The 57671-nt window shown below is 51.8% G+C and carries 51 protein-coding genes and 1 pseudogene (2 of these 52 running past the window's edge); 32 read left to right on the top strand and 20 right to left on the bottom strand.

Features of this window, described 5'->3' with window-relative positions:
• Window positions 1-222: the beginning of a glutamine-hydrolyzing GMP synthase gene (gene guaA / locus ACOQPM_RS03875; RefSeq protein WP_420627911.1), read on the bottom strand. 1368 nt of this gene lie to the left of the window's left edge; the window shows 222 of its 1590 coding nt (coding positions 1-222); the start codon lies at window positions 220-222; its stop codon lies off the left edge, out of view.
• A gap of 65 nt (window positions 223-287) precedes the next feature.
• A complete protein-coding gene (xpt, locus tag ACOQPM_RS03870; protein WP_420627910.1) occupies window positions 288-860 on the bottom strand; it encodes a xanthine phosphoribosyltransferase in 573 nt (190 codons plus the stop codon).
• Between the two features lie 369 nt (window positions 861-1229).
• On the opposite strand from xpt, the gene ACOQPM_RS03865 reads away from it, so the two are divergent.
• Window positions 1230-2162: a polyprenyl synthetase family protein gene (locus tag ACOQPM_RS03865; RefSeq protein WP_420627909.1), complete on the top strand. Its 933-nt coding sequence runs from the start codon at window positions 1230-1232 to the stop codon at window positions 2160-2162.
• Between the two features lie 125 nt (window positions 2163-2287).
• On the opposite strand, the gene ACOQPM_RS03860 is transcribed toward ACOQPM_RS03865, so the two are convergent.
• Window positions 2288-3733 carry an SUMF1/EgtB/PvdO family nonheme iron enzyme gene (locus ACOQPM_RS03860; RefSeq protein WP_420627908.1) on the bottom strand — a complete coding sequence of 482 codons (1446 nt, stop codon included), beginning with the start codon at window positions 3731-3733 and terminating at the stop codon, window positions 2288-2290.
• A 76-nt stretch (window positions 3734-3809) separates the two neighbouring features.
• Between ACOQPM_RS03860 and ACOQPM_RS03855 the strand changes: the two genes are divergently transcribed.
• Window positions 3810-4631 carry a CoA transferase subunit A gene (locus ACOQPM_RS03855; protein WP_420627907.1) on the top strand — a complete coding sequence of 274 codons (822 nt, stop codon included), beginning with the start codon at window positions 3810-3812 and terminating at the stop codon, window positions 4629-4631.
• A gap of 68 nt (window positions 4632-4699) precedes the next feature.
• Window positions 4700-5521, top strand: a complete 822-nt coding sequence (locus ACOQPM_RS03850; RefSeq protein ID WP_420627906.1) for a CoA-transferase subunit beta — start codon at window positions 4700-4702, stop codon at window positions 5519-5521.
• A gap of 78 nt (window positions 5522-5599) precedes the next feature.
• Here the strand turns inward: ACOQPM_RS03850 and ACOQPM_RS03845 are convergent, their stop codons facing one another.
• The gene (locus ACOQPM_RS03845; protein WP_420627905.1) at window positions 5600-6397 is read right to left on the bottom strand and encodes an alpha/beta hydrolase family protein; all 798 of its coding nucleotides are present in this window, start codon (window positions 6395-6397) and stop codon (window positions 5600-5602) included.
• A 143-nt stretch (window positions 6398-6540) separates the two neighbouring features.
• Here ACOQPM_RS03845 and ACOQPM_RS03840 point away from each other — a divergent pair, with 143 nt between their 5' ends.
• The 5 genes from ACOQPM_RS03840 to ACOQPM_RS03820 all read left to right on the top strand — a co-directional run bounded on the left by ACOQPM_RS03840 (window position 6541) and on the right by ACOQPM_RS03820 (window position 12201).
• Window positions 6541-8748 carry an AAA family ATPase gene (locus ACOQPM_RS03840; RefSeq protein ID WP_420627904.1) on the top strand — a complete coding sequence of 736 codons (2208 nt, stop codon included), beginning with the start codon at window positions 6541-6543 and terminating at the stop codon, window positions 8746-8748.
• Window positions 8749-8829: 81 nt separating this feature from the next.
• Window positions 8830-9825 (top strand): hypothetical protein, encoded by a 996-nt coding sequence (locus ACOQPM_RS03835; protein ID WP_420627903.1) that lies wholly within the window; start codon window positions 8830-8832, stop codon window positions 9823-9825.
• Between the two features lie 4 nt (window positions 9826-9829).
• Complete coding sequence (locus ACOQPM_RS03830; RefSeq protein ID WP_420627902.1) at window positions 9830-10183, top strand: hypothetical protein; 354 nt, start codon at window positions 9830-9832, stop codon at window positions 10181-10183.
• Window positions 10184-10204: 21 nt separating this feature from the next.
• A complete protein-coding gene (locus ACOQPM_RS03825) occupies window positions 10205-11128 on the top strand; it encodes a hypothetical protein (protein ID WP_420627901.1) in 924 nt (307 codons plus the stop codon).
• Between the two features lie 38 nt (window positions 11129-11166).
• The gene (locus tag ACOQPM_RS03820; protein ID WP_420627900.1) at window positions 11167-12201 is read left to right on the top strand and encodes an RNA polymerase subunit sigma-70; all 1035 of its coding nucleotides are present in this window, start codon (window positions 11167-11169) and stop codon (window positions 12199-12201) included.
• Here the strand turns inward: ACOQPM_RS03820 and ACOQPM_RS03815 are convergent.
• The 3 genes from ACOQPM_RS03815 to ACOQPM_RS03805 form a co-directional block, all read right to left on the bottom strand.
• Window positions 12198-12443: a hypothetical protein gene (locus ACOQPM_RS03815; RefSeq protein ID WP_420627899.1), complete on the bottom strand. Its 246-nt coding sequence runs from the start codon at window positions 12441-12443 to the stop codon at window positions 12198-12200. The genes ACOQPM_RS03820 and ACOQPM_RS03815 overlap by 4 nt on opposite strands.
• A 78-nt stretch (window positions 12444-12521) precedes the next feature.
• Window positions 12522-15308, bottom strand: coding sequence for an AAA-like domain-containing protein (locus ACOQPM_RS03810; RefSeq protein ID WP_420627898.1), 2787 nt, complete (start codon window positions 15306-15308; stop codon window positions 12522-12524).
• Window positions 15305-16759, bottom strand: coding sequence for an AAA-like domain-containing protein (locus ACOQPM_RS03805; RefSeq protein WP_420627897.1), 1455 nt, complete (start codon window positions 16757-16759; stop codon window positions 15305-15307). The genes ACOQPM_RS03810 and ACOQPM_RS03805 overlap by 4 nt, the downstream gene beginning before the upstream one ends.
• A 175-nt stretch (window positions 16760-16934) precedes the next feature.
• On the opposite strand from ACOQPM_RS03805, the gene ACOQPM_RS03800 reads away from it, so the two are divergent.
• Window positions 16935-17906 carry a polysaccharide deacetylase family protein gene (locus ACOQPM_RS03800; RefSeq protein WP_420627896.1) on the top strand — a complete coding sequence of 324 codons (972 nt, stop codon included), beginning with the start codon at window positions 16935-16937 and terminating at the stop codon, window positions 17904-17906.
• Window positions 17907-17924: 18 nt separating this feature from the next.
• Here ACOQPM_RS03800 and ACOQPM_RS03795 read toward each other — a convergent pair whose 3' ends face one another.
• Together ACOQPM_RS03795 and ACOQPM_RS03790 are read right to left on the bottom strand one after the other, a co-directional pair.
• Window positions 17925-18359 (bottom strand): FHA domain-containing protein, encoded by a 435-nt coding sequence (locus ACOQPM_RS03795; protein WP_420627895.1) that lies wholly within the window; start codon window positions 18357-18359, stop codon window positions 17925-17927.
• On the bottom strand, window positions 18356-19153 hold the full coding sequence (locus ACOQPM_RS03790) for an FhaA domain-containing protein (protein WP_420627894.1): 798 nt from the start codon (window positions 19151-19153) through the stop codon (window positions 18356-18358). Before ACOQPM_RS03790 ends, ACOQPM_RS03795 begins: the two co-directional genes overlap by 4 nt.
• 193 nt (window positions 19154-19346) lie before the next feature.
• Here ACOQPM_RS03790 and selD point away from each other — a divergent pair, with 193 nt between their 5' ends.
• The 4 genes and pseudogenes from selD to ACOQPM_RS03770 all read left to right on the top strand — a co-directional run bounded on the left by selD (window position 19347) and on the right by ACOQPM_RS03770 (window position 24375).
• On the top strand, window positions 19347-20390 hold the full coding sequence (gene selD, locus ACOQPM_RS03785; RefSeq protein WP_420627893.1) for a selenide, water dikinase SelD: 1044 nt from the start codon (window positions 19347-19349) through the stop codon (window positions 20388-20390).
• Window positions 20391-20436: 46 nt separating this feature from the next.
• Window positions 20437-22161, top strand: coding sequence for a DUF6909 family protein (locus ACOQPM_RS03780; protein WP_420627892.1), 1725 nt, complete (start codon window positions 20437-20439; stop codon window positions 22159-22161).
• Between the two features lie 54 nt (window positions 22162-22215).
• On the top strand, window positions 22216-23304 hold the full coding sequence (locus ACOQPM_RS03775) for a M24 family metallopeptidase (RefSeq protein WP_420627891.1): 1089 nt from the start codon (window positions 22216-22218) through the stop codon (window positions 23302-23304).
• Window position 23305: 1 nt separating this feature from the next.
• Window positions 23306-24375: pseudogene (locus ACOQPM_RS03770) on the top strand (hypothetical protein).
• A 13-nt stretch (window positions 24376-24388) separates the two neighbouring features.
• On the opposite strand, the gene ACOQPM_RS03765 reads toward ACOQPM_RS03770, so the two are convergent.
• Together ACOQPM_RS03765 and ACOQPM_RS03760 are read right to left on the bottom strand one after the other, a co-directional pair.
• On the bottom strand, window positions 24389-24691 hold the full coding sequence (locus ACOQPM_RS03765; protein ID WP_420627890.1) for a GNAT family N-acetyltransferase: 303 nt from the start codon (window positions 24689-24691) through the stop codon (window positions 24389-24391).
• Window positions 24688-25341 carry a CDGSH iron-sulfur domain-containing protein gene (locus tag ACOQPM_RS03760; protein WP_420627889.1) on the bottom strand — a complete coding sequence of 218 codons (654 nt, stop codon included), beginning with the start codon at window positions 25339-25341 and terminating at the stop codon, window positions 24688-24690. The genes ACOQPM_RS03765 and ACOQPM_RS03760 overlap by 4 nt, the downstream gene beginning before the upstream one ends.
• Before the next feature lie 128 nt (window positions 25342-25469).
• Here ACOQPM_RS03760 and ACOQPM_RS03755 point away from each other — a divergent pair, with 128 nt between their 5' ends.
• Window positions 25470-26675, top strand: coding sequence for a hypothetical protein (locus ACOQPM_RS03755; protein ID WP_420627888.1), 1206 nt, complete (start codon window positions 25470-25472; stop codon window positions 26673-26675).
• Window positions 26672-27598, top strand: coding sequence for a helix-turn-helix transcriptional regulator (locus ACOQPM_RS03750; protein WP_420627887.1), 927 nt, complete (start codon window positions 26672-26674; stop codon window positions 27596-27598). Before ACOQPM_RS03755 ends, ACOQPM_RS03750 begins: the two co-directional genes overlap by 4 nt.
• Before the next feature lie 21 nt (window positions 27599-27619).
• On the opposite strand, the gene ACOQPM_RS03745 is transcribed toward ACOQPM_RS03750, so the two are convergent.
• From ACOQPM_RS03745 to ACOQPM_RS03735, 3 genes are read right to left on the bottom strand one after another with little or no spacing between them, the layout of a single operon-like run.
• Window positions 27620-28426: an SAM-dependent methyltransferase gene (locus ACOQPM_RS03745; RefSeq protein WP_420627886.1), complete on the bottom strand. Its 807-nt coding sequence runs from the start codon at window positions 28424-28426 to the stop codon at window positions 27620-27622.
• The gene (locus ACOQPM_RS03740) at window positions 28426-29049 is read right to left on the bottom strand and encodes a hypothetical protein (protein ID WP_420627885.1); all 624 of its coding nucleotides are present in this window, start codon (window positions 29047-29049) and stop codon (window positions 28426-28428) included. The genes ACOQPM_RS03745 and ACOQPM_RS03740 overlap by 1 nt, the downstream gene beginning before the upstream one ends.
• A gap of 33 nt (window positions 29050-29082) precedes the next feature.
• Complete coding sequence (locus ACOQPM_RS03735) at window positions 29083-32238, bottom strand: AfsR/SARP family transcriptional regulator (protein WP_420627884.1); 3156 nt, start codon at window positions 32236-32238, stop codon at window positions 29083-29085.
• Between the two features lie 221 nt (window positions 32239-32459).
• On the opposite strand from ACOQPM_RS03735, the gene ACOQPM_RS03730 reads away from it, so the two are divergent.
• Window positions 32460-33290, top strand: coding sequence for a hypothetical protein (locus tag ACOQPM_RS03730; RefSeq protein WP_420627883.1), 831 nt, complete (start codon window positions 32460-32462; stop codon window positions 33288-33290).
• Between the two features lie 218 nt (window positions 33291-33508).
• Complete coding sequence (locus ACOQPM_RS03725; RefSeq protein WP_420627882.1) at window positions 33509-34300, top strand: trypsin-like serine peptidase; 792 nt, start codon at window positions 33509-33511, stop codon at window positions 34298-34300.
• Window positions 34301-34310: 10 nt separating this feature from the next.
• On the opposite strand, the gene ACOQPM_RS03720 is transcribed toward ACOQPM_RS03725, so the two are convergent.
• Both ACOQPM_RS03720 and ACOQPM_RS03715 read right to left on the bottom strand, forming a co-directional pair.
• Window positions 34311-35525: a glycosyltransferase family 4 protein gene (locus tag ACOQPM_RS03720; RefSeq protein WP_420627881.1), complete on the bottom strand. Its 1215-nt coding sequence runs from the start codon at window positions 35523-35525 to the stop codon at window positions 34311-34313.
• A 72-nt stretch (window positions 35526-35597) separates the two neighbouring features.
• A complete protein-coding gene (locus ACOQPM_RS03715; protein WP_420627880.1) occupies window positions 35598-36707 on the bottom strand; it encodes a glycosyltransferase family 4 protein in 1110 nt (369 codons plus the stop codon).
• Window positions 36708-36933: 226 nt separating this feature from the next.
• On the opposite strand from ACOQPM_RS03715, the gene ACOQPM_RS03710 reads away from it, so the two are divergent.
• From ACOQPM_RS03710 to ACOQPM_RS03655, 12 genes are all read left to right on the top strand, one after another.
• Window positions 36934-38193 (top strand): hypothetical protein, encoded by a 1260-nt coding sequence (locus tag ACOQPM_RS03710; protein ID WP_420627879.1) that lies wholly within the window; start codon window positions 36934-36936, stop codon window positions 38191-38193.
• A gap of 87 nt (window positions 38194-38280) precedes the next feature.
• Window positions 38281-40158 carry a selenocysteine-specific translation elongation factor gene (selB, locus tag ACOQPM_RS03705; RefSeq protein WP_420627878.1) on the top strand — a complete coding sequence of 626 codons (1878 nt, stop codon included), beginning with the start codon at window positions 38281-38283 and terminating at the stop codon, window positions 40156-40158.
• 298 nt (window positions 40159-40456) lie between these two features.
• Entirely contained in the window at window positions 40457-41401 is a 945-nt protein-coding gene (locus ACOQPM_RS03700) for an IS110 family transposase (protein WP_420627234.1), read from the top strand.
• A 237-nt stretch (window positions 41402-41638) separates the two neighbouring features.
• Window positions 41639-42115, top strand: a complete 477-nt coding sequence (locus ACOQPM_RS03695) for an SRPBCC family protein (protein ID WP_420627877.1) — start codon at window positions 41639-41641, stop codon at window positions 42113-42115.
• Between the two features lie 2 nt (window positions 42116-42117).
• The gene (locus ACOQPM_RS03690) at window positions 42118-43662 is read left to right on the top strand and encodes a phytoene desaturase family protein (RefSeq protein ID WP_420627876.1); all 1545 of its coding nucleotides are present in this window, start codon (window positions 42118-42120) and stop codon (window positions 43660-43662) included.
• Window positions 43646-44095 carry an ABA4-like family protein gene (locus tag ACOQPM_RS03685; RefSeq protein WP_420627875.1) on the top strand — a complete coding sequence of 150 codons (450 nt, stop codon included), beginning with the start codon at window positions 43646-43648 and terminating at the stop codon, window positions 44093-44095. The genes ACOQPM_RS03690 and ACOQPM_RS03685 overlap by 17 nt, the downstream gene beginning before the upstream one ends.
• Window positions 44096-44415: 320 nt before the next feature.
• Complete coding sequence (locus tag ACOQPM_RS03680; RefSeq protein ID WP_420627874.1) at window positions 44416-46137, top strand: M3 family oligoendopeptidase; 1722 nt, start codon at window positions 44416-44418, stop codon at window positions 46135-46137.
• A 90-nt stretch (window positions 46138-46227) separates the two neighbouring features.
• On the top strand, window positions 46228-47490 hold the full coding sequence (locus tag ACOQPM_RS03675; protein WP_420627873.1) for a DUF2330 domain-containing protein: 1263 nt from the start codon (window positions 46228-46230) through the stop codon (window positions 47488-47490).
• A 40-nt stretch (window positions 47491-47530) separates the two neighbouring features.
• Window positions 47531-47974: a DUF1801 domain-containing protein gene (locus ACOQPM_RS03670; protein WP_420627872.1), complete on the top strand. Its 444-nt coding sequence runs from the start codon at window positions 47531-47533 to the stop codon at window positions 47972-47974.
• A gap of 25 nt (window positions 47975-47999) precedes the next feature.
• Window positions 48000-48536: a hypothetical protein gene (locus ACOQPM_RS03665; RefSeq protein ID WP_420627871.1), complete on the top strand. Its 537-nt coding sequence runs from the start codon at window positions 48000-48002 to the stop codon at window positions 48534-48536.
• A complete protein-coding gene (locus ACOQPM_RS03660) occupies window positions 48533-50068 on the top strand; it encodes a trimethylamine methyltransferase family protein (protein ID WP_420627870.1) in 1536 nt (511 codons plus the stop codon). Before ACOQPM_RS03665 ends, ACOQPM_RS03660 begins: the two co-directional genes overlap by 4 nt.
• Window positions 50069-50098: 30 nt before the next feature.
• On the top strand, window positions 50099-50578 hold the full coding sequence (locus ACOQPM_RS03655; RefSeq protein WP_420627869.1) for a nitroreductase/quinone reductase family protein: 480 nt from the start codon (window positions 50099-50101) through the stop codon (window positions 50576-50578).
• Between the two features lie 13 nt (window positions 50579-50591).
• On the opposite strand, the gene ACOQPM_RS03650 is transcribed toward ACOQPM_RS03655, so the two are convergent.
• Complete coding sequence (locus ACOQPM_RS03650; RefSeq protein WP_420627868.1) at window positions 50592-51704, bottom strand: glycosyltransferase; 1113 nt, start codon at window positions 51702-51704, stop codon at window positions 50592-50594.
• A 50-nt stretch (window positions 51705-51754) separates the two neighbouring features.
• Here ACOQPM_RS03650 and murJ point away from each other — a divergent pair, with 50 nt between their 5' ends.
• The 3 genes from murJ (at window position 51755) to ACOQPM_RS03635 (ending at window position 55572) form a co-directional block, all read left to right on the top strand.
• Entirely contained in the window at window positions 51755-53290 is a 1536-nt protein-coding gene (gene murJ, locus ACOQPM_RS03645; protein WP_420627867.1) for a murein biosynthesis integral membrane protein MurJ, read from the top strand.
• Between the two features lie 201 nt (window positions 53291-53491).
• Window positions 53492-54559, top strand: coding sequence for a recombinase RecA (gene recA / locus ACOQPM_RS03640; protein ID WP_420627866.1), 1068 nt, complete (start codon window positions 53492-53494; stop codon window positions 54557-54559).
• Between the two features lie 233 nt (window positions 54560-54792).
• Window positions 54793-55572, top strand: a complete 780-nt coding sequence (locus ACOQPM_RS03635) for a S1 RNA-binding domain-containing protein (RefSeq protein WP_420627865.1) — start codon at window positions 54793-54795, stop codon at window positions 55570-55572.
• 52 nt (window positions 55573-55624) lie between these two features.
• Here ACOQPM_RS03635 and glp read toward each other — a convergent pair whose 3' ends face one another.
• The 3 genes in view from glp to ACOQPM_RS03620 are tightly spaced (at most 26 nt apart) and all read right to left on the bottom strand, a layout consistent with a single transcriptional unit that may run on beyond the window.
• Complete coding sequence (gene glp / locus ACOQPM_RS03630; RefSeq protein ID WP_420627864.1) at window positions 55625-56890, bottom strand: gephyrin-like molybdotransferase Glp; 1266 nt, start codon at window positions 56888-56890, stop codon at window positions 55625-55627.
• A gap of 26 nt (window positions 56891-56916) precedes the next feature.
• A complete protein-coding gene (locus ACOQPM_RS03625; protein ID WP_420627863.1) occupies window positions 56917-57522 on the bottom strand; it encodes an HDIG domain-containing metalloprotein in 606 nt (201 codons plus the stop codon).
• A protein-coding gene (locus ACOQPM_RS03620; protein WP_420627862.1) for a PSP1 domain-containing protein crosses the window boundary here: on the bottom strand, window positions 57515-57671 show its 3' end. It continues 791 nt past the right edge of the window; 157 of the gene's 948 nt are visible here — the last part of the coding sequence; its start codon lies beyond the right edge, outside the window; its stop codon occupies window positions 57515-57517. Before ACOQPM_RS03620 ends, ACOQPM_RS03625 begins: the two co-directional genes overlap by 8 nt.

Here is a 57671-nt window from a genome sequence, read left to right as displayed (position 1 = left end):
TTCAATGACGTAATCGGGCAGCGTTGGCGCACCGTCATCATACACGCTGTTGGGGCCGCCGCTCAAGATGAAGCCCTTTGGTTTGTGAGCCAGCACCTCATCTGCCGGGGTCGTCCAGGAAACAAGGCGACTGTACACATTTGCTTCACGCACCCGCCGGGCAATCAGCTGGGTGTATTGCGAACCGTAATCGAGAATTATGATCGTATCGTGGGCTGTCATTAAATCTATTATCTCCTGGGATTAGAGGTTTTCTCTTTCACCTCTGTGTCCTCTGTGGCTAAAAATCAGGCGAGTTGGATACGGCCGTCTGACATATCCACAATCGTCGCGGCAGAAAAAATCGGCACGCCCCATTCCGCCAGCAGGTCACGCCCGCCCTCAAACGTTTTCTCCACCACTGTAGCGATGCCCACCAGCGTCGCCCCGCTGCTCTGCACAATCCGCGCCAATGCGGCAATGGTACGCCCCGTTGCCAAAAAATCATCCACAATCAAAATCCGATCCGCTGCCTGCAAAAATTCCGGCGACACCATGAGCGAGACAACGCTGCCCTTGGTATGACTGGGCGCATTTTCCACATACACCGGCTCCATCATCGTGATGGGCTTCTTTTTGCGGGCATACACTACTGGGATATTGCCCAACGCTTTGCCCGTCATCGCCGCCGGAATCAGGCCGCTAACTTCGGCGGTTAGCACTCGCGTCGGTTTTGTAGCAGTAAATTCGGCAGCTATCGTCTCGCCAATTTGTTCCATTAAGTTTGCGTCAATCTGGTGGTTCAAAAAACTGTCAATTTTGAGAATACCCCGCCCCAAATTTTGCCCTTCCTGCACAATCCTGCGCTTTAATGCGTCCATTCCGTTACATTCCTTTTATAAAACACAAATAACACGAATGAAAAAAATGCCACTAATCCCATTTGTCATATTCGTCCATTCGAGCTATTCGTGGTCCGCTTTTTATCAGGCCAATCGGCCGACATTCACATTGTCAAACGAATAATATCTTATATCATCATAAACAGGCGAAAAAAGTAGCCACAGGCTTGTGCTGAGTGCAATAAAGAGAACATAGAGATTCTAGAGTTTTTCTCTTTTTCCTCTGTGGCAAAAAAGAAAGTAAGAGGTTGCGATAATTTTCACAATTTCCTTGACGCCGTTCTGAACCTATTTTATAATTCACATATCGTTCAAAAAAAATTGAAAGTTGTGAACAAGGTAAATCTTATGGTAAATAACATTGTGCAAGAAGGACTGGAAGCGGTAGAAAAACAGTTGCGAGACATCGTTAGCAGCGACGTGGATGTGCTGCAAGATGCCGGATTGCACATCATTCAATCTGGCGGCAAGCGGCTACGGCCGCAGCTAGGCATTTTGGCCTATTTGGCCGCTGGTGGGCAGGATGTGCAGCGCGTCATCCCCATGTCTGCCGCCATCGAGATGGTTCACACCGCCACCCTGGTTCACGACGACATCAACGACCACAGCACCACGCGGCGCGGGCAAATTACCGTCCACGCCCGCTGGGGCCGCACCTTTGCCCTACTGGCTGGCGACTACCTCTTTACCAAAGTGTACGAGATGATGGCCCCGTACCCATCAGAGTACAACGTCATCATGGCCACTGCCACCACCAAGCTGGTAGAGGGTGAAACGCTGCAAGCCGCTGCCGCCAAAGCGGGCGATATGGATCGTGAAACGTACAAAACGATCATCAGCCGCAAGACGGCCAGCCTATTTGAAGCCGCTGCCCGCATGGGCGCGATGCTGGCCGACGCCGACGAAGATACGATTGAAGCCCTCGCCACCTACGCTTACAACCTCGGCCTCACCTTCCAAATTGTGGATGACATTCTAGACATCATTGGCGACCCGGAGACGTTGGGCAAGCCAGTTGGCACCGACATCGCCCAAAATCGCGGCGTGATGGCTGCACAAAATGGTGGCCTTGCTGTAAAAGAGGCAGTGGCCGAAGTAGAAGATGATCCTATCGCCCGGATGATGGCCAACCTGCGCGAATCTGGTGCGGTGGAAATTGCCCGGATGCAGGCTGAGGAAACGGCAACCCGCGCCCGCACCGCCTTAACCAACCTACCGCCCTCCCCCGCCCGCACCGAAATGGAAAACCTCATCGAACTGGTACTGGATCGCCAGAAATAAGCAAAAGGGTGGTTCGCGAACCACCCTTTCAACTAAAAAACGCGGGCATGATTGCCGCGTTTTTTAGTTGGACTCATTTGCTGAAGGCAGGGCAAGTATCAATATACAATCCTTATAATCAAAATTTAAAAGTGCACAGCAACCCGAAATCCAATATCATAGTACCAATCATCGGGAAATCCACTTATTCGAAAATCATTGTTACATTTCATTTTATTTGAACCAAAGGCACCACCTTTTAAAACATACCAATTATGGTCTTCTCTATAATGTGAATTAGTCCACTCCCAGACATTTCCTGCCATATCCACACATCCAAAAGGACTATCCCCATCAGGTGAGAAATGGGCTACAGTGGATGTCGAATCGATTCCAACTTCAATTGTATTACAATAACCGTCTATCCATATATTGCCCCAAGGATATTTCCGCCCATCAACTCCCCTAGAAACTTTTTCCCACTCCTCCTCAGTCGGCAAAAGACAATTTGCCCACTTTGAGTATGCGTAGGCATCTCTCCAGGAAACATATACAACAGGATGATCAGCTATCGAATTTGGTGGTACATTTGCTCCCTGCCAATGTGCAGGGAGGGCATAATTCTTTTCAATTACAAAGCGAGAATATTCAGCATTTGTTACCGGGGTTTTAGCAATCCAATATTCTGGCAAGTATCTCTTTTCTTTGTTTTCGCCATACAAAAACTCACCTGCCGGTATGCGTATCATCTCTTTGCCCGTGATGGAATGCACCCGTATATCTGGCGGGTTGGGAATGAGAATCTGGAGTTTTTCACGAGACTGCACTTCAATTGTTGCAGGTGCGGGTTTTGGCTTTTCAATTTTTCGTGAGGCAGGTTTGGTTTCCATTTTGGGCGGCGATTGGAGTGTAACGGCTTCGCTAGCCAACAGCTTTAGCAAGCGTGCCACATCTGTCTGGTATTCTTTTTTGAAGGCGATGAACTGATAGCCGCGCCATAGGGCTGGTGGGCGGCACGGCTTCACATCCAGCGGGTAAAACGTAATCTCCCCTTCATGCTCCAAACTCAGCGCTACGTTGGTTTCTCGCTTCACCCATTTGGAGCGCACGGCCTCTGGCGTGAGTAAAACAATAAAAACGCCGCTCTCTTCCAAGCCACGATTGATGGCTTCAACCCACTGCTCACCGGGCTGGATGCTGTCGGGGGCAATCCAGGTTTGCCAGCCGTTGGTACGTAAATCAACGGCCAGCCGCTGCGCCAGTTCAGCATCCTGGTGGGCATGGCTAATAAAAATTTGGCGCGGGTTGCGCTTGCCTTTGGGAACTGAAACTGTTTCTACCCGCACATTTGTTTGCCCAAAAGTGATACGGAACGGTCTGGGGCGTTCCCTCTGTAAAACGGCAAGTAATTTCTCTTCCTCGGCGTTGCGTTCACACCAGCCAATCAGTTCTATCACCTTACGTTTTTTGCCCCAGCCATCAGAAAAATCATCATACACATCCCGAAATTCCACAGCACACAAGATGCGTAGTTCCTCATCGTTCAAATGTTTGATGATAAATTCGTTGAGTTGGCGTTTGTTGAATTTCATGGGCATTTAGGCAATTGGTTGGTTGCTGGTTTGGACAATTATACAAAATCATGCCGGGTTGTGCAGAGACGTTGCAATGGAACGCTTCACCATCTACAATTTTGTTCTTATGCAAGATAAATTGGTGGATTTAACGGCCGTTCTCCCCCTCATCCAAAATAACCAAACCATCGCCCTGGGTGGGATGACCATTTATCGGCGTCCCGTTGCTTTTGTGCGGGCTTTGTTGCAACAGCAGCCCCGTCCACAAAACCTGACGCTGCTGGCATTTACCGCTGGATTTGCCAGCGACATGCTGGTGGGTGGCGGCTGCGTGAGCCACACGCGCACCTGCTACTTTGGGCTAGAATCGTTTGGCCTGGCACCCATGTTTACCAAGGCGGTGGAAGACGGCCGTCTCACCATCATCGAAGAAAGCGAGGCGAGCATTGCGTGTGGTTTACGTGCCGCCGTGGGCAAGCTGGGCTTCATCCCCAGCCGCGCGTGGCAAGGCACCGATTTATTCAAAGTACGCCCCGACGTGAAAACAATCATCGACCCATATAGCGGCGAAACGCTCACCGCTTTTCCTGCCATCGAGGTAGACGTGGCTATCATCCACGTGCTGAAGGCAGACAGATTCGGCAACGCCATTCTGGGCGGCAATCCAACGATTGACGAAATGCTCAGCAATGTGGCCAAAACCGTCATCATCACGGCGGAAGAGGTGGTGGATGAGTTGGAAGGGCCTGTGGAGTTGACGGGTTTGCCAGTAACGGCCGTTTGCCACGTCCCTAACGGCGCCTGGCCCACCTCCTGCTACCCCGCCTACCCCCTCGACGGCAAAGAAATCCTGCGCTACGTTGATGCCTGCCACAGTGGGCAGTTTGAGGATTACGTTAAACAATCAAGAAGTTAAAAATCAAAGATTACGCAGATTCCACAGATTAAAATCCAAGAAATCCGCGTAATCCGTGGCTAAAAATTATGTACACGATTGACGAACTGATTTGCGTTTGCATTAGCCGCCAAATTGAGGATGGTGAACTGGTAGCACAGGGGATGGCCACGCCGCTGGTGGCGGCGGGCTATCTGCTGGCTAAGCTGACGCACGCCCCCAACCTCACCTTCATTTCGGCCATTGGGCAGACATTTTGCCAAGAATTTGCCCCGCTAGGGCTAGCCACGGTAGAAAATTTGTGGCTCAACAATGGCTTGTTCAGCATCAATTTCATTACAGGTGTTTGCGATTTCTTGCCCCGCTACCGACCCAAAGAGTTTTTCCGACCCGGCCAGGTAGACCCATTTGGCAACTTCAACAATGTGTTTATGGGCGGCAGCTATGAGAAGCCCCGGCTGCGGCTGCCTGGCTCAGCAGGCATCCCGGACGTGACCGTTTTCGAGGAGCATGTGTGCCTCTACGTACCGCGCCACGGGCGGCACACCTTTGTGCCGCAGCTTGATTTTCGCAGCGGATTGGGACACGCACCGGAACGCTCGCAGGGCAGCGGGCCTGTTTATTTGGTGAGTGATTTGGGGCAGTTTGATTTTGGTGGTGAGAACGGCCGTCTCCACCTTACCACCCATCACCCAGGTATTACACCCAAGCGCATCCAGGCCAAAACCGGCTTCCCCCTGGAAGTTGCCCCCGATTTGCACGAAACAGAGCCGCCTACGGCCGAAGAGATTCAACTTCTACGCGAAAAAATTGACCCACTGGGCATTCGCACCCTGGAAACGTTGCGTGGCGCCCACCGCAAAGCCAAACTCCGCCAAATCCTCGCTGCCGAAAAAGCGCAACCTTCGTAAGCAGACTACAAAAGTCTCAGGACAATTTGCCAAAAGCCTCACTTCAGCAAGACTTTTGTAGTCTTTGCACAACCCTCGTCATGCCAGCGTTTCGAGCATCCAACGGCCTGTCTCTTCAATCACCCTGGTTGCTATGGTGCGATCCCCCGATAAAACGTTGAAGGTGTGATTAGCATCATCTATGAGTATCAGCCGTTTCTGGGCCGTTGCTGCCCCCTCAACATAATTTCTGGCATTCTCCGAAGCTGGGGAATCCAAACGCCCCGCAATTGCCAATAATGGATTCTGGAACTGTTTGATCGCTTGCCCAGGACTGAACGCTGCCAAGCTGTCAAAAAAGCTATTTTTCAACGTCACGGAGCGCCAGCCTAAATCAATGGTCACCTGCCCGTGCTTTTGGGCATAGGCAAAATTATCTTCTCCCAACGACTCAAGAAACTGCGCTCGCAAACGTCTTGCTGGCGACCACAAAGCCATCGTCTTGAACCTTGTAGGCTGTTCTGCAGCGGCAAGCAGGGCAACGGCCGCACCCAAGCTGAAGCCCAGAATGCCGACGCGGCTAGGGTCTACTTCTTGGCGTGACAGCAAATAGTGTGAGGCAGCTTGAGCGTCCTCCAAAAGTCGGTGCACAGTCGTATCTGCCATATCGCCCCCGCTCTCACCCCAACCACGGAAATCTATTCGCAGCGAGCCGATCCCTTGTTTTGCCAATTCAATGGCCAAATCGGCAAACATATTGCCAACTTCATCTTTGTGGCTAGCAAAGCCATGCAAAAGTAAAATTGCGGGATTAGTTGCCTCATTCACTGGCATCGTCACGATCCCCACAATTTCTTTATCTTTGCCAACGAAAACTTGCTTCTCTAAGTATTCCAAAAAGAGTCTCCCGTTACGCAGACCTGACAGGTTTCCTCAAGTGTAACCAACTTTTCTATGAAAAACCTGTCAGGTCGTCACTGGATAGCAGCGTATCGAAATATCGTTGGCAGAACGGGGAGCGGCGTTGTAAGATTGCCACCATGAGCAACCTGAATCCAAACATCCCCACATCTGAACTTGCCGGATTGATGACCACCGCTGGCAGCAAGCTAAAAGAGTACCAGCTCAAGCTGCTAACGCCCCAATTGCTGCTGCGAACCTTTTTAGACGAGCCAAAATCGGTAGCCTACCAAATTTTGCAGCAGCTAAAGGAGCAGCGCGGCTTTGACCTAAACGATTTGACCCGGCGGGTGGAGATGATGGCCCACACCAACAAGGGTCGCAACGCCAAATTTTACTTTACTGATGATTTTGGCAAGGATGTGCCGCTGGATGAGGAGATGTTGGTGGTCATTGACGAGGGATTGACAATGGCGCAAGCGCGGGAAGAACTGAAAGCGGGTTCTGGCCACGTTTTGGCGGCGATGGCGCAGCATCCGGTGACAACGTCGGCCGTTTTGCAGAGGGTGGGGGTGAACCCAACGGCCGTACTCACCCTGCTCAACGACGTGGGGCAAGACGGCACGCCCATCATTCATGATTTTGTCTCCGAGGCAAAAGAAGGTCGCGCTACGGTGGTTTATGAGCGGCAGGAACTGCTGCGCGATTTATTGAGTTTGATTGCGCTGGCGCAAAATCGGCACGTGATTTTGGTGGGGCCAGAAGGTGCCGGCAAGCAAACGCTAGGGCAAAGTCTGGCCCAAGCCATCGCCGAAGGAAATGGTGTCACAGAGCTGCGCTCGCTAGTGCAAATTAGCGAAACGGCCTTGCTAGAAAATCCGCTGGCGGCGATGCGCGCTGGACTGCGCCGAGCCAGCGGCGGTATTTTGCTTGTACCAAACATCCAGCGCTTTTTCGCCGATAAACTGCGTGCGCCATTTCCTGCTCAAGTGAATCGGGAATTGCAAAAGGCGCTGCTGGGCAACGAGCAAATCATCATCGGCACCACCGCGCCGGGGGATTTTGAGCTTCTGAGCCAGAACAATCTTATTCGCCAAAACACGCAGCGGCTGAACGTGCCGCCGACCACGGTAAAAGAAACCATCTCTGTGCTGCACGCCCACCAGGAGCGGCTGAAAAGTGAGTACGAAGTTGAGATAAATTTGGACTCGATGGAAACGGCCGCACAAATTGCCAACCAGTACATGAAAAGTGTCGCCCTGCCTGCCGCCGCCGTGCAGTTGGCTGAACGCAGCTGCGCCCTGGTGCGAATTGCTTCCTCCAGCCCCGAAGTGGTCTATCCGGGCATTGCCCCCGACAATCGGCTAGACCCGGAAGACGTGATGGAAGGCGCAGCGCAAATGACGAACATTCCGGTGAGCAAGCTGGGCGAGGACGAGCGGGGCAAGTACGCCAACATGGTGGAACATTTGCATAAACGGATCATTGGGCAGGAAACGGCCGTTCTGGCCGTGAGCCGCGCCGTAAAAACCGCCAGGGTGGGCTTGCGCGATCCCAAACGGCCGATTGGCTCCTTTTTGTTCCTCGGCCCCAGCGGCGTGGGTAAATCTGAGTTGGCCAAAGCGTTGGCAGAGTTCATGTTTGGCTCGGAAGAGGCGATGCTGGTGCTGGACATGAGCGAGTTTCAGGAGGAAGCCAGCGTCAACAAGCTGATTGGCGCACCGCCCGGATACGTCGGCTTTCAGGGGGGCGGCCAGTTGACCAATTTTGTGCGGGAACGGCCGTATACCGTTGTCCTGTTCGATGAGGTAGAAAAAGCTCACCAGCGCGTCTTTGACGTGCTGCTGCAAGTGATGGAAGAGGGTCGCCTGACGGACAGCCAGGGGCGGCAAGCCACTTTTAGCGAAACCGTCGTCATCATGACCAGCAACCTGGGCGCGCGCCACATGCTCGTGCCATACATCGGCGAAACTGAGAAAAACCTGGTGATGAACGACGTACACAACTTCTTCCGCCCCGAATTTCTCAACCGGCTCGATGAAATCATCCTGTTCCACCAGCTTACATCCGAACAGCTTGGCCTCATTCTCGATTTGCTGCTCAAAAAAGAGTTCCGGCTGGCGGCCAACCAAAACATCGCCCTAACCCTAACCGACGCGGCAAAACAGTGGCTGCTGGCGCAAAATGATCAGCCTGAGTTTGGCGCACGGCCGTTGCGCCGCATCATCGCTCGCCATTTGCGTGAGCCGCTGGCTAATTTCTTACTGAGTCAAGCGGGGGCGGCTGGTGAGGAAACGGCCGTTACCGTTGATGCGGCCAACGATGAACTCATCTTCAAAATGAACTAAGATTCACCACAGAGAGCACGGAGAACACAGAGGTTTTTCTCTTCATCCTCTGTGTCCTCTGTGGCTAAAAAGGAGGGTTTCATGTCTCAAACATTCACCGGAGTTGTGCAGTTTGCCAATGGCGTACCCGCCGCCAACGTGTCCGTTCGCCTGTTCGATGCCGATGTTTTTAGCGAAGATGACGATCTCACCGTGGAACCGGGACTTTCTGACGAGAAAGGGTTGTTTTCTGTCATTTACGACGAGGCACGCGACCTCGATTTTGCCGATATTTTTCGGCCGTATTTGCAATTCAGCTACACCCATCACGGCGAACCGCGCAGCCACAAAGCCGACGTGCAGCCCAACCAGCGGGATTACCGCCTGCCAGAAACACCATCTGTCGAATTTATTCCCGCCACGCATGGTTTTCAATACATCAATCGCTACCCCGGCTACTGGATTCCCTTCTCCGTCCCCTCCATTCCCGACATCCCCAGCGTGAGCAACATTTACGGACTGTGCGGTGGCATGGTGGCTACATCAATGGATTTTCTGCTCGCTGGAAGAAAGATCCCCCAACGCCGCCGTCGTCCAGGGCGGATCACCCCGCTGCACCGCTACATTCACAAGCGGCAAGTAGACAGCCTGACGGCTGGCACCCAGGTGGTGCGCTTTGCCCGCTGGATGGCTATGTCTGACAAGGCCGTCCACCTTCGCACCGCAGGAGAGCTGAAAAAAGTGCGTACCAACCTGGACAAAGGCATCCCCACCCCCATCGGCATGGTCTACGTGAGCACCCGCGACACGATGCAAATTTGGCAAAACCACCAGATTTTGGCTTGCAAATACGAGGAGCTTGATGACGGCCGTATTCGCATCCTTGTTTACGACCCCAACTTCCCCCGCCGCAACGACGTTTTCGTGGACTCCTGGCCTGACAAAGAGACGGGCGGCGTTGCCAGCGTGCAGCGCATTGGCAAAAAAGAGAAAGTCACACGCGGCTACTTCACCATGCCCTACCGTCCCGTCATCCCCCCCACCATCCTCGACGACGACACTGCCAGCAACGAAAAAGACAAACGCGACTTTGGGTAGAAAAATGATATTTTCAATTAAAACAAGGGAACAAGCCTTGAAGACAATACGCAATAGTAGTATTGCCTTCATTATAATTGCCATTTTTCAGTTTGTAGCAAGCATTTTTTTCTTTTCCTCCTTTTTAGAAGGAGGAATTTTGGCAATTTTGGGATTAGCTTTGCATTTTACCAAGAACAAATTTGTGGCAGGTTTATTGCTGCTCTACTCACTTATTCTTATTGCCCCTACATTCATTAATGTTTATAGCCTAGGTAGCTCCATTTTAATTGGTATCCTGATGATTTTTGCCTCAATCAAAGCCTTAGAAGCAACAATTAAGCTTAAGCATTTCAAGCAACAGGAACATCCTGATTAGAACTACTCAAGAGAGGTCTTTATGAATCAATTTCCAAAGCGATTTAAGCAAGGGATTGTGCAAATGTTAAGCACCTCGGAAAGGGCAATTCGTTCAACATTCACCGTCATCGTTGGTGCGACGACCTTGCTCACCGAAACATTGATCCCGGAATCGCTCCGAGGAACCACAACATACAAAGTAACGCTCGGCATGATCCAGCAATACATAATTGAGCAAGTGGCGGAGATGAAGGACGAGGAAGACCTTGAAATTAGCGAGGATTATGCCCAAAGAAAGATGGTGGGAACTGCGTTAGAAGCGGCGGGATTGCTTACTATCGGATTTTCTCCGCTGTGGGCATTTGCCATCATTGGCGATACGGTGGGTGGCAGCAAAGTGTATCTGCATCGGCTGGTAGACCGCCTAAAAGAGGATGGCGTTATTGCTGAGGACGCCGAGGTTGCGGAGCTAACCGATTTATTTGAAGCAATTCAACAAGCAAGCAGCCGCAGCGCAACGGCCGTTGACATGCCACCCCTCTCACGCGAAGAACTCGCTACGCTCTCTGACGAGTTAACAAGTGGATACAGCCAGGCATTTACAAAGTCTGCTAACCTGCTCCCCCAGCTTGATTCCCTGTGGCAGCGCATGGTGCAAACCGCCAACCGCGAGAATATTTCAGTGGAGCAGTTAAGCGGTATCATGACAATGGAAGCGATGAATTGGCGCAAAAAAGGCACGGGCATTGCCAAAGCTGCCGGACGCACCGGATCAGATTTGCTGGATGAAAAGATTTTGGAAAGTTATCGCCAGACGTTGGCAGAAACAGCCGAACAAGGTATTGAAAATTATATGCGCGACCATATGCGGCCGTTCATGCAAGCCGCCCGTTCCCACTTTGATGCCAGCCGCTCCACCTGGATTGAGCGAAAGTTTGGAGGTTCGGCAGACTCAAATGCCTAACTTTAGGCTAATTCCCCAACAGCATCGATGTTTTCAACATGATAACGGCCGTTCTCTACCGAGGGCAATCTATGCAAATCTACACCCCTAACGAGACGAAATATCTTGCTTCTGCTCAAAAGGGCAATTCAGAAGCCTTCACCGCGCTGGTGGAGCCGTACCGCAAGCCGCTGCTTGTCCATTGCTACCGTTTAAGCGGTTCGCTGGATGATGCCGAAGATATTGTGCAGGAAACCTTTGTTCGGGCTTGGCACAAAATCAATGCCTTTTTAGGGGAAGGCTCATTTCGCAACTGGCTGTACACCATTGCCACCCGTCTGTGGCTGGATGAGGTTCGCAAACATAAAAAGCGAGTCTTGTTACCGCTCGATGGTGTCCCAAGCGATCCCACTTCCCCGCCAGCACCGCCATCTGCACCTGCCAGTTGGCTAGACCCGCTGCCAAACAGTTGGCTTGCCAAAACGGATCGCTCGGCCGAATCCTCCTACGAGCTGCAGGAGGATGTTTCTCTTGCCTTTATGGTCGCATTGCAAAAACTAAAGGCACGGCAACGGGTGGTTTTAATCTTGCGGCTGGTTTTTCAGTGGCGGGCCGAGGAGGTTGCCGAGACGCTTGGGGTAACAGTCGCTTCCGTTAACAATCTTCTGTATCGCGCCCGCAAAAATCTGAAAGTTGCCCAGTATGACGAAGCCCCTATCCCAAAACAGCAGCTAGAGCAGTTTGTTCATGCCTGGGAAGCCGGCGATGTGGCGACTCTAATTGAATTACTGCATGACAAAGCCACCTTTGCCATGCCACCAATGGGTGTTTGGTATGCGGGCCGGCAAGCTATCGGACAAGCCTTGCAAAATTTTGTCTTGACGCCAGAAAACAATTGGAAATTGGGGCACACGATGGCAAACGGCCGTTCCGCTTTGGCTATCTACCAATGCACCAAACAGGCTCCAACGTACCAAGCATTTGGCCTCATCTTGCCAATTTTCAGCGATGAAGAAGGCAGGATTACTGAAATCACTGCCTTCCTATCACCACAACTTATTGAACGATTTGGGTTGCCAATGCAGCTAGATTAGGCCATCGCTTTGGCTTCATTGTAACCGTCAATCGCCAAGACGGTATTTGCCACGAAAACGGCCGCAAACATAATTGGGAATAGTGAGGGAGCGGCCGTTTGTAACTGCAATTCCACGTAGGTCAATACAACAGCGGCAACTGTTAGCCCGATGCCCAACAGCTTACGACGGCCGTTGTAAAGTGTCCCTAGCCCCATAAAGAAAAAATTCAAAATAGCTGCAATCCACGGATTTTTTTTCATCTTTTATCTCCTTTTGTAAGTTTGTTTAGAAGTAAAGACGAAAAAGCCAGGGGAAACTTCTCATTGTGGTCGGCGACCTTACCGAACCCAGCGGGGTTGCCAATCTGAAAGTTCGTTATTGGTCAACTGCGTCAGGCCAGAGCCGTCTAGCCGCATGATGAACAACTCATTATCGCCATCACGGCTGGAAGTGAACACAATCCAGTTACCATCTGGCGAAAACGAGGGAGCCAAGTTGTCCCCACTGTTCGTCAAGCGACGGTATTCAGAGCCATCAACAGCCAGCAGGTAAATATCATGTCTACCTGGTGGACCAGCATAAATTGCCAGCCATTGGCCGTCCGGTGACCAATCTGAACGGCCACCAATCTGCTCCAGCGGCACCGGCAATGCCTGTAAATTCGTACCATCTGCTTGAATAAGCTGGTGTGCATATCGTGTTTCGCCAGATGCCTGGTAAGCAAAGGCAATCATTTGTCCATCTGGTGACCAGGTGGGGTCTAGCGAGTCGCCAGGTAAATTGGTAAGCAGGCGCAGCCCAGAGCCGTCTCGGTTCATGACCCAAATACGCTGCTGGCCTGCTTCGGCTCTGGTAAACGCTATCTGACGGCCGTCTGGCGAGTAGGTGGGAGAGTAATCGCCAGCCAGCGGCGAGGAAATGGCCTGAACTTCCTGTTCATCGAGGGCAAGCCTGAAAATTGTAAAAAGGCCTGGTTCGCGACTGGAATACAGAATCTCATTGCGCGCAAGTGAGCCAGAGGCGTACCAGGCGGTGCTGCTGCCAAACGTCAGCTGCTGCTGATTTGCACCGCTGGCCTCGATAGTGCAAATTTGGTCAACAGCCCCATCGAAACAAGTGTAGACAATGAAGCCTTCTGGTGCCGTGGCGGGCACAGAAAGCGGTATTTCATTGAGTACGGCCGTTTCCACCACAACCGCCTCTACTGGTGAGGAGCTTGGGAGAGCTGTGAGGGTTGGCAACACGGCATCTGTACTCAATGGGGTATTGATTGGCGAGTCGGTTGGCACGGCCGTTGCCAGAACAGTGGGCACTGGCGTGGCTTGCAGTAGAGCCAGCAAGGTGTCGTTGTTGGCTGATACGGCCGCTTGCAAGGTGGGCGTATCGGCCAAAAGCTGCTGCACTTGGCTACGCCAAGACGGATTTTGTTCAGCGAGAACGGTTAAATCATCCAGGGTAGCGGCCGTTTGATTCAGCGCGATTTGAGCCAGAGCACGTTCATAGCGTGCCGACAAATTGTCTGGATTCAGCGAAAGCACCACGCTGTAGGCGATGCGTGCGCCGTCATAATCCTCCCGCAGAGCGGCAGCCCGTCCCTGTAGCCAGCTTTCAATCTCAGTAGCCAGCGTGGACTTTTGTGCCTGCACTTGATTTAAGGCATCCATCATGGCGGCCAACACCTGGCTATTTTCAGCGATTTCATCAATGTTCTCGATAGTAAGGGTTTGGTAGAGGACAGTAACGGCCGTTTCCATCTGAAGCTGCAAATCTGGCGTTACGTTACGAAACAGGGCGACTTGCTCTTCGGAAGATAATTCCTGGAACAAGGCCACGCCTTCTGCCTGGTAGCCATCCAATAAGAGCAAATTAGCCAAATTGTCCAGCCGCAGCGTCGGGTTTTCCGTCGCCAGAAAATTATCCCGGTACGAGGCAGCCAAAAGTGCCTCCGTTTGCTGCGCCTGCTGCCAAAAATAAATGCCTGCGCCGCCCAGAATCAGGACGAAAAATAGCGCAAGCAGCCAAAATAGCTGCTTTTGCCGACTTTGGCGCTGCTGACGAATCCAACGATGGCTGAACGTCTGGGCATAAATCCGGTTACGAACAACCAGATGCCTGGCGGCGTTGACCTTAACCAAGCCATAAAGCTTCAGCTCCGTTTGCAGGTCAGACCGTTCATCATTGGCAATTGGCTTCTTGTCCCGGAGAATTGTGCCGTACAGCTTTAGCAGAGCATCTCTTTGCGGGCTGCCGCTCACGCGGCCTTGAATAAATTGCAGATTACTTTCTTCTATAAGCGACCGTTCCGAAAAGAAAAGATCATGCACCAAAACGTCCACATCACCTGGCTGCCAGGTGTGCTGGGTATCCTGGGCAATGGCGCGCGCCACTTTTTGTGTCAGGTAAGGATGGCCGCTTGTCCAATAAAATATGCGTTCCACAAGGCGCTCACTCGGTTGTGGCAGCCCTTTACGCCATACGTTTTGTGCTGCTGGCAATGACAGTTCGCCCAACTGGAGACGTTCTCCTACGTTAAAAGGGGTTCGTAGGCTATCTTTTATGAGATCATTGGGCGCGGCCACGCCTAGCAAAATAAATGCAAGCTGCCCCGCGCCAACGGCCGTTACGTTCTGATTGTGAATGGCGCGAACGGCCGCAAAAAAGTCATCAGAAAAAGGCAGTTTGAGGGCACTATCTACCTCATCTATAAAAATAGCAACCGGTTCCTGAAGCAGCCCCATCACGACTTCCTGCACAAATTTGGTGAACCGCTTGACGTGAGAAAGAGATTGGTGAGCTTGCCACCAATCTTCGGCGTCCACAGGCAGATGTAGCTGGACAACCAAATCGTCTAGCAAGCTGAGATACCAGGTCGTTTCTTCCGCTTGGCCCATGCTGGTTAGATCAATGAGTGCTACCCGATACCCTTGCGCCCGTAGCTGCCTTGCCGTGCGGCTCATCAGGCTGGATTTGCCCATTTGCCGGGTGGTGAGTACGTAGCAAAGCTGGCCTGTTGCCGCCAGGTGCAGCAAGGTAGCATCGGCAGGACGCTCTACGTAAGAGGGGGCGTCAAATCGCAGCGTGCCGCCCGCCACGAAAAAATCGGAGGAGGCTGGTTGGGTGATCATAAGTGGCGGGTGAAGTAACGGCCGTACAGCACACATCTAGGCGCAACGACCGTACCATTTTGCTGTACCAGTCCTGCTTTTTGTAACCGGTGACGCAGCAGGTCATCGCGGCAGCTTTGCCGAGTCACTATTTCCTTCATGGCGGCTCGCAAAGCAGGATCACTCTCAACAAGCTGGCGCAGGTAGCGCAGGTGAGAAATAAAAGGACTCTGCTCTGTTAACGCTATTTGGCTAAAGGCAGCAAAATCCAACGATTGCTTCACGATTGTGTAAAGTGCCAACCGGGTAAGGTAAGGCTGGCCATTGAGCAAGGTGTACAGTTCAGTAACCTCAGCTTTTTTGAGAGGACGGCCGTATCGCTCATTCAAAGCGGCCACCTGGTCTTGGGAAAAATCCGTCAGGTAAAGCATCAAGCCGACGTTGAAGGGAGATTGCTGTAAGTCATTAATGAGCAAATAAGGCTCAGTGGAAATGGCCATAAGCAAAGTAAACGATTGCCATTCGGCATTCCAGGCACGCAAATTGTGCCAAGAGCGGAGTAAGCCAAAAAATTCGGTGTGAAAAGAGGTGGCCAGGAGGCGATCGACTTCATCCAGTGCCAGCACCAGCGTCCCACCAACTGCAGGCAGGATGGCGCGTTCCAGCAGCTTGGTCAGCTTGCGAGACGCCCCCAGCGCACTTTGCCAGCTTGATTCCACAACAGCAGGCGACAAACCTACCTCATCAGCCAGCCAATCGGCCAACAATCGCAAAAACGTATCGCTGTCGGCCATTGCCTCAGAACCAATCGCTTGCAAATCAATGTAGGCAACCCTAGCATCAAGTGCCTGAACAGCCTGATTGGCCCCGCGAATGAGCAGCGACGTTTTACCCACCTGTCGCGGGCCAGTTATGGTGATAGTTTGGCCTGGCTGCTGAATTTGATGTCGCAGTTCCTCATCAGCTTGGCGTTCGATATAAAACGTATCGTCAAGCGGAATTGCGCCGCTGGGAAACGCTAGCCGCAGCAGTGAACTTTCCTCGCGAGGCGCGCCTTCCCAGTCTTGAAGAATCAAAGCCACCAGTTCAATCGCCTGCCGCTGGTCTGTGTAATATTGCCCTCCTTCTGCCAACCCAATCCGGTGCTGGATTTCTGTGCGGGATAAGCCGCGCAAAAAACGCAAGGTGAGAATGGCATAATGCCGCCATTCTCGCGCCAGCCATCGGCTATCTGCTTCGTTTTCTGGTGGCGACTGCCCCACAACCCCCAAAGCGTGAATTGCGCGTCGCAGCACGTCCCGCATAGCAGCGACACGGCCGTTTAAATCATCGGCATAGGCTTTGTGCAGGCGTTCTTTCTCCACAATGTGCAAATTGGCCAGGGGGGATTGGCTTAACTCGGCGGAGCGATGCCACACTTTTAAGGCTTGTTTGAGGGTGTCTGTCCAGTCCGACACAGCAATTTCAGTCACGTCAACGCTCCTGCTTGGCGGTAGGGCAAGCTGCTGCATTTTAGCATAATGCAGAAAGGTTCACTACTGAATTTCTACCGTTCTGGTGCTTAACAAACGCGGCAGAAAGACGGAATTTACCGCCGCAACAAACCTCTAGGATGCGCTTTATGCAAAGGCAACCAGGGGGTTTATCATGACGACAGCACTTTCTCAGCAAACAGTTTCCCGACGCGGCTTTCTCAAGGCAGCCACCGGATTTTTGACACATGCCACGGTTGGTGGTTTCAATCCGCTGCGTGAGCGAGCAGCCATCTTGCCACAAGATGTAGCAATTCCGCCTTCGCTCATGCTGCACAGTCAGGACGCTCAGCTAGCGTTTTTGCCGCCGTTACTTGAGCAGCTAAACCAGGCGGGCTTTACGGCCGTTACCTACCGCAGTTGGCAGCAAATGGTGCGTGAAAACCGCGTGCCTGCAAAACCAATCATCCTCAGCATTGACGATATTTCGATGGCGAAGGGAGCTTGTGCTGCATTTTCCACGTTTGCTCAAATGAAGGAATGGATTCGAGCGGCGGGGATGACGGCCGTTTTTGGCGTCATTACCGAACCCGTGATTAACGGTTCTCCGCAACGGGAGCAAGATGAGGCGCGTTGGGATATTGTACGTGGCTGGCTAGATGAGGGATTCGAGCTAGCAACGCACACTTCTTACCACTCCAATTTTAACGCGATGGACAGTGGCCCACGGTCTGATTTTACGGCCGTAGATTACGAAGCAGAAATTGTACGCTCTGCCCAGCTTATTGAAGCCAAATTGGCGGAGCGAGGGCTAAACTATCCGGTGAGAAGCCTGATCATGCCATATGGCAGCGGTTACTCATACAAATTAACGCCGTCGCAAATACACGCTGGCATTTCGGCCGCCTGTGGGAAAACTAATATCGAATTTGTAATTGGCATTGCCCAGGGAAGAAAACCTCTCTCTATTTACTCCCTTCTGAATGGGCATGAGGTAGTTTATGTAGGTCGCCTGCCGCCAGCTTACTTGGTGGCTGCCGACGGCAAATCTTCTCCTTATGCTGACCTAACTTTTGCCTGGCTCTTGTCCTGGCATGAAGAGAACGATGCTGTTGCAGCAAAACAACCGATGTTGCTCCCACAATAGAATTCACGACTAGGTTGTCTAAAGCTCTAGCTTTAGCACCGTTCCCCCGACGGCGATGACATCACCCGCGCTGATAACGGCCGTTCCCTCCAACATCACATCATTCAACAACGTCCCATTGCGGCTGCCCCGATCTTCCAGCCACCATTTACCCTGGCGGCGAGTGATGAGGGCATGTTCGGCACTGGCGTAGCCATCCGGCAAAACCACCGTGTTGCTGGCAGCGCGGCCAATGCTGGTGATGGGCAACAAAGGAAAGGTTGTGTCAATGGCGGGCTGTGCCACCTCGTTGGCAATAATGCGAAGACGGCCGTACGGCCGTTCCTGTTCCACCAAAGCCGCTGCCGTCACCTGCATGTCGCGGTAAATGAGCCAAGCAATCCCCCCTAAAAAACCGAGCAGCAGCAAGCCACTCAACACACGAAAAATCAACAAAATCAGTTCGGGGGTCATGAGGTGTCGGGAGGGCGAATTTGGGTTTCGTCTACTAAATTCGTGGTGGCGCGTGGACGGGGGCGTGGTTGAGTGTCGCCCTCACCATAGATGAGCAGCACGTCACTCAGGGCAATCACGTCGCCAGTGTGCAACACAGTTTCCGTGACGGGCTGGTTGTTCACTTTTGTGCGCCCCCGGTTGCTGACGTCGTACAGGATGAAACGGCCGTAACGCCAGCGAATTTGGGCATGTTTGCGGCTCACTGTGAGGGCATCCAGCACCACGTCGTTGTCGGTGCTACGCCCCAGGCTGATCACAGATTTGGTAAGCGGTACATGATGCTGACCATCCACAATCAAGTACGCATCCAGAGCGGCGATGTCGGCAGCAAACTGAGCCGCGCCATCTTCCGCTATGCGAATTTGGGTAACGGTGTGGTCAGACGGCCGTTCCGCCACTTGCGCCTCAATCACAACATCGCGCGCCCCTTTTGCCGGATCAGCCACCAATGTAAGGTGCGGCAGCTGCGGCAAAGAGAAGTCTGCTTGCTCCACAAAAGCAGCCAAATAATTTTGCAGGGCAACGGCCGTATCCGGTTCAGCCTGGATTAGCTTATCAAACGTTTTGTCGTTGAGATAAATATTGTATTGCGTTGGGTTCAATCCAGCGTGAACATCATTTTCCAGCACGCGAGCCAACGCCGTGGCAATATCTGGCAAGGCCAAGCCACCACCAAAAAAGCGGTTAAAACTGCCTTCAACAAGCTGCTGCGCCAACGCCTCGAATTTTTGGAACGGTGTCTGCTTTGTCATCTTGCGCGTCATTATAAGTTTGGAAAATAAGCACGTCAATCTGTAAGCTAGCTACATTGCATGGTCATAGGCATCCGGTATACTTTCCCTCATCTGCAACCAATAATTATGAAGGATAAATTATGAATTATGAAAGAGATCGCTCCGGTTCATAATTCGTAAGTTATAATTTTTAATTCACAAAAGGATTTTCATGAGCATTGCCAAACAAATCCGGCTCACGTCTTACGCTAGCTGCGCCGGTTGAGCCTCTAAATTGGGGCCAGGGGACCTGGCTCAAGCAATTGCCCCCTTGCGGAAGCTGTTCAAGCCGGAAGATTACCCGGAACTGCTGGTGGGGTTAACCAGGGCAGATGATGCGGCCGTTTACCAACTCAACGATCAGCAGGCCATCATCACCACCACCGACTTCTTCCCGCCAGTTGTAGACGACCCCTACGACTTTGGCGCGATTGCCGCTGCCAATGCCCTATCCGACATTTATGCGATGGGTGGGCAGGTGCTGCTTGCTATCAATCTGGTCGCCTTCCCCGACCATTTGGGCGTGGAGATTTTGAGCGAGATTTTGCGTGGCGGTGCTGAAAAGGTGGCAGAAGCGGGCGCAGTCATCGCGGGTGGTCACAGCGTCAACGACAAAGAACCGAAATATGGCCTGGCCGTCACGGGGCTTATTGATCCCGAAAAAGTGAAAACGAAAGGGGGCGCACAGCCGGGTGACGTGCTGCTGCTCACCAAGCCGCTGGGCGTGGGGGTGGTAACCACTGCGCTCAAAAATGGGGTGACGGATGCGGCTGATGTGGCAACGGCCGTAACCAGCATGAAAACGCTCAACAAAACGGCCGCAGAAGCCGCCCAGCTTGCCAATGCCCACAGCCTTACGGACATCACTGGCTTTGGTTTGCTGGGTCACGCCCACGAGATGGCGCATTTGGGCATGGTAGATTTTCACATCCAGGCGAGCAAGCTGCCCTGGCTCCCTGGCGCATTAGGCTACGGCAAGGGCGGCGCGTTCCCCGGCGGCATGGGGCGCAATCTGGATTATTTTGGCAAATGGGTCAACTTTGGCAATGGCGTCAGCCAACTCATTCAAGACATGCTCATGACTCCGGAAACATCTGGTGGTTTACTGGTGGCTCTCCCGACAGATCAGGTAGAAATATTTATGGCGCATTGTGATACGGCCGTAGCCATCGGCCACGTTTCCACAGGCGAAGGCTTTATTCACGTAATTGAGTAATTTCCCAATTACTCAATTACCTCTATTCCAATTCCCCACAAAACTTATGGACCGAACCATACCTACTTCTGGCAACGAAGAAATTAACCTCTACCTCCGCACCTACTACTCTTTGCTACGTAGCAGCCGCGAGGTGCAAATTAAAACCCTCATAGAAGCCCACAAGCGAATGCACTCCGCGCTGCATGTGCTGGCCGACGAGCCGCAGCCAGACATGGCTGCCTTCATCTACGCCATTTTGCGTATGCCCACCTGCCTAGATCAGCTCCGGCTAATCATTATGGGGCAATCTGAGCAAGTGTTTGCCCAACATGGCTTCCCCGATGTAGAAAGCTGGCAGCAGGTCAGTGCCCCCGGCAGGCGGCGGCGCAGTTTCTTTGACAGCAAGAACCAGCTTGCCGTCTACATTGCCAGCCGCTCTGATATTGACGATCTGATCCCAATCTTGGTGGCTTACCAAATCGAGCGGCGCAAGCTGCGGCAGCTTCTAAACAAAGAAAATGTGATTAAAGAGCTGGAGGGCATCCGAGATAGCAAAGCGAGTGTGCCAACGGGCAATAGTCTTATTCGGCTGGCGCACATGACCACGATTACAGCTGAAGATTTGGCGCGGCTGGCGCAGGTATGGGGTGAGGAGACGGCCGTAAAATTCCTCCACATCGCCCAAACCAAGCAAGAACTATCAATCCGCTCATTGGCAGGCTCTTTGGCCGATTACAAACGAGCGACTCGCCGATGGTGGCGCAATGTGGAACAGAATCTGCCAGAGATACATATGGAAGACCGGCCCGTCTATTTTGTCTCTAGCAACACGCATAGCCTACCCAATCTGCTCAGTGGCTACGCCCTGCACATCGAAAATGACATCCATGCCTTCATCCGCGAAAATGGGTCTGAAGAGCTGCACCGCGAATACCACGACATTTTAGAGCGCAACGTCCCCAGCAGCCGAGAAAACTTTTTGTATTACGCGCTAAAGAAGCTGGAGCAAGATAATCCACAGGTAAGGGCCGCACGGTTGGCAGCAGAGCGCAACATGGGCTTGATTCGCATCCCCAGCGAACACGCTTTTGACATCGAAGTACAGGTCATTCCGCTGAATAGCATCAACCTGAACGGCATGGACGGCCGTTTACGAATCCCCGGGATCGATCTGCTGCAAAAAAGTAATGCGCTCATCATCAATGTGGATTATCCGCTGGGGATGGCAGCCTACCAAGTGCTAACCGAGATTGCCCGCAACATTGCGGAAGTGCGCGGTGTTTACGTAATGGGTAAGGCGGCGACGCTAAACGGCCGTATCGGCGACGTGATGATCCCCAGTGTGGTGCATGATGAACATACTCTCAACACCTACCTGTTCGACAACTGTTTTGCCGCCGATGATGTTGCCCCCTATTTGGTCTACGGCACGGTCATGGACAATCAAAAAGCGATCACCGTTCCCGGCACCTTCCTGCAAAATGAAGGATACATGTCTGTCTTTTACCAGGAAGGGTACACCGACATGGAGATGGAAGCAGGACCGTATCTCAGCGGCATTTACGAGATGGTACGCCCCAAGCGACATCCGTCCAACGAGCTGGTGAATCTGTATAACAGTCCCTTCCCTGTTGGCATTTTGCATTACGCTTCTGATACGCCCTTTAGCAAAGGGAAGAATCTGGGGGCGCAAAACCTCTCTTACTTTGGCATGGATCCCACCTACGCCACCATGATCGCTATTTTACGCGCCATTTTTGAGGCGGAATTGGGGCAAATTAGTAATTGAGTAATTGGGGTAATTACTTAGTTACCCAATTACCTACCATTGGAGACCGACTCAATGCAAGAGAACAGTATCTACCAAAGTAGGATAACGGCCGTTCGCCACAAACTAGCTGAATGGGAAGTTGACGGATTACTTATCAGCAGCCCAACCAATCGGCGCTGGCTCAGTGGCTTCACCGGCTCTAACGGGCAGCTGCTCATCACGGGCAGCAAAGCCATTATCGCTACGGATTATCGCTACTTTACCCAGGCCAACCGCCAAGCCCCGGATTTTACGCTGTTCAAACACCAGCGCACCTTGCAAGATACCCGCGATTTTTTGGCCGAAGCTGGCGTGCAGCGCGTGGGCATCGAGGTCAAACACACGACGCTGGAGCAGATGGCAGAGCTGGAGGAGGTAGAAAATGTTGCCTGGGTTCCTCTGCCCCAAACATTAGAACCGATGCGAATGATCAAAACGGCCGTCGAAATTCAAACCATCCAAAAAGCGTGTGCCATTACCGATGACGTGATGGCACAGGTTCCCCAAATTGCCTGCATTGGCATGACCGAAGCAGAAGTTGCCTGGGAACTGGAAAAAGCCATGCGACAGGCAGGAGCAGGCGCTTTGGCTTTCGACATCATCGTTTCTAGTGGCAGCAACAGCCCGCTGCCACACCATCATCCCGGCAGTCGCCGCTTGCAGGCTGGCGATGCGCTCATTGTAGATATGGGGGCACAGGTGGCTGGCTACAAAAGCGATCTGACCCGCTCATTTTATTTTGATAACAAGGTATCAGTTCGGTATTTTGAGCTGTATCATCTGGTTCTGCGGGCGCAAACGGCCGTTTTCCAAAACGCCAAGCCCGGCATGAACCTGAAAGAAGTGGACGCCATTGCCAGAGGCGTGTTTGAGCGAGCCGGGCACGGGGAGCATTTTGGTCATGGCCTCGGCCACGGCTTGGGGCTAGACATTCACGAAGATCCGTTTTTTTCGCCACGCGCTTCAGAAGAGGCTACGGTGGAAGTGGGGATGGTGGTCACTATCGAACCGGGCTGCTACGTTCCCGACAGCATCGGCATTCGTCTGGAAGAAACCGCGCTCATGACAGAGGATGGCCTAGTGCCACTCACCCACTGCCCTAAACAGCCTAACATTCCCTAACATGCCCACCTACAAAATCCTCCTCAGCCAAAGCAGCCATGGCCGTGCACAAACCTATTTAGGTGCGCTCAAGGCAGGTCAGCCAGCGGGCCGCTACCTGCAACAAGCATTAGCGGGACTAGATTTGGCTTCGCTGACGATAGAGACGTTTTTGGAGCGGCTTGTGCAAACAAAACGGCCGCAAATCTTTGCAGAAAGTGCCGTCGCAGGAGATGGCTCGGATTGGAATCTGACTGAACTGGGGCTGCTGGGGGATATTTCTGTTGCGACCCCGTTACTATTTTTGACAATGGCCGTCACGCCCATCCAGATGTTCACAATCCGCCATTCACGGGTTGGCTGCTGTTTGTACCGGGAGCGTTGCTACGTAACGGCCGCTCCCACACGCCCGCCGATTGGCAAGAAGTTGTTACGCTTGATGGCAGCATTGATGAGGATGCCTATTTTCGGCTGTATGAGCGGCGATTGCTGCCAGGGTTTTTATACATCAACGAACAGATGCGACTGCAAGGGAAGCAATCGTTGATTACTGTGCCGGGACTAGGCTGCGGCATGTTTGCCGGGCCATTCCAAGGGCAGCTTGGCAAGATTTTTCAGCGTACGCTGCACGCATTTTTGCAAAAACATGCCACCTCTTTCAGCCACATCAAGGCGGTTTACTACGATCCTTATCGGGAATGCCAAAATGAACGATTTGAATTGCCGGGGCTAAGTTTTTTGGTACGGCCGTTAACCCACGGCAATCAACACAAACCCCAGCTTTGCCATCCCACCACCTACCAAGAAGCTGGCGACGATTTCAGAAACTGTGAGTTGGTCAGCATCGTTGCCTGGGACCATGTATCTTGGCCAGGGAATGACTTTTACGTGGGCTCACGGGCGACGGATGATGGGGTGAAAGGAGCAGCGACGGATGTAACGGCCGTTATGACAGGCATTACAGGCAAATACAATCCCCAAACCTACCAGTACGAACCCCCATCAGGCTACACAAATTGGCTTGAAGTCATTCAAAAACAGCAGCGAACCCTAACGGTGACAAACAACCTGCAAATAGTGCCACCCACCTAAGCAACTGGCAATTTCACTTTTTATAGCCAAACACAATCGGATGAAATTCAGGATGGGTACGCAAATAGTTGGTAACAAACGGACAAATCGGAATGACTTTTAGATCGTTGTCACGAGCAAACTCTAGCGCATGACGCGCCAGCTTAGCGCCAATTCCCATCCCTTCTAACCCAACTGGAACCTCTGTATGTGTATAAGTGATATTTTGACCCGCCCGAATATATTCCAGCAGAGCTAATCGTCCATTTACCTCAACCTCGAACCGCTTTTCCGCTTCATTGTTCCGAATCGCCAGTGCGTCCAGATTGATGCTCATTCTGCGGCCTCTGTTGTAAAGTTGATAGCTTTGTGCGACCCGTCGCAGAATGGTTTGTTACTAGACGCCCCGCAGCGGCACAGGGCAGCTTTTTCACCATGAAACAGCGTCTGCCCATCTGCACTAACCAGCTCAAAGTTGCCACGTAGCAAAATTGGCCCGTTTTTGGCTGGCGTAATGGTTAGCAAGCCTGTGGGATCAACGTCTGCCTCACTATTTTGGGCAATATGACCCGCATCAGTGAATTCTGCCGTTTTGTGGGCATTGTCGCAAAATGGTTTGTTGGCTGACTGACCGCAACGGCACAGGGCTGCGCGGGTTTCTGCAACGGCATTGTCTGCCATCTCAATTTGCAAATCACCATGCACATAAAGCGGGCCGTTTGGCGTAATCAAAATGCGGTTTTGCTCCGGTGCTTTCTCAGCCAAGCCATCATCTTTTCGAGTGTAATGTAACGCGCCAGTTGGGCATCGTTCTACAACGTCTACCACCGCATCCGCAGCCGAATTACCGGGCTGCACCCACGGCCGTTTTGCTGTGTCAAACACGGCAGGTAAGCCCCGCACACATTCGGCCGCATGAATGCACCGCTTCACATCATATGAAACATCAATTTTTTCACTGGTATACTGCTTCAAATTTTTGCTCATGCTTGCTCCTTTTTGTAGAAGATGAAAAGTAGTTGTGATTTACATATTACCAAAATGAGCAAGATTTCGACAGTCAGAGAGCAGTTTGGCAGATAGGCTCCAGTCGAAACAGTGAGGAGGTAATTTACATGCGTAAAATGATTGGGCTATTGCTGTTCTTTGTTATTGTGACAATTGCCTGCACCGCCACACCCTCAGAAACGGCCGAGCAGGTGGCAACGGCCGTTCCCACAAACACGCTGGAACCAACGCTACAACCCACCAGCACTCCGATTCCAACCGCAACGGCCACAAACACGCCCCTGCCAACCGACACCCCTGAACCCACTGCCACCACCACACTTGCGCCGACGGCAACGACCGTTCCCATCTCCCGCTTCTCATTAGAAGATCGCTTCACCATTTACGGCGAGGAGCCCGCCGTGACGCGAGACGGCAAGCAATTTACCGACCCTGGAGCCGTTGTTTTTCATAATGGCCAATTCCACATGTTCCACAACGCCTTTACCGGCTGGCCTGCCTCTGTAGATATTGTTTATTCAACGTCAAACGATGGCATCAACTGGACGCGGGTTCAGGATGACCCCGTGCTAAAAAGTAATGACGTGCCGTTTGCAGGAGTGGCAGCCCTGGCGTCCAGTGCCATCGTACAGGAAGACGGCGTCTGGCACCTCTATTTTTATACGTGGGATGACCGCACCTGGCCCGAATCTGAAGGCAGCATTGGCGTGGCCACCGCCACAAACCCGCTTGGCCCCTGGACAGTTGTTGAGGAGCCAATCTTGGCACCGGGCGATGAGGCTAGTTGGGATGAAACGGCCGTGCGCTCACCAAGCGTAGTCCAAACCGAAGACGGCTACGTGATGTTCTACGCCGGCTACGGCAGCAACAGCTCTGCCATCGGCCGTGCCATCTCGGAAGATGGTCGAAACTGGGTCAAATTTGACGATCCTGCCACCGTAGACGAGCCATTCCAAAGCAGTGACCCGATATTTCGCGGCAGCGGCAGCGGTTGGGACAGAACCCACGTCTTCCAGCCACACGTTCAGCAAACGCCAGACGGCTGGGTAATGCTTTATGCTAGCGCCATCAACGTCGCAACCACGCCCGTACACAATCGTCATGGCATTGCGATCAGTCAGGATGGCCTTGAATGGGCTCGGTCTAGCAAAGCCATCTTCTCGCCAACTGAGGTCAATCCTAGCGGCAACGACATTTGGTATGCAGAACTGGCTTATGCTCAGGGAACCTATTTTGTTTACGTGGAGCTGGGGCGCGGCAATAACACAGAGGTGTTTGTCGCCACTCTGGAGGAACCGCTGCTAAATGAATGAGCCACTCGCCTGACTTTGACGCAGGAAAAACAGTTGGCTACACTCTTTTTGTGGTCAAGCATAACTTTGATAACCGTGAGCCTATAGAAAAATGCCTTTACATTGGCGATCGGGCGTGGCTTGGCATATTTCGCTGCTCCGCAAAGCATCCTCTCTTTTATAAACCCGCTCACTTTGCCGGGCACAATATGATCACTTTTCCACGAACGGCCGTTGAGCTACACATGTTGGGGCAAGAAACGGTTGTCGCTTCACCCAATATGGTTGCGTTCTACAATCATGGGCAGGAATATCATCGTAAAAAACTTTCTGAGACGGGCGATTGGTGCGAATGGTTCAAGTTCAGCCCCCGCCTGCTGGCTGAGGTGATTCAGCGGTATGATCCCCAAGCTGGTGAAATGGAGCTACGGCCGTTTCGCCACAGTCACATCCTCATTTCCGCACGCACGCTTTTGCACCAGCGGCGAATTGTGCATCACCTGTTAACAGCCAAACAGCGCGACAGCTTGTGGCTTGATGAGATGCTGCTCCATTTGCTCGATGGGATCATCGCTGAAAGTTACCAATATCGCCAAGAAAAAACGCCCAAAAGAAAAACGACGCAACGCAGCCATCAAGATTTAGTTGTGGAAACCCAAAAGCTGCTGATCAAGCAGTTGCACACTCCCGTAACTTTGGCGCAGCTCGCCCAGCAGCTCCACACATCCTCATTTCATTTGTGCCGCGTCTTTCGCCAGATAACTGGCAAAACGATTCACAGTTATTTAGAACAGCTCCGGCTCCGCACCGCGCTGGAATGGCTCCCTGAGTACCAAAACAACCTCAGCGGGCTGGCTTTAGCCGTTGGCTACAAAAACCACAGCCACTTTACCCAGGCGTTCCGAGACGCTTTTGGTGTCCCTCCCTCTCAAATTGAATTTTAGAAACAAAGTCCCTCGCTGCCGTCAGCCAGAAGTTTCAGAAAATTGAATATCGTCTATTGAGAGACCCAATTTTTGCAGCATATCCAAATTTATTTGTGCAGGTTGGGCCGGTGGGATGTAAAGGGTGGAAACGGCCGTTACTAACGTTTCATTCAGGTCGGCCAAAGCCACACATTGCACAGTAGATGCCTGGTTTTGCACTTGGGCTGCTTCATAAATGTAAACCAGATGGGTGGGATCATATAATAACAACAAGGCATTTTTCAACAGTGGTAGGCTAGGAACCGCACCAGGCGTTGGCGGGGTCAGATTACCCACTACGCCAACTTGCCAAAGTACCAAACCAGCCGACGTGTCTATCTGGCGATTGCGTACCAGAAAGTCCGTCGCTTCATAACTTTGGCACCCTTCACGCGCCGGATCAATCCCTAAATCGGCGAACAAGCAATCCTCGGCAGAAATTCCGGGCAGCATCACGGTCGGGAAACCAGCCGCACGCGCTTGCCTAATTAGCTCATGCGACGGCCAAACGAAGATGCCAGGGTGACCGTAGAACAGTACACACACATGATTACCCGCGTAAACGGCCGTTAGCACATGCGCCACCATCTCCAAATAAGTATCAATCCTACGCTTCCCCTTCGCATAAAATCGGTCTAAAGATTCCCCGGCTGCATTGCGTTCAACAAGCCACTGTTCGGCAGCCTCACTCGACGTGAGAAAAAACAACTTATCGGCTCGTTCAATGCACAATTGAGCCTCAGTTGTCATATGCGAAGGGAATTTAATCCCCGATCCAACCACCACCAACGAGCCACTTTTTGTCATTAAGCTTCCGGGTTATCCAGAAAAACATTGATAGATAGCTGCCTCTTTTTTTCATCAAAAACGCCGTTAATGTGATGAAAAGGCACCTCCCCTCTTTCATCTGCCTGCGTTACTTGGTCAACAGCTTCCCGCCTAACATCAATATTATTCTGTGTGCCAACCACCACAAAATCACCGTTCAACAGACGGATATTGTTTTTGTTAAAAGAAAACGTGTGTACAACGCTTGTATCTGGTTGAATGTCAACTGCGTCGCTTTCCGGTTCGTCGGATTTCTCAATGACCCCATGCTTCACGTCCAGGTTCATTTCAAAAGTACTCAAATTTATAGAGCCTTCAATAACATGCGGCAATAGAACTCTATCTCCCTTTTGAATGTTAAACTGATTGCCAGAAATGTGGAAAACCTGCTCACCATTCTCGTTATACCCCGGCGTCAGCTTGTCTGGTGGAAAGTTGAAGCTATACGCAATCCGATTATTGCTGTTGGCCGGGCCTAGCGTGAGGAGAAAAAATTTATCTTCGTTGGATAGATCTGAATTGCGAATGACTGTAACTGGATCGGCCAGAAATTGCTCAAATCGTTGATCATTACTACCCAACAGGGCAAAAAAGGCTTGCAAATTGCTCGAGGTAACGGGTTTCATAACAACTCCTTATGGTGGCAGATAACTTAGTGAGGCTTCAACGAGCTGCCTTATCTGTTTAATTGATTGAACGGGTTCTATTGTTGGTTTCAGATTGTGTTGATCTAACAGGCGTTCGGTTTTCGCTTTTAAACTTGGAACACACAGGGGGTGATTGATAATTGCCAGCCACAATTGACTAACCTTAGCATCAATCACGTTGCTTACCTGAGATTTTAACAAAACCAGAGCAATATTAAAAAGAAGTTGCAAAATGATGGGCGTTGCCTGGAGTCGAACAGCCAAATCAAAGCAGTCTTGCAGGTATTTTCTAGCTGCGTGCCACGCTTCTTGGGCTATCATCAACTCGCCTAACTGTAGTAGGGCCATGGCGACGCCAGTTTGGTCATCAACTTGCCGACAAATCTGTAACCCTTGCTGCAGGTGGGTAACGGCCGTTTCCCCATCACCCTCCTTTGCTGCAATCTGGCCCAAACCAATTAGATTTAAACCAATCCCCAGCTCATTATCAATTTGCTTAAACAGAGCCATGCTTTCTTGGTGATGTTCTTTGGCCTCAGAAATATCATCAAGCTGAAACGTGATATTCGCCAGTAATCTGGTAGCATGAGCAATGCCCCAGGGAGAGCCACACGCTTTATAAATGGAGACACTTTTGGCAAATAAATCGCGTGCTCCCTCTTTATCATCGCTGTCTCTTAAAATGGCTCCCAGCGACATGTAAGCATGTGCCAAGTCCTCAGAACGCGGTTTGCTTTCTTCTAAAACAGAAATAGTAATCTGCAAATGATCTTCAGCAAGGGCAAAATGACCCCGCCGATGGGCAATCATGCCCAGCTTTTTATTCAGCAGCGCATATTCACCAGGCTCCTCCAGCAATACGTTCAGTTGGGTGCTATCTTTTAGCACGAGTTCAGCATGCTCAATATCCCCTAACGCCTGGCAAAATTCGCTAAATCGAGTAAATAATTGAGCAAAAAAGTGCAGTTGTGGCGACGACAGCCTGCTTCTATTTTGCTCTTGCTTCAAAAGTAACGTCGCCTTCTGAAACATGATCAAGCCTTCATGCCACCAGGATTGTGTGGCATAAAAGTGATAGAGTGGTTCTAAATAGTGACTCAAAAGCGAGAGCTCCGACTGTTTAACCGCCCAATTCCAGCCTGCCCGAATATTCTCTATGTCTTGCTTTATTAAGTCGCTGCTCTTCTTCACCTCAATGCCGGTTCCATAGGGTTCAATTGTTGCCAAATAGTTGGCAAAATAAGCACTGTGTCTTTTGCCCAAACCGAGCTGTTCTTGTGACACTTTTGTTTCAACCAAATATTGGTGTATCAAGGTGTGTAAGCGGTAGCGTGCGGATATGGGGGTTTGTTTTTTTTGTAACCACGATTTGTTTGACAACCTTGAAAGCATGGGCAATGAGGCCCCAGCAACTTCTTTTGCTGCCTCAAAATTGAAGCCACCGTGGAAAATAGTAAGCCTTTTTAGCAGCTTTTTTTCCTCTTCAGACAGTTGTTGCCAAGACCATTCAAAAACGGCAAACATATTGCGATGTTTTGCCGGCAAGTCTATTTGTTCTGAAGCTAATATTTTGCCACTGTTGCTAAGTTCTAAAGCAATTGTTTGCGGCAGGATAATATTGACCCAGGCGGCCGCCAGCTCAACACCCAGGGGGAATCCCTCAACCATTTGCACAATTTGCGTTACGGCCGTTGCCTCTTCCCTAGACCGAATGATAAAGGTAGGATCGTTTTGCTGTGCTTTAACCTGGAACAGTTTGATGGCTTCATACTGCTTGATCTTGCTAATATCTTGGCGGGTCGTCTCTTTTTGCGGGGAAGTCATTTGCCGGGTTACGGCTGGCGGAAACGATAATCCTTCCAATCGGTAACTCCATTCTGCAACGAGGTTCAGCTTTTCACGGGATGTGCTTACTATTTTTACGGCCGTTGTCTGCCGAATAATCGTTGTCAGGTTGGCGCGTGCTTCCGGGTCTAAAAATTCTCCTTCATCAATAATGAGCAGGAGCTCTTTTTCTTTCAGCGCATCTGTTATTTGGTCGGCGATATTTTTTTCATTTGTTAGCGTGATTTCACAGACAGCAGCAATGGCGGCGTTTAAGGTTTCTACAGAAACAAAGCGTTCCGCATTTGGGTTTGGCAAACATTGCACAAAAAAGACCCCGTGCGTAAATGGCCCCAAGTGTTTGGCAACCAATGCCTGCCCAATTTCAAGGGCAACGGCCGTTTTGCCGATGCCGCCGGGTCCAATGATTGAAATTAGCCGTCGTGCCGGATCAAAAAGATATTGGTTGATTTGCTCAATACATTCTTCACGGTTAATAAAGTGTGGGTGCTTACTGAGGGGAAGATTAGACGGCCGTTTTTCCGGTGCCTGCCGAATTGATTCCACCAATCTTTGCAGCTCAGCACCAGGGAACAGACCAAATTCGTCTGCCAAAATTGTGCAACACATTTTGTACTGCTGCATTGCCTCGACGCGCCTCCCCAAGCGAGCCAACAATCTAATCTTCTTAAAATGGGTCGCTTCTTGCCACGGTTCTAGCTGGAGCAATCTGTCGAGGGTGTCAATTGCCTGCGGATAATCCCCTCTGGTCTCAAGACGCTTGGCTAAAAATGTCAGGGTCTCCAAAGCAGCACGGTGCAAAGCTTCTCTTTTACGGTTTTGCCAGGCATCAAACTGCGGAGAATCTTTCAGGAAGAAGGTTGCTAAGAAATCCCCTTGATACAGTGCCGCAGCCTGTTCCAGGTGGTGATGGCACTGTCCGCAATATAAATTTGGGAAACGGCCGTGTTCCTCACAGGCCCCCAAAAGCGTCTCAAACGTATGAACATCAACCCAGTACGAACTCGCCTGATTCATCTCCACAAATTCACGCCCAACCAATAAAAAAGGCTCATCGCCAGCCTTGTTTTTAATTGCTTTTTGTAAGCGGGATAGCGATTGTCTTAAATTGGCGTTTGCCAACTCCTGGGGCTGTTCAGACCAAAAAAATTCTCGCAAAGTGGCTCTGGAAACTGGCCTCCCCTCCACCAGCAAATAACAAAATAAAGCCTGAACTTTGGCCGAGCGGAAATTAGAGACAAAGTCGCCGTTTAAATAAATTTGGAATGTTCCCAAAAAGTTAACGTCAAGGTGATTCATGGATTTCAACTGATTCGCCATATCAAAATAGGAGCTAAGCTCAAAATACCCGATTTCATTCTGTCTGACAATGGTGAACGGCCGTGTATCGGAGCAAAATTTACCCAGCACAGCCTGAACTGGTCACGAATTGGTCACAATTTTCAAATACGCTCCTTACAACAACTTCAACAAGGCACAGCGTCACCGCAGTGCCACAATATTTATTAAGGAGAATAAAAATGAGTCGCACACAATACCTTAAGCAGTTGCAGATAGCTAATCAGTATTTTGAAGATGATTTTGACAATGATGAAACGGTCAACTATGTAGATAAAGATGGCCTGGTTCAATTTATCATTGCCTCGGAGTTGGTTGGCGACCCCGATGTAGAGAAAAAGATTGTTGAAAACAGTGAAGACCTCATCGCCTTAACCTCTATTGCCACCGCCCATATAAATAAGCTGGCAGCAGACAACAAGAATCCCGAGATGAAAAAAGACCCTGCGCTATGGCATGAGGTTCTCGGTTATTTGCCGCTCATGGGGCCATCCAAACTGGAAAGCAAAACATATTCACGAAATATGGAAGGCGTTGAAATTGCTACTAGTTTCATCGAGTTCATTATGGACGTTGTTTCTCAACAAGGAGACGCATTAGCAAGCTTCCGGAAATTCCTTAGCACTCAGGGTGACGCGATTCGTTTTGGCGTGGAAGATAACGATGATTCATACAATACTGTTACGGTCTGTGTAGTTTCTGAGGTCTTAAAAGTAGGGGACCAAATTGTCTATTTACCTAAAATCAAAATGTATCAGATTCATTTTGATAGATCGAATTGGAAACTGACTATTGCTTGTGCCTCTTATGAAAAAATAGAGGTCAATTTCGATTATCAGGAAACCACATCCTTATTCGATTATAAAGCCCTCGAAGATAAAGAAATCTATGAAGAATTCCGGGCATTTATCAGCAGCAAACGTAAGGCCCAAATCGATAAGGCAAACACCTTCTTTAAAGGCGAGTTTGAGGTAGAGCATGACTTAACAAAAGTTTTGTCGCCCATTCATTAGAGCGCTGCTAAGTTGATTAGAGTCCGTGCTATTTCGAGCTGAGACGAGAATTCTTTCTGCTGCCCCTTGTCAGGTTTCTCGTCTCACTCGGAATGGCAACCGACAGAATCCTAGTCAACAAAGCACTAAGATTCCACCACACAAGTTTAGCATGAGACCTGGCAAGCTCCCTCTTTCAAAAACCTGTCGGGTTCATGTTTGTCCTGAGGATCTAAGAAATGACCCATAAATCTCAAGTTGCCAAAAGCAATATCCGAAATAATCAATATCAAAACGGCACCCAAGTCGTTTTTCCTGAAACAGATAAGCTTCGTAAACAAGTTCAAAATGTAAAGGTTTTCCCTTCTTACTCGATTGGCCAAATTACAGCTTGGTGGGATGAGAGGCATGTTGGCTTTGGAACAGGTTTTTTAGTAGAGATGAGTGAGGAACCTTTCATCTTAACTGTGGCCCACAATTTCTACGATCGGTCCACAAATAAAAAAGCATTAAAAGCCAATTTCAGTTTAGGATTAAACAATTTGTCCGGCAGTATGAGTCTGTTAGGGAACTTCACAATCACTAATTGGCGCTTTCCTGAGGAGTTTAGCAACGGGACGACAAACAATTACTTCTTGTATGATTATGCTTTGGCAAAAATAAACAAGCAAGATGAATCACTTATACCCATGCCACTGGAATTTGATGCCCAAATCTCAGATAGAAAGATCGTTCTAGAAGGGTACCCTGGAGACAAGAGCCGAACCTGCGATGAATTGTGGCGAGCGCCTGGCGAGCTTAAAAATGGCAGTTTTGAAGACCCGCTCCTCTTTCACAATGCCTCAACTTTTGACGGCAATAGCGGCAGCCCAATCTTAGGCTCGACAAAAAGTAGTCAGATGCTCTCTGTAATTGGGATTCATTCTCGGTATTTTGTCATTGATAAATCGTTAAATGTAAATGCCGGCCGCCGTCTCGATTGGGAAGTCCAAAGCAATTTGCTAAAGTGGGCTGAAGATTTGTCCGGTTAATTATCATCAATTATGCAAGCAGACGGCCGTACCCCTCTAAAAACTTTGGCACAACAACGCGCCAATCGTACTGTTGGGCAAATTGTTGGGCGGTCTGCCCCAGTCGCTTTCTCTCATCTGGATTCTCTAGCAAATGCAAAACGGCCGTTCCAAACCCCCCGCTTTCATCTACCAACATCAACTCACGATCGTGCTGCACTGGGAAACCTTCTGCGCCAACGGCCGTACTCACCAACGCCTTGCCCGCCGCCATCGCCTCAATTAGCTTGAGCCGCGTGCCGCTACCTACGCGAAATGGTAGAATGAACACCTTTGCCCCCACCAGATACGATTCTACTCGCTCTACCCATCCGGTGAGCGTGATGCCCGGCTCATTTTTTAGCCGCGCCAACCGGGCATGTGGCTTTTGCCCGACGATAGTGAAGGTGGTAGACGGCCGTTCCTGCCGAATTTTGGGCCATACCTCATCCAAAAACCAGAGCACTGCATCTACATTCGGACGGTAATCCATCTTGCCGCTAAACACAATGTCGCTGTGAATCGCTTCCGCCGCCTCAAGCTGGAACTGCTGCACATCCAGGCTGTTAGGGATGACGGTGATAGGCGTTTTACCGCCAGTCAATTTTTCCAGTTGAGCCTTGTCGGGGTAAGAAACGGCCGTAACCCAATCTGCCTGCTGGCACACCCACCGCTCAAATTTACGCAGCCGCCGCACTTGCTCTGCCGAATATGCTGCGGCCACCCAGCGGCGTGGCTGGCGCAAATCGGTCAAAAAATTGCGCCGCTGTAATTCAGTTTCGGCATTGTGATCATCAAAAACGATTTTGCTGCGCGGGCTACCTTGGCGAATCACCGGCAAATAGCGAGCCATTTCAATCCCCTCGATCTGCACAATGTCAAAATCATCAGCCTGGAACATTTGCAGCAGCCGCACGTTAAACGCCTGGCTAAACAGCCGATGCGCCATATCTGGGCGGCGGGTGGCAAGCAACTGCTGCAACCGTTTGCCTGTCGTGCGCTGCGGCACAGGCACCGTCTCAATCCGCTGGCACAATTTGGCCAATGGCGCAATTTTTTCTGCCTCAATCGTCTGCCCAGGCTCTAAAAAACTCAGCAACGAAACCTCACAGGCCTGCGCCAGTCCGCGAATAATGTGGAAATTTCGCAAACTTGTGCCCTGGTGTGGCGGGTACGGTAATTGTGGCGTCAGCAGTAAAATTTTCATAAGCATTTTACCGCAGAGGCGCGAAGGGCGCGGAGTTTTTTATCTTCTCCGCGCTCTCCGCGCTCTCCGTGGTTAAATTACCGATTCATAAATCCCCAATGTCATTTTGGCTGCTTTTTGCCAACTAAACGTTTTCGCCTGGGCATAGCCCCGCGCAATCATCTTCTGGCGCAGGTCAGAATCGGTGAGGACATGGCGCAAGGCGTCGGTCCAGGTGGCCTCATCGTCTAGCGGCAACTGCATCCCCGCCTCGCCAGCCACCTCTGGCAGCGATCCGCGATTGCTGACAATGACTGGGCAGCCGCAGTGCATCGCTTCCAGCGCAGGCAGGCCAAACCCTTCGTAATGGGATGGCGTCACCAGCACCCCGGAAGCGTGGTAAAGATGGGCTAACTGCTCATCAAAAATACCGGTCAAGTGGCGCACATTTTCATGCAAACCGAGCTCATCAATTGTGGTGAACACTTCTTCATATAGCCAACCCTTGCCGCCCACTAAAACCAGCGGCACGTCAATTTTGCCCTCTTGCAGCAGCGCATTGTAGGCGCGAATGAGGAAGGGTAGGTTTTTGCGTGGCTCAAGCGTTCCCACAAATAAAATGAAGTCGCGGGGGAGGTTGTGCTTTTGGAGGGTGCTTGTAACGGCCGTTTCTTCATACACCCGCTCGTACAAAGGATTTGCCGCCAAATGCACCGTCGTAATCTTCTCTGGCGGCACCCGCAGTTGCTCAATCAAATCATGCCGCGTGGCGTGGCTGTCGGCTGAAATATGGTCGGCCACCTGCACCGCCCGCTCAATTTGGTCTGCGTAATACGCCATGCTCTCCCGCGTTAGAAATTGAGGGTAAAAGATGAAGTTCAAATCATGTATGGTGATCACTTTGCGCCGCCCACCCCACTGCGGCGGGATAAAATCGGAGCTATGCAGCACGTCCAGGCGGTGCGGCAGCAGCTCTAGCCCCAGCGTCCACCGTTCTAGCTTATGATGGCAAGGGGTGACCACATTTTTGCGCTGGAAATTAGCAGAAGATGGGGTATGCGAACGGCCGTCTCGCCCCATGTGAAACAACGAATACCGATTCTCGGTATCCAACGCCGCCAGCGCGGGCAACAAATGCAAAACATATTGGCTAATGCCCCCCATCTGGTAAAACGGCAGGCGAACGTCAATTCCGATGTGCATGGCGGGATTATACTACCAGTGATCGGTAATCAGTAGGTCAGCCATCAGTAAAACACCAACTATCTTCAGGACGGGTCACTGTTTACGGATTACTGTTTACTGAATACGGGTCCCCCCAACTCGCCCACTTGCCCCGCCCAAGTTATAATGTTTTACGCACGGGCAGCAAAAGAAACTTATGCAATCTGCGTAATCTGTGGATAAATTTAAGTCCAGGAGAACAGCTATGGCAACCAACGGCACCACCGCAGCCACCGAACAGGCCATCAAAGATTTGCAAAGCCGACTCGATTGGCTAGATGAAGAGCGGCGCAAGCAGACGCGCAAAATTACAGAACTGGAGCAAAAGCTCGTCCTTCAGGAACGGGAAATCGCTGGGCGCGAGCAGCGCATCCAGGATTTAGAGCGTCAACTTTCTAGCACCACGGCGCAAATCGGCCGTATTCCCAAAATTGACCTACAACTCGCCCAATTCAAGGATGAAGTGGTTCAGCTCATCGAACAGTACGATCAGCGGCGCATCCAATCGGAGGCTGAAATGGACAGGCTGCGGCGGGTAGAGCAAGAGGCCAACGCCCGCGAGGCGGCCGAACTTCGTAAAGATATTGGCCAAGTTCCCCAACTGCAAAACGAGATGGAACTGCGTGTCGCAGAAGAATCCCGTCTGGCGAACCTTATCGGACAACAAAAAACCCAGCTTGATAACCTAAAGAATCGGCTGGAAAACGGGGACAGTAATTTTGCCTTCCTGGAAGAAAAAGAGAAACACAATAATCGTAACATTTCTGATCTGCAAACCGACATTGTAGAAATCAACAAGCGCTGGGAGCACATCTACAGCCGCCTGGACACCGCCAACAGCGCCATCTTGCGGCTGGAATCTACTATGCAGGGCATTACAGACAAGCAAAACCAGGTGCAAGAAAGCACCAAAAATTGGATGGAGCAAATCCAAATCGGGGAGTATGAGCGCAACCAGCGGCTAGAAGGTTGGCGGCGCGTGCTAGAAGAACAGCAAGATACGATTGATCACTTCAACAAAGAGTTTGTAAAATTCTCTGATATGTACAAAGAAGCAAAAATGGCCGTACAAACGCTGAGCAACTGGCAAGAAGAGTTGGAAAAGCAGCAAAGAGAAGCATCTGAAATTTTGCGCGTGGAAACCAGCCGACTGCAATCCCGCTGGGATGATTTTCGGCATGAAAACGACAAACGCTGGAAAAGCCAGGCTGTTGACACTGAACAACGCTGGAATACCGTAAACCGCCATGAGCGAGAAATCCGCGAATTGATTGACCTGATCGAAGAGAAGCTGACCAAGCTAGAGCAGGAAAAAGATTTGCTCTGGCGGGTGCAAACAGCCCAGGCCGATGCGCTCAAGCAGTTCCCGCGCATGTGGCTGGAAGAAGTGGAGAAAGCAATCCAGCAAAACCCCAACCGCCGCCGCCAGCCTGCGCTGGTACCCGTGCGTGAAGAGTTCGACTAAATTTTTTGCCACAGAGGGCACAGAGATTTTTGAGAAAATTCTCTTTTTCCTCTGTGTTCTCTGTGGCCAATCCCAAAATATTCCTAAATGTATGTAATTGGCACCGCCGGGCATGTAGACCACGGCAAATCTACCCTTGTACAGGCCCTCACCGGCATTGACCCCGACCGTTTAGCAGAAGAAAAAGCCCGCGAAATGACGATTGACCTCGGTTTTGCTTGGCTCCAGCTTGGCGATGGCGAGACCCAGGCCGAAGTGGGCGTGGTTGATGTACCGGGGCATCGTGACTTTATTGAGAACATGTTGGCGGGCGTGGGTGGCATTGATGTGGCTTTGTTTGTGGTGGCCGCCGATGAAGGGGTAATGCCGCAAACGCGGGAGCATCTGGCTATTTTGGATTTACTGGAGGTGCGCGGGGGCGTGGTGGCACTCACCAAAACTGATTTGGTGGCAGACGATCCGGATTGGTTGGAGCTGGTAACGCTGGACGTGAGTGAGGCGTTGCAAGGCACAGCTTTGGCCGACGCGCCTATTATCCCCGTTTCGGCCAAGTCGGGTGATGGTGTGGCCGAGCTAAAGCAGATTTTGTGGGAGAAGTTAGCTGCATCACCACCAAGACCAGACAACGGCCGTCCTAGACTCCCCATTGACCGCATTTTCACTCTGGCCGGCTTTGGTACGGTGGTGACGGGCACGTTGATAGACGGCCGTTTCCAAATTGGCGACACGGTAGAAATTCAGCCAACCGGGCTAAAAGGGCGCATACGCGGCCTGCAAACCCACAAAACCAAGCTGGACGTTGCCCGCCCAGGCAGCCGTGTGGCCATCAACCTGACGGGCATTGACAAAGACGATCTGGCGCGGGGCCACATCGTGGCTGCACCCGGCGTTATCGGCCATACTATTTTGTTCGATGCCGCCTACCGCCATTTGCCAGATGCTACTCAGCCACTCAAGCACAACACGGCCGTTAAACTGTTTGTCGGCGCGGCAGAGCTACAAGCGCGGGTGCGCGTGTTGGGCAGCGAGCGCATCGAGCCGGGGCAAGAAGGGTGGCTGCAACTGGCCACCGTGGAGCCAGTTGCGATTACGCGGGGAGATCGCTTTATTTTGAGACGGCCGTCTCCTGGTGAAACCATCGGCGGTGGGTGCGTGCTGGACCCGCATCCGGGTCGCCGTCATCGTCGCTTCCGCCCAGATACAGTAGAACGACTCAAAACATTGTCGCAGGGTACACCGGTGGAGCTGCTTTTGCAAACCATTCGGCGATTGGAACCCACGTCGGAGCAGAATTTGTTGCAGACGGTAGGGTTGGATAAGGAAACGGCCTTATCTGCCCTAACCAAACTGGTAGAAAGCGGCCAAGCGGTTCAGCTAGAAAAGCAGATCATCTCTCAGGCGGGCTGGCAAGCGCTGGTGAGCCAGCTTACCAAACTGGTGGCCGACTTCCACAAAAATTACCCGCTGCGGCTGGGCATCTCCCGCGAGGAGCTACGCAGCCGCCTCAAGCTCAAAGCCATCGTCTTCAACCCGCTCATGGCTCAGGCAGCCACCGACCAGTTGCTGACCGAGGCTGGGGCATTGGTTCATGCGCCGGGGCATGAGGTGCGTTTTTCAACGGCGCAGCAGGCAAAAATTGATACATTGCTGCGGGAGTTCAGCCGGGTTGGGATCAATTCACCAAGCGTCAAGGAGAGCAAAACGGCCGTTGGCGAAGATGTCTACTTTGCTTTGGTAGATTTAGGCAAGCTGCGCCCCATCTCGGCCGATGTGGTGTACGATCAGGTCACCTACGAGCGGCTCATCCAGCGGCTGCTGGACGAATTAGCCGCCAAAGGCAGCCTCAACGCCGCAGGCGTGCGCGATCTGCTAAACAGCAGCCGCAAATACGCCATCGCCCTGCTAGAGCACCTGGACGAACGCCGCCTCACCCGCCGCGTCGGCGACAACCGCGTTCCGTTTTAACCTGGATTAGCAACTAATCTACACCTGTCATTAGTATGATAAAGCAAAGACGAAAGGCCGACTGTCATTAGGTGCAAGAAACCGTGCGGGAGATGTGGCCCATCGTGAAAAAGATAAAACAAGCAGCCAAAAAAGCGACCATTTGTTAGGATTGCTCCAGCTTGGTAGGCCGATGTCATTGGCAACCAGCCGCGCAGGAGCGCAGGTCACCGAGCCAAGAGATTCAGCGAGAACCCGAACAGTTGTTGGGACATTGCAGTCCGTATCATTGCTAGTGCGGGTCACAAAGGAGTACCTGATGGCAAAGCAAACCGAAGAAACCTTTTTTGGCATTGACGTTTCCAAAAACCACCTGGATTTAGCCCAGTGGGGAATCGAAGAAGTGTTGCGACACGATAATGACGCAACCGGTATCGCCACCCTGGTGGAAATAATGTCAACGAAAACGGCTGTCACCTTGATAGTGGTTGAGGCCAGCGGTGGATTCGAGCAAGTTATGGTTACAGAACTGGCCGCTGCCTCTCTGCCCATTGTCGTCGTCAACCCGACACGAGTGCGTAACTTTGCTCGTGCCAAAGGGCAAGTAGCTAAGACAGACAAGATCGATGCCCAGATGATTGCCAGCTTTGCCCAGGCGGTCCGTCCAGAGGTACGTACTTTGAAGACGCAAGACCAGCAGCTCATCAAAGCATTGGTCACGCGTCGTCGCCAACTGATCGATATGCAAACAGCCGAGAAGAATCGGCACACCACGGTCAATCCAGAATTGCGGCCTCGTTTGGAGAAGCACCTGGATTGGTTAGCTACTGAATTAGCTGAAATTGAGGAAGACCTCAATGATTGGATCAACAAAAATGCCCAATGGCGCGAAAAACGAACCAGTTTAGAAAGCGTGCCCGGCGTGGGCCAGGTCACCTCCTTTACGTTGCTGGCTGAATTGCCCGAATTGGGTACATTGTCTCGACAAAAAATCGCCGCCTTAGTTGGCCTGGCTCCCTTCAATCGGGACAGCGGCTGTTCTCGCGGACGACGCCATATTTTTGGCGGACGTTCAGATGTTCGTTCTGTTTTGTACATGGCTGCTCTTTCAGGCATTCGTTATAACCCGGTTCTCAAAGCCTTTTATGACCGTTTGATTGCGAAAGGAAAACTCCCCAAAGTCGCTCTCACGGCCTGTATGCGTAAATTGTTAACCATTTTGAATGCCATCGTCCGTGATGGCTCTGCTTGGATATCAGCTTAACGAAATGCGCTTTTTGCTCTTGACTTTTATCACAGTTGCTCCTGCGAAGATGGGAATCCATGCTTTTACAGGAATGGATGCCTGCCTTCGCAGGCATGACAGGGGAGATTGTTTTTGCCGGTTTAATTCTTTAACTTTCATACATTAGCATTGGCTTTGCACAGTTTCACTGCCAAATATTGCCCGGTTTCAGAAAATACCTTGACAATATCTGTGCAATTGGTTAAATTTTAATGTATGCCTGTATTTGACTATAAATTCACCGTAGACGCCCCGGTAACGGCCGTTTCCAACTTTCACCATGACGCTCGCATCCTAAAAAAACTGTCGCCACCACCTATCTTTGTGCAGATTCACCACTTTGAACCACTAGATGAAGGCTCTGAAGCACAATTTACGCTTTGGCTTGGGCCGCTGCCGCTACGCTGGCTGGCGGTTCATTCTAACGTGTCGCCCAACGGCTTTACCGACATGCAGATCAAGGGGCCGTTGGCTCATTGGCAACACACACATCGGTTTACGGCCGTTTCCCTAAACAAAACTGAAGTCCACGAACATATTCAATACAGCCACAAACCCGGTCTAGTGGGGCTGCTCACCCGCATTTTGTTCAATAAACCGGGTCTATGGGGTCTATTTACCATCCGAAAACTGCTCACCCGCTGGCATGTGCGCCAGCTACTCAGCGCCCCAGCGTACAAAGAGGAGATTTAACGATGCCGGCTCCCCAAACCGTCGTTGTTGGTGCTGGTCTTGGTGGACTAACGGCTGGAGCCCTACTGCTAAAAGCTGGGCATCGCATAACCGTGCTGGAAGCCCACGTCTACCCTGGCGGCTGTGCTGGCACCTTTTACCATAAGAAGTTTCGCTTCGACGCAGGGGCGACATTGGCTGGTGGCTTTGCCCCAGGTGGCCCTCACGCTCAGGTTGCCGAGAAGCTCGGCCTGGAATGGCCCATCCACCCCGTTGATCCCGCCTGGATAGTGCATTTGCCAGACGGCCGTTCCGTTACCCAATGGACCGATCCCCAGCAGTGGCAAGCCGAGCGGCAAGCGGCTTTCCCTGACACCGAATCGTTTTGGCAAAGGCTGGAAATGTTAGCTGATATTGCTTGGGATGTGTCGTCACGGCCGTTTCCCTGGCCACCAGAATCGCTACACGATATTTACACTCTGGCCCGCGCCGTCCGCCCAAAGACGCTACACACTTTACCCTACTTGCACCGCATGATTAGCAGCCTCATGCCCCCAGACAATCCGCTCTTCCGCGCCTTTGTGGATGCCCAACTGCTCATCTCCGCCCAAACCACCAGTGAGCAAGCGAACGCGCTGTACGGCAGTGCCGCACTGGATTTGCCGCGACGCGGCGTGAATCATGTAAAAGGTGGCATTGGTGCGCTAGCCGACACGCTGGTGAACTGGATTCGGCAACATGGCGGCGAAGTGCTGTTCCGACAAAAAGTAACCGAAATCGAGATGCAAAACGGCCGTGCCAAAGCCATCTGCACCAACAAAGGTTTGTACCTGGAAGCTGACAACATTTTGGCCAACCTCACGCCGTGGGCATTGCGTGATTTGCTGGGCAAAAACGCGCCAGCCAAACTAGCGCGTGAGGTACGCCAGCGACAGGCAACCTGGGGTGCGTTTACTTTGTATTTGGGCATCGAGTCAGCAAGATTACCCACAAAAACTGCCGGCCACCACCAAATTATTGTGGACGCAGAACGGCCGTTAGGCGAAGGCAACTCAGTATTCGTCTCCATCTCTGACTCAAACGACAGCACCCGCGCCCCCACTGGCCAGCAGGCCGTCACGCTCTCTACCCACACGGCGGTTGCTCCCTGGTGGCAGTTGCGCCACAATGACAAAGCCGCCTACCACGCCCGCCGCGAAGCATATGCTGAACGGCTGCTCGCCGCTGCCGAAACTGCGTTGCCCGGCCTGCGGAATGCGATCACGCTTTGCCTGCCGGGCACGCCCGTGACATTTGAGTTTTTTACGCGACGGCCGTCTGGCATGGTGGGTGGATTTCCCCAAAAATCAATCTTGCAGGCACGGGGGCCATCAACTAGCATCGAAAATATTTGGCTGGTAGGCGATTCCATCTTCCCCGGCCAATCTACGGCGGGCGTTACGCTAGGCGGGATGCGGGTGGCCAATTTGGTCGAGCGAATAAGTCGGGCGGGACGGCCGCTTCGCCTCTGGCAACCTAATGTTTCGACAAACAATCTTTATGGAGGGCCTAATGGAAACGTTTTTTAAATACCTCAACACCTTCCCCATGCCGCTTTGGCTGGCGATGATGTTTGCGCCCAACCACTCCCTTACTGAACGCGCCAGCCGCTCCAGCAGCGTGCTGGGCATTGCCGCTGCCCATTACGTTTTGGCAATAATCAACGCCGTGCGGCAAGACCAAAGCAGCGGCAGTGAAGCCAAGCTAGACATCATGAGCCTGGAAGGTGTACGCAGTGGACTTAGCAGCCCGCAGGGAGCATTGGCGGGCTGGGCACACATGTTGGCGCTCGACTTGTTTACGGGTGCGTGGATTTTCCGCCAATGCCACCGCTTCAACGCACCCACCTGGGTACGCATTCCCGCCCTTGCTTTTACGCTAATGACTGGCCCGTTTGGCTTGATGATTTTCCTACTTTGGTACGGCCGTTCCTTCGGTGAAGCACTCCCCATAGACGCATAATTAGCTTGACAAATCTTTTCTTCCTCCATATTATTCCTCCTATTTAAAATTATTTAAATGATTTATTTCAATTAAATATCTTGATTTACGGCTATTTTGTAGGAGGAAAAGAGAAAATGCGCGTAAACTGGATTCGGCAACAATTCTTGTTGGTTTTCACAGCCATTCTGCTCATTCTCATTTTAATTTCTGCTACAGGCATTTCCTTATGCCATCAAAACGCCCGGTCAGTTTGTGACGGCCATCCGCAAACTGTGTCTGTTACTTGGGGCGTGATGTGCAATTATGAATGCTTCTAAATTTTTCCCCATGGAGAGCGTATGTTTACCCACCTACCCCAAACAATTGACGAATTCAACCATTGGTCTTGGCAGCAAACAGCTCCGTTTTATGCAGATTTGCAGGAACGGCCGTTAACGCCCGACACCATCCATCAATGGCTTTTAGACTGGAGCCGCCTCGCCGACCTGCTGTCTGAACGTGCCGCCCGCCTGCGCGTGGCCACCACCCAAGACACAAACGACAAAACGGCCGAAGCCGCTATGAACCATTTTCTGGACGAGATTTTCCCACACGCTCAAAAAGCGCAAAATGTCTTACAGAACCGTCTGCTGGCCAGCAATCTGGAGCCAGAAGGCATGGCCATCCCGCTGCGTAATATGCGTGCCGACGCCGAACTATTCACCGAGGAGAACATACCGCTCATCAGCGAACAGATGAAGCGCGGCCAAGTGTACAACCGCATCATCGGCTCACAATCCGTACCGTGGCAGGGTGAAGAAGTGACCTTAACTCAGCTCGCGGCCAAGCTAGAAGACCCCGACCGCAATCTGCGTGAACGTGGCTGGCGGCTTGCTGCCAACCGTCGCCTGCAAGACCGCGAGGCGCTCAATGCGCTGTGGGCAGAGCTGGTGCCGCAGCGGCACCAAATCGCCCAAAATGCAGGCTTCTCTGATTTTCGCGCCTATACCTGGCAGCAAAAGAAGCGCTTCGACTACACGCCAGAGGATGCCGCCACCTTCCATCAGGCCATTGCCGACGTGGTGGTTCCGGCCGCCAGCCGCGTGTATGAGCGGTATCGGCAAAAGCTGGGGGTAGACACGCTACGCCCCTGGGACATGAAGGCAGATGTTTATTTGTATGCACTGCCAGCGTTACGGCCGTTTACCAACACCGACGAACTCGCCCAAACCTCCGCCACCATTTTCCGCCAAGTAGATCCCGTGCTGGGCAACTATTTTGACATCATGTGCCAAGAAAATCTGCTGGACATGCCCAACCGCAAGGGCAAAGCACCCGGCGCGTACTGCACCAACTACCCGGCATCGGAACGGCCGTTCATCTTCATGAACAGCACCGGCACCGGCTCAGACATCCGCACGCTCTTCCACGAAGCAGGCCACGCCTTCCATAACTTCGAGCGCAACAAACTACCTTATCAACCGCAAAAAGGCTCCCCAATGGAGTTCAACGAAGTTGCCTCCATGGCAATGGAGCTACTCACCGTGCCGTACATCACTACAAATGGCGAAGGGGGCTTCGCCGAGAGCTTCTTCACCCAGAAAGATGCGGATAGCTGGTTTGTCACTCACCTGGAAAAAATTATCCTTTTTTGGCCATACATGGCCGTTGTGGATGCCTTCCAACATTGGGCATACCTGCATATTGATGAGGCCGTAATTGCTGCTAACTGTGACGCCAAATGGCAAGAATTGTGGCAAATGTACGTACCTCAAATTGATTTTAGCGGCTTTGAAGACATGTTGGTGACAGGTTGGCATCGCAAGCAGCACATCTTCCGCGCCCCGTTTTACTACATCGAGTATGGCTTGGCGCAGCTAGGTGCTTTGCAAATTTGGCGTAACGCCATGCAAGATCAAGCCAAAGCAGTAGAAGATTACCGGCGGGCATTAGCCCAGGGCGGCACCCAAACCCTGCCCGCCCTCTACCAAACCGCCAACGTTCAATTTGCCTATGATCACGACATGGTTGACCAGATGGTCGCGCTAGTAGAAACTGAAATTGCCAAACGCCTAAGATAGCTGGCAAATTCGTTGCCAAGCTAAAAATGGTATAATTGCCTCCAAACCCGAACATCTGCTTCTTTGCATGTGCAACCCCTGGAGGCAATTATGCGATTCAAACGTTTCCTCATTCTGCTGCCACTCTCTTTGCTGCTGATTTTTTTGGCGACGGCAAACGCCACGTTTGCCTGTGGCGGCTTGTTCTGCCTGGCCAACCCCATTGACCAAAACGCCGAGCGCATCATCTTCACCGACAACGGCGACGGCACCATTTCCGCCATCATCCAAATTCAATACACTGGCTTTGATATTGATTTTAGCTGGATTTTGCCCATTCCTGTGCCGATTGAAGCAGATGCTGTGGAAGTGCCAGAAACGGCCGCAAATGCCTTCAGCGAGCTAGAAATCATGACCAATCCCCAATACATCCCGCCGCCCCTGCCAGACTGCGCCCTGGATGAGATGGTGGTGTTGTCAGAAGCAGCCGAGGACGGTGGCGGCGTGGAGGTGTTTAGCGAGGGCGAAGTTGGCCCCTACCAATTTGTGGTCATTGGCTCAGAAGACCCGGATGCGCTGGTAAATTGGCTGCGCGACAACCAATATGTGGTCGAAGACCCGATGATTCCCCTGATTGATGTGTATGTGGAAGAGGAATTTGTCTTCATGGCCATGCGGCTACAGCCAGAGTTTGGCGTGCAGGATATTCAGCCTATCAAGATCACCTATCCTTCAGAAAATCCAATGATTCCGCTGCGATTAACGGCCGTTGCTGCCAACCCAGACATGGCCGTCCTCACCTGGTTCTTCGCCGAAGAGCAGGCCGTCCCTGAAAATTACGGCCACTTTGAGATTGATGATGACGAAATCACCTTTTTCACTTTTGGCGGACACAACTACCGCACCCTCATGGGGGAAAAAGCAGACGAGATGGACGGCCAGGCATTCATCACGGAGTACGCGGCCCCAACCAGCGAGCTACAGTTTAGCGATCCGCTGCTGCAAGAGCTGGCCGGCAAGCACAGCTACCTCACGCGACTCAATACGGTGATTTCGCCTGAAGAGATGACGGTAGACCCAGTTTTCCGCTACGAAGAGCGGCCCAATGTATTCAACATTCATGATTTATCGGATACGCGGGGGCAGTACGATTGCGAACGTGAAGCGGGCGGCGGCATCTTTTCCACGCTGTTTGGCAACAACAGCGGCAGCAGCAATGACGATGATGACGACGGTGGCCTTCCTCGTCCCACCCAGCAGGATGAGGGGTTCAGCAATGGCTTGATTGTGGGTTTGGGTGGCGCTGCTCTAGTTGGTGGATTGGTAGGTGCAGGCATTCTCATCGGCCGTCGCTCCAGGAAAACATCCGAGTAATCTGACAGCAGGTGTCAGCAATTGCTAATACAATGGCTTTATGGACGATAAAAGCAACTTAACTCAATTTACAGAAGTAACGGCCGTTTTCAACCGCTACCCCCAACCCATACAAGGCAAATTATGGGAGTTACGGGCACTGGTGCTGGAAACGGCCGTCTCCACCCCAGGCGTCGGCAAAATTGTAGAAACGCTCAAATGGAATCAGCCCAGTTTCCTTACCGTGAAGCCCAAATCTGGCACCACCATCCGCCTGGATGCACATGATGTTACCCAAAACCAGATTGGGCTTTACGTTCATTGCCAAACCAACCTTATTGACACCTTCCGGCAGCAATGCCCCACCCTAACTTACGATGGCAACCGCGCGATCGTGCTAGACGCCCGTGACCCACTGCCGCTGGATGCCTTGCAAGCCTGCATCAGCCTGGCGCTGACATATCACAGCCGAAAACGGAAGCGCGCCAAAGGAAACGGAACGTGACACGCCCCCTTCTGACACAACCATCATGACCCTGGAACAACAAATCGCTGCTTGGGATGGCAAAACGGCCGCACCCCTCGAAGAAATTTATCAAAGCCAAGCGGCAACGCCAGACTTCATTCCCGTGCTGCTGCTACTCATTGCCACAGAAAGTACCCAAAGCGGGGCAACCTGGCTGCTTAAATATCACACCGACGCTGGCAACCTGTTGCCGCCAGAAATCCTTGAGCAAATTTACGCCCAGTTGCCCAGCCAAACACAGTGGGATGCTAAGCTCCATCTGCTACAATGCTTCCCCAAATGGCCGATGCCAGAAACAGCCCTTTCCTCAATCCATCCATTCCTGCATAGCTGCCTAAAAGCGCAAAGTAAATTTGTACGCGCCTGGGTATACAGCGGCTTTTATACGTTAGCCCACCAGCACCCACAATTCCAAGCCGAAGCGCAAGCCTTGTTAGCCCAGGCACATTTGGAAGAAGCTGCCTCTATCAAAGCCAGAATTCGCCAAACTTACAAAATAGATGCCGCCAGCAGCCGCCCATTTTTGGAGCAGCCTGAATGAGCCGACGACGAAACCGCCCCAAAAGACGCCAACAAACCAATCCCTACCTGGACATTCCCTTCCAATCCGAAATCCGCAACGCGTGGCCCCCATACCAAATTGCCACGCCAGACCAAATTGAACAAATTCACAATGCTTCGATGCAGATTCTAGAAAACACGGGCATTCGCTTTTTGGATGATGAAGCAATAGCCCTATGGGAAGCAGCTGGAGCCAAAGTAGACCACAAAACCCAGCACGTCTGGCTAGACCGGGGCTTAATTACCGAGCTGGTGGCGCAAGCACCTAGCAGCTTCACCTTTCGGGCGCGAAACCCAGTTCGCAATCGCTTCATTGGGGAAAATGCAATCAACTTCTTTTCGGCGGCGGGCACCGTATTTGCCCACGACCTCAAGCGCGGGCGTCGCCCCGGCTTGCTGGCAGACTGGATCAACATTGCCAAGCTAATACAAATGACCAATGTTATTCACTTTGGACCCCTGCAAGTGGTGGTGCAGCACGACGTTCCCGTGTATAAAAAGCATCTGGTACAACACTTTCAAGGGACAATTTTGTCTGATAAGCCGCTAATGGGGGTGTCACACGGCCGTATCATCCCCACCGATGTGCTAGAAATGACCAAAATCCTTTTTGGGCCAGATTTACAGCCAGAGCTGGGCCCAGTCACTGGCGGCATCATCAATGCCAACAGCCCCTTGGTTTACGATGACCGAATGCTGGGCGGCATGATTACCTTTGCCCGCGCCGGGCAATTTTTGGTTATCACCCCATTTATTCTGGCTGGAGCAATGAGTCCGGTCACGATGGCAGCGGCCATTGCCCAACAAAACGCAGAAGCATTAGCAGGCATTGCCTTCTTACAGTTGGTGCGCCCCGGCACGCCAGCTATATATGGCGGCTTCACCACCAATGTGGACATGAGAAGCGGTGCACCAGCCTTTGGCACACCTGAGGGTGCCTGGGCGTTTTTCATTGGGGCGCAGCTAGCACGGCATTACGGTTTGCCTTACCGTGGCAGCGGCTCCCTCAACACGGCCAACCTGCCAGATGGCCAGGCAATGTCTGAATCCTTATGGTCATTGTGGCCCTGTGTGTTGGCCCATGCTAATCTGGTACATCATGCGGCCGGATGGCTCGAATCCGGGCTGGTTTTCTCGCTGGAAAAATTCATCATGGACGTGGAAAACTTGGCTATGATTCAGCACATGCTGCATGGCCCTGAGTGGAGTGAAGATGCGTTTGGTCTATCCGCCATAGATGAAGTCGGGCCAGCGGGCCATCACTTTGGCACAGCACACACGCAAGCGCGGTACCAAACAGCCTTTTACCCCAACTTCTTGCATGACCGGCGCAACTTTGGTACCTGGCAGGAAGCCGGCGGCAAAGATGCTGCCCAACGTGCCCACAAAATCTGGCAATCTGTGCTAAAAGCGTATGAACGGCCACCAATCGATCCGGCCATCGAAACCGCCCTGCAAGAATTCGTCACGCGCCGCGCCAAAGAGTTGGAAAATGTGGCTCTGTACGATTAAATTTGGATGCAAATCCACATGGAGGAAACCATGAAGATTTACCATCGGCTGATTGATAGTTTTGCCAAAACGCGCCTGGGGGGCTGGGCGATTGTGACCCTTTTCAATCCAATTGATAAAAGGCTCATGCGGTGGACTAATGGCAATCTAAGTACGGGATTTGGAACTGATTTTCGTGATAATGGGGTTTTACTTAGCTGCACTGGCGCTAAAAGTGGCCAACCACGGGAAATCCCATTGCTAGCCACTCCGATGGGTGAAAAATATATTTTGGTTGCTTCAAATGCGGGTCGGCATAAGCATCCTGCCTGGTATTACAATCTCAGGGCGCACCCAAACTGCTCGCTCCTCATCCGGGGACGCGGCGAAGTTGCGTATGTGGCGCATGAAGCGGAGGGGGCAGAAAAAGAGCAAGCATGGGCCACAGCCAATGCTCAATATTCAGGTTATGATATTTATCAGGGTAGAACTGACCGCGAAATCCCTATAATGATTCTCACGCCACTATAAATTAAACGGCCTATCAGGTCTGTTTAGTCTGAACGGCCGTATACACCGCCTGCACTTTCTCTACCATCTGCGCCAAGCTAAATTCACGCTGGGCCCGTTGCTGCCCTGCCTGACCCAATTGCTGGCAAAGCTGCGGCTGGGTGGCTAGCTCGTAGATAGCTGCCGCCAACAGTTCTGGCTGCTGCGGTGGCACCACCCGCCCAGTCACACCATCCTGCACCACAAACGAGGTACCAGTGCCTAACTCTGTTGCCAGGCAAGGCAATCCAGCGGCCATCGCTTCTTGCAGCACTTTGCCAAACGCTTCAGCGCGGCTGTTGGCAGGCAACACGAACAGATCGCCGCTGGCATAGAAGTTTGGCAAGGTTTCATCGCTCACATGCCCCACGAATGTGATTTTATCTTGCACACCCAAGCGGCGACTCAATGATTCCCACTCGCCGCGCAGGGGGCCATCTCCGCCAAATAAGAGACGCACAGGCAGCCCCGCAGGTAATTGGGCCATCGCCCGAATTAGATCATCGCCGCCTTTGTAGTAGCGGTGTCGGCCCATGAACAGCAGGGTGAAACGGCCGTCTGCCGGGAACAACGGTTCACCTCCTGCAAATCGCTCCCAATCCACCGCGTAAGGAACAATGGCACATTTGGAGGCCAACGGCCGTAAATACGGAGAACTCTGCACGTAATTGTCGCTACCAACGATAATGCGCGACGCCCCTGCCAACACGCGTCGCAAAAGCGGATTGTAAAAACGCAAAATTGTCTGCTGCTTCACCACGTCGCTATGGTAGGCAATGACGTACGGCCGTTGCCACCGAAGCAGCCACTGGCTCATCTCTCCCACCGGATACGGGAAATGAACATGTGTAACGTCTGGGCGCAGTCGCGCTAGCAAGAACGGAAACGTAAGGCTCAAGGGGGTCGAAGCCAACGTTGCTAACCGTGCGGCGCGAATCACCTGAACGCCATTTATTTGCTCACGCGCCGCCTGCCCGCCCGGATTTGTTACCAAAACCGTCACGTCATGACCCATTGCGGCTTCAGCGTCCGCCAAATCCTTTATGTGATTTTCAATGCCGCCAATCATGGGCCAATAATCTTTATAAACATGAATAATCGATAACATGATCGCATTATAGCCTGCGGATGAATCCTCAGGCTAATTGCGCTTCCATCATGAAAAGATACAATCCGCGCATGAACCGCGCCCGCCATTTGTTACGCTCTTCTGTGTTGGTCATTCTCTTCTTGGGAGTGGGCAAGATCACTGGCCTGGTTCGGCTGCAGCTGGTGGCTGGCGCGTTTGGCACCTCGCCAGATTTTGATGCGTTTACGGCGGCCAACCAGCTACCGGAGCTTTTTTTTGTGCTGATTGCTGGCGGCTCGTTGGCGGCAGCATTCATCCCTGTTTACTCAAACACGCTAAACAATGAGTCTCGGCAAACGGCCGTTTCCTTCGGCAATACCATCCTGACATTGGTTATTTTGCTGCTGGGGCTGGTTTCGGCCATAGGTGCTGTCATTGCCCCGTGGCTCACGCGCGTCCTGCTGGTGCCAGATTTCTCCCCGGAACTCCAGCAGCTTACCGCCGACATCATGCGAATCATCCTCATCCAAACCACTATTTTTGGCATCAGCGGTGTGCTCAGCAGCATGTTAAATGCCCACCAACATTTTGCTCTGCCTGCTCTGGCACCACTGGCACTGGACATTGGCTATGTGGTGGGACTGTATCTATTCGTACCGCAATTGGGCATTATAGGCTTGGCCTGGGGAACCGTAGTTGGCGGAATTTTGCACATTCTCATTCAGGTGCCTGCGCTCATCAAATACCGCATTGGGTATTGGCCTGCGCTCCAGTGGCAACTCAGCGGCGTAGGCGAGATTGTGCGGCTGATGGGGCCGCGCATCATCACGCTGGGCACCGTGCAGCTTGCTGATCTGTTTATCATTCGCCTCACGTCTGGCCTGCCTGAGGGCAGCACCTCTGGCTACTTTTACGGCTATGCCCTCATGCAGCTTCCAGAAACGTTGTTTGGCACGGCCATCGCCCTGGTCATTTTCCCGACGCTGGCAGAGTTGTTTAATTCAGGGCAGATTCAGCAGATGCGGGAAACGGCCGTAAACGCCCTCAGCATCATCTGGACCCTCACCATCCCGGCCGCCGCCCTCATGGTGCTGCTGGGCGAGCCAGCAATCACGTTTTTGCTGGAGGGCGAGGTGTTCGATGCCAGCTCCACGCGGCTGGTTTACAGCGTCTTGCTCGCGTTTAGCGTCCGCCTGGTTACAGAAGCGACGCTGGAAATTGTGGCTCGCCTTTTTTACGCGCAGCACAACACCCACATCCCAATGTTTGCCTATCTTGGCTGGCTGGTGGTGAATGTGGTACTGGCGTATGCGTTTGTAGGCAGCATGGGAGTCGTGGGGCTGGCACTGGCCAGCACGGTGGCGTTCACGCTGCTATCAGCGGTTCTATTTTGGCTCAATAAGCTGGCAATACGGCCGCTTTTTCCGGTTCTGGGGCGCGCTTTGGCAGGAACGGCCGTGCTCACCCTACTCATCCTCGTCGTGCAACAATTCATCAGCAGCACATTCCTCTTTTTACTCGTTGGCGGCTCTGTTGCCGTTGCCAGCTACATTGCCCTCAACTTGCTGCTTGGCGGCCAAGAAATTCCCGCACTGCTCCGATTGATTCGCAAGCGGCCTGCATAATTTAAGCTATCGGGCCATTGAAGTTAATAATTTGAACAAATGTTCAAAAACTAAGATTCAACCTTGACGAATTAGAACGTTCGTGCTAAACTCTGTTCTGTCTTACCCCAACCATATCAATAAACCAATGCAGTTTTTCTGCTGCCCATTATTGCAAGCAGCCATCATTAACGCTGCGTTGGAAACAAAAGGAGAGTTCTCATGGCAAAGAAATCAGCAAATGGAGACGGCCGTACCAGCACCCTAGAAAAAACCCTCGACTCCATCACCAAACGGTTTGGTGAAGGCACCATCATGCGCTTGGGCGAAGCCCACAGCTTGCAAGTAGAAACAATCCCCACTGGCTCCCTCTCACTAGATATTGCCCTGGGCGTCGGCGGACTTCCCCGTGGCCGTGTTATCGAAATCTATGGCCCGGAATCATCTGGTAAAACAACCCTTTGCCAGCACGTCATTGCCGAAGCTCAACGGCGTGGCGGCATCTGTGCCTTCGTAGATATGGAACATGCCCTCGATCCCAATTACGCCGAAAAAATCGGCGTCAACATTGATGATCTGTACGTTTCCCAGCCAGATACTGGCGAGCAAGCCCTGGAAATTGCCGAAGCCCTCATCCGCTCTGGCACGATGGACGTGGTGGTTGTAGATTCCGTCGCTGCCCTCGTTCCTCGCGCCGAAATTGAAGGCGAAATGGGCGACGCACACGTTGGTTTGCAAGCACGTCTCATGTCCCAAGCTTTACGCAAACTTTCTGGTGTCATCAAACAAACCAACACCATCGTTATTTTTACCAATCAGCTTCGCTCCAAAATTGGCGTGATGTTCGGCAGCCCAGAAACCACCAGCGGGGGGAATGCGCTTAAGTTTTACGCCTCCGTGCGGCTGGATATTCGCCGCATTCAAGCCATCAAGGCTGGAAGTGAGGTTATTGGCAACCGTACCCGCGTAAAAGTGAAGAAAAACAAAGTAGCAGCCCCCTTCACTGAAAGCGAATTCGACATCATGTATAACGAAGGCATTTCTTTTACCGGCGATGTACTAGATTTATCCGTTGCGTTTGACTTGGTAGACAAGCGAGGCGCTTACTTCCGTTATGGCGAAACGCTTCTTGGACAAGGCCGCGAAAATGCAAAGGTCTTTTTAGCAGAAAATCCAGAGATATTAGACGAGCTAGAGTTCCTCATTCGGCGTGAAGCAGGCCTGCCCACTACCGAATTTGAAGGCGTTGAGTCTGTCAATGGTGCTGTGGCTGAGGACGCTGTTTTCTAAAAATTTCTCTAGTACAAGGTCTTTCCAGAGCCTCGGTGAGCGAATTCACCGGGGTTTTTTGCTTATGGCCTCTTTTTGACATGACATTGAGGCTTGTTATAATTGATCGAAACACTTTTTTGGGCATAACTCTACAAAATTTGCTGTGATTTGTCCCCAACGACCTACGAAAATTTAACATTAAAAAACGCAGGATTGGCAGGTTGCCGTTCTTTGCGTAGGAGAATCTTGTCATGAGTGAAGAAACCACGAAAACAATGGAGTCCGCTGCTCCAGAGGTCACGCCGACTAGCATCAACGATCTCAAACCAAAAATGCAGCTTAAAGGCACTGTAAACCGGTTGGAGCTATACGGTGCTTTTATTGATTTAGGCATTGGCACTAATGCGCTCATTCACATTTCCCAGATGGGCACTGAGCATATCAATCGCGTTGCTGATGTATTAAATGTTGGCGATGAGGTTTCGGTTTGGGTAGATAAGGTAGACCCCAAGCGGAAACAGGTTATGGTCACAATGATTCCACCGCTAGATGTTGAGTGGAGTGAGCTAGATAAAGGCCAGGTATACTCTGGTTCTGTTAAACGTTTGGAAAATTTCGGCGCTTTTATCGATATTGGTGCAGAGCGCGAAGGGTTGGTTCACATTAGCGAACTGAGCCATAACTACGTTAAACATCCTTCCGAAGTTTTAACAGTTGGCGCTGAGGTTCAAGTTCAGGTACTGGGATTTAGCAAGCGCAAACGTCGGATTGATTTGAGCATTAAAAATTTGCTAGAAAAGCCAGAAGGTGCAACAAACGAAGCGACTCCTCAAGAAGTGTACCAAGTTGAGGATGAGATTGAAGAAGATATGCCTACCGCGATGGAGTTAGCTTTGCGCCAGGCAATGGGTGAAGAAATGCCTGTGCGAATTAAAAAGCATGGGGGCAAGAAAAAGCGCAAACGTGGCAAACGCAGAGAACAGCAAGAAGATATTCTAAGCCGCACATTGCACGTACAGCACAATGGATAGAAAAGTAAGTAAAGTCCCGGAGTTCGGGACTTTTTTTTGCAGCGAGGTGGGGCTATAAAAGAACGGTTTCGGGCCAATCGAGCATCCATGCTTTTAATTGGCTACCTGGTTCAACCTTTTTTCTACCTTCAGGCAGAATAAGAAGCGCGTTGGCTTTTACCAGCGACGTTAGGATATGAGAACCCTGGTCTCCCGTTAAAGAGGCTACGAATCCTTCTGCTGTTGGGGACACAATGGCGCGAATATAGCTTTCACGGCCGTCTGAATCAATCTCATCCTGAACCGTCACTTGTATTGTAGGCCGCTCTAGTTGAGTATGACCCGCCATTTTGCGAATGGCAGCACGGGCAAAGCGTTCAAACGAGACCATGGCCGACACGGGGTTACCTGGCAATCCCAAGTAGGGAACACCATGATACGTGCCATAGGCCAATGGTTTTCCGGGGCGCATCCGCACGCGCCAAAAGCCAACATTGCCTTCTTGTTCCAGCACCGCTTTCACCACGTCGTATGCTCCGACAGAAACTCCAGCAGAACTGATGAACAGATCTACGTTTGCATCCAGGCCAGCCTGCAATTTTTGGCGCACGGCCGTTTCTGTATCGCCAGCTATGCCCAACTGTACAGGTTCTGCGCCCAAAGCAAGGATTTGCGCGGCTTGTGTATACCCGTTACTGTTGCGAATTTTGCCGGGTTGCAGGGGCTGATCAACCTCAAGCAGCTCATCACCGGTGGCTAAAATGGCAACTCTGGGGCGACGATTGACAGAAATTTGGCTGACGCCCAGTGAAGCCAGCACACCGACTTCTTGCGGCCGTAAAATGTGTCCTTTTTGTAAAATTGTTTGCCCAGCTTCAATATCCTCACCTGGGTGGCGAATGTAATCCCCTTGTTTTACAGAGCGTATGACCTGGATTTGCGTGGGCAACGACCGTTCCTGGTCACGCCACGCCTCGTTGGTGTCTTCCACAGGCACAACAGCATCTGCACCGGGGGGCATGGGTGCGCCTGTCATGATGCGAACGGCCGTTCCCGGTTCCACCATCACGTCCAGCACCGCCCCAGCGGCAACGTCCCCCACCACTTGCAGCGCCGCCGGATTTTCTTTTGTCGCCCCGGCAAGGTCAGCCGCTACCAGCGCGTATCCATCCATCGAGGAGTTGGCAAAGGGGGGCAAGCTATCTTGCGCCGTCACGTCTTCGGCTAGCACCCGGCCTAGCGCATTTAGCAAGGGCACCTGCTCTGCCGGAAGAACAGACACGCCAGCGAGAACGGCCGTTAGCGCCTCTTTTACCGTTAAATATTCTGCATTACTCATGGGGAAATCCCGATATTATAGTTGTCTTATGCTTCGGGCGAAGCAAGACGGCCGTCCAGGTCTAAAACATCGGCGGCTCCTTGCATTGCCGTCAGCACATTGCCGATGTGTGTCCACAAATCTAACGATCCCGCAAAGCATTCCCGGCTGAAATCGGCCGTCACTTCCTCAACGTGGTTTCGATCCACGCCAGCGGCAAATCGGCTATTTTTCCACTTTTTGCGGATTGATTTTAGTTTAACTTCAGCGATATTTTTGGACGGCCGTACCAACGTCGTGGCAATCACCAAACCTGTAATTTCATCACAGGCTAGCAGAGCAAAATCAATCGGTTTTTCACGCGGAACACCCGTGCCAGCCGTGTAATGAGACAAAATCACCCGGATCGTTTCTTCATCCCAACCCCGCTCCCGCAATATTTTGGCACCTTCAATGGGATGGCGATCCAAATCAGGATGAATCTCCCAATCAAAATCGTGCAGCAAGCCAATCGTTTCCCAAGTGGCCACATCTCCACCCAACACATTGGCATACCAGCCCATCGCCGCACTCACGGCCAGCATATGGCGACGCAAGCCACTGTCTTGCACAAACTCACGCATCAAATCCCAAGCGTCAGAGCGATTAGGCATTTTTGCCACCATTTTCTGGATTATCGGCACTGCCTCGCTTGGCACCGCAGTCACAGCCCCCATCCTCGTGCTTGGAACAGCCAGCTTCCGCTTTCTTCTTTAATGCTTCTAGCTCTGCCAACGGCTCTAACTCATGGCGAAACACTTCA

The sequence above is a fragment of the Candidatus Leptofilum sp. genome (assembly GCF_965223525.1).
In the GTDB taxonomy this organism is placed as follows: domain Bacteria; phylum Chloroflexota; class Anaerolineae; order Promineifilales; family Promineifilaceae; genus Leptofilum.
This window is presented reverse-complemented; position numbering and strand designations above follow the sequence as displayed.

Coding starts and splice junctions, on each gene's coding strand:
- ACOQPM_RS03775 (WP_420627891.1), top strand. CDS start 22,216: ATGCAAGAGAACAGTATCTACCAAAGTAGGATAACGGCCGTTCGCCAC.
- ACOQPM_RS03665 (WP_420627871.1), top strand. CDS start 48,000: ATGACCCTGGAACAACAAATCGCTGCTTGGGATGGCAAAACGGCCGCA.
- murJ (WP_420627867.1), top strand. CDS start 51,755: ATGAAAAGATACAATCCGCGCATGAACCGCGCCCGCCATTTGTTACGC.
- ACOQPM_RS03810 (WP_420627898.1), bottom strand. CDS start 15,308: ATGATCACCCAACCAGCCTCCTCCGATTTTTTCGTGGCGGGCGGCACG.
- ACOQPM_RS03755 (WP_420627888.1), top strand. CDS start 25,470: ATGCGTAAAATGATTGGGCTATTGCTGTTCTTTGTTATTGTGACAATT.
- xpt (WP_420627910.1), bottom strand. CDS start 860: ATGGACGCATTAAAGCGCAGGATTGTGCAGGAAGGGCAAAATTTGGGG.
- glp (WP_420627864.1), bottom strand. CDS start 56,890: ATGAGTAATGCAGAATATTTAACGGTAAAAGAGGCGCTAACGGCCGTT.
- ACOQPM_RS03715 (WP_420627880.1), bottom strand. CDS start 36,707: ATGCACATCGGAATTGACGTTCGCCTGCCGTTTTACCAGATGGGGGGC.
- ACOQPM_RS03675 (WP_420627873.1), top strand. CDS start 46,228: ATGCGATTCAAACGTTTCCTCATTCTGCTGCCACTCTCTTTGCTGCTG.
- ACOQPM_RS03760 (WP_420627889.1), bottom strand. CDS start 25,341: ATGAGCAAAAATTTGAAGCAGTATACCAGTGAAAAAATTGATGTTTCA.
- ACOQPM_RS03855 (WP_420627907.1), top strand. CDS start 3,810: ATGGAACGCTTCACCATCTACAATTTTGTTCTTATGCAAGATAAATTG.
- recA (WP_420627866.1), top strand. CDS start 53,492: ATGGCAAAGAAATCAGCAAATGGAGACGGCCGTACCAGCACCCTAGAA.
- ACOQPM_RS03625 (WP_420627863.1), bottom strand. CDS start 57,522: ATGCCTAATCGCTCTGACGCTTGGGATTTGATGCGTGAGTTTGTGCAA.
- ACOQPM_RS03765 (WP_420627890.1), bottom strand. CDS start 24,691: ATGAGCATCAATCTGGACGCACTGGCGATTCGGAACAATGAAGCGGAA.
- ACOQPM_RS03745 (WP_420627886.1), bottom strand. CDS start 28,426: ATGACAAAAAGTGGCTCGTTGGTGGTGGTTGGATCGGGGATTAAATTC.
- ACOQPM_RS03860 (WP_420627908.1), bottom strand. CDS start 3,733: ATGAAATTCAACAAACGCCAACTCAACGAATTTATCATCAAACATTTG.
- ACOQPM_RS03685 (WP_420627875.1), top strand. CDS start 43,646: ATGGAAACGTTTTTTAAATACCTCAACACCTTCCCCATGCCGCTTTGG.
- ACOQPM_RS03655 (WP_420627869.1), top strand. CDS start 50,099: ATGAAGATTTACCATCGGCTGATTGATAGTTTTGCCAAAACGCGCCTG.
- ACOQPM_RS03820 (WP_420627900.1), top strand. CDS start 11,167: ATGATAACGGCCGTTCTCTACCGAGGGCAATCTATGCAAATCTACACC.
- ACOQPM_RS03780 (WP_420627892.1), top strand. CDS start 20,437: ATGGACCGAACCATACCTACTTCTGGCAACGAAGAAATTAACCTCTAC.
- ACOQPM_RS03750 (WP_420627887.1), top strand. CDS start 26,672: ATGAGCCACTCGCCTGACTTTGACGCAGGAAAAACAGTTGGCTACACT.
- ACOQPM_RS03835 (WP_420627903.1), top strand. CDS start 8,830: ATGTCTCAAACATTCACCGGAGTTGTGCAGTTTGCCAATGGCGTACCC.
- ACOQPM_RS03825 (WP_420627901.1), top strand. CDS start 10,205: ATGAATCAATTTCCAAAGCGATTTAAGCAAGGGATTGTGCAAATGTTA.
- ACOQPM_RS03695 (WP_420627877.1), top strand. CDS start 41,639: ATGCCTGTATTTGACTATAAATTCACCGTAGACGCCCCGGTAACGGCC.
- ACOQPM_RS03720 (WP_420627881.1), bottom strand. CDS start 35,525: ATGAAAATTTTACTGCTGACGCCACAATTACCGTACCCGCCACACCAG.
- ACOQPM_RS03790 (WP_420627894.1), bottom strand. CDS start 19,153: ATGACAAAGCAGACACCGTTCCAAAAATTCGAGGCGTTGGCGCAGCAG.
- ACOQPM_RS03670 (WP_420627872.1), top strand. CDS start 47,531: ATGGACGATAAAAGCAACTTAACTCAATTTACAGAAGTAACGGCCGTT.
- ACOQPM_RS03725 (WP_420627882.1), top strand. CDS start 33,509: ATGACCCATAAATCTCAAGTTGCCAAAAGCAATATCCGAAATAATCAA.
- ACOQPM_RS03830 (WP_420627902.1), top strand. CDS start 9,830: ATGATATTTTCAATTAAAACAAGGGAACAAGCCTTGAAGACAATACGC.
- ACOQPM_RS03840 (WP_420627904.1), top strand. CDS start 6,541: ATGAGCAACCTGAATCCAAACATCCCCACATCTGAACTTGCCGGATTG.
- ACOQPM_RS03700 (WP_420627234.1), top strand. CDS start 40,457: ATGGCAAAGCAAACCGAAGAAACCTTTTTTGGCATTGACGTTTCCAAA.
- ACOQPM_RS03660 (WP_420627870.1), top strand. CDS start 48,533: ATGAGCCGACGACGAAACCGCCCCAAAAGACGCCAACAAACCAATCCC.
- ACOQPM_RS03800 (WP_420627896.1), top strand. CDS start 16,935: ATGACGACAGCACTTTCTCAGCAAACAGTTTCCCGACGCGGCTTTCTC.
- ACOQPM_RS03650 (WP_420627868.1), bottom strand. CDS start 51,704: ATGTTATCGATTATTCATGTTTATAAAGATTATTGGCCCATGATTGGC.
- ACOQPM_RS03850 (WP_420627906.1), top strand. CDS start 4,700: ATGTACACGATTGACGAACTGATTTGCGTTTGCATTAGCCGCCAAATT.
- ACOQPM_RS03735 (WP_420627884.1), bottom strand. CDS start 32,238: ATGAATCACCTTGACGTTAACTTTTTGGGAACATTCCAAATTTATTTA.
- ACOQPM_RS03730 (WP_420627883.1), top strand. CDS start 32,460: ATGAGTCGCACACAATACCTTAAGCAGTTGCAGATAGCTAATCAGTAT.
- ACOQPM_RS03815 (WP_420627899.1), bottom strand. CDS start 12,443: ATGAAAAAAAATCCGTGGATTGCAGCTATTTTGAATTTTTTCTTTATG.
- ACOQPM_RS03795 (WP_420627895.1), bottom strand. CDS start 18,359: ATGACCCCCGAACTGATTTTGTTGATTTTTCGTGTGTTGAGTGGCTTG.
- ACOQPM_RS03635 (WP_420627865.1), top strand. CDS start 54,793: ATGAGTGAAGAAACCACGAAAACAATGGAGTCCGCTGCTCCAGAGGTC.
- ACOQPM_RS03710 (WP_420627879.1), top strand. CDS start 36,934: ATGGCAACCAACGGCACCACCGCAGCCACCGAACAGGCCATCAAAGAT.
- ACOQPM_RS03680 (WP_420627874.1), top strand. CDS start 44,416: ATGTTTACCCACCTACCCCAAACAATTGACGAATTCAACCATTGGTCT.
- ACOQPM_RS03865 (WP_420627909.1), top strand. CDS start 1,230: ATGGTAAATAACATTGTGCAAGAAGGACTGGAAGCGGTAGAAAAACAG.
- ACOQPM_RS03690 (WP_420627876.1), top strand. CDS start 42,118: ATGCCGGCTCCCCAAACCGTCGTTGTTGGTGCTGGTCTTGGTGGACTA.
- selB (WP_420627878.1), top strand. CDS start 38,281: ATGTATGTAATTGGCACCGCCGGGCATGTAGACCACGGCAAATCTACC.